The sequence below is a fragment of the Pseudooceanicola aestuariicola genome, from assembly GCF_045763785.1.
In the GTDB taxonomy this organism is placed as follows: Bacteria; Pseudomonadota; Alphaproteobacteria; order Rhodobacterales; family Rhodobacteraceae; genus Pseudooceanicola.
Map to the genome: position 1 here is coordinate 1 of NZ_JBJGSF010000003.1, position 55,585 is coordinate 55,585.

The following is a 55,585-nucleotide window of genomic DNA, read 5'->3' on the forward strand; positions in this document are numbered from 1 at the left end:
AACAGCGCGACCGTCAGCGGCACGCCTCCCTCCGGCCCTGCCGTCGAGGATGTGACCGACAACGGCGATGACACCGACGGCAATACCACCGACGACGCCACGTTGATTACGCCACCGCCAGCCAACCCGGCCTTGCAGTTGGTCTTGCTCACCAACACCGCGCCCGGTGGTGTGACTCAGCCGCTGGTGCCCGGGACGACGATCATCGACATGGACGGCGATGGAGCGGTCAGCAGCGGCGATCGGCAATACTACACCTATCAGGTTACCAATGTCGGGGATGTGACGATCTCGGGTATACGGATCGACGATCCGGACGCGAAAAGCTCGGGTGGACCGATCACGCTGGCGCCCGGCGCGGCAGACACCACGACTTTCTTTGGGTACAAAGAGATCACCCAAATAAATATCGACGCAGGCACACTCTCGAACCAAGCGATGGCAATCGGCTCCAGCCCGGCGGGGACCGACGATGTCAGCGACCTCTCGGATGACACTGGGGTGGGCGACGACGCGACGGTCGTTACCTTTCAGGCCGACGCCGATGTCACGCTGTTGAAAACCGCGACTCTGATCGACAGCGACGGGACGCCGGGGACCAGCGCGGGGGACCGCATCGACTATGTTTTCGAGGTCGCCAATGCTGGCAAAAGCACCCTTGAAAACATCCTGATCACCGAGGTTCTCTTCACCGGTACCGGCACCCTCAGCCAGATCACCCGGACCGGCGGAGACCTGAATACCGACAACCGGCTGAACCCCAATGAGACCTGGAGTTATAGCGCCAGCTACACGATCACGGCCGCCGATATGGCGGGTCCCGGGATGATCTCGAACTCAGCCCGAGTGTCGACAGAGACCGGAGACGGCAGACAGATTCGCGCAAACTCGGCCTCCGAGGTGCCTGGCGTCGAAGCGACCACCGTCGTCTTCCTTGGGACCGTTGCGGGGGAAGTGCGTGAAAACTCCCAGGCTGTGCCCGGTGTACAGGTGAACCTTGTGGACACCGCAACACGCCAGACGATCATGACAACAGTTACAGGCTCGGACGGACGCTACGCCTTGATCGATATTCCGGCGGGCAACTACGACGTCGAATTCATCGGTACGGACGGCAAAGCCTATACCGGCGTAGATGCCGAGGGGAACGGGCTGACTGGAACGATCAATGCTGTCAGGGGCCTGTCCTTCAGCTACCCTTCGACCTCAGCTGACCGCGATTACACTGGGATCAACGCCGTGGCGATCGACCCGAGCGGCGTGATCTACGACTCTGAAACGCGCCAGCCACTGGCCGGTGCAAGCGTGACGCTTGCCTTCAACGGCGCACCAGTGAACACCAGTTGGCTTGTCGGCGGACAAGCGACGCAGGTGACCGGGGCGGATGGGACCTATGCATTCTTCCTGCAATCCCCGGCACAGTCAGGCACTTACACAATTGAGGTCACCTATGCCGGGTACTCGGACTCGGTGCTGTTGCCTCCGCAGGCTGGGGCCTATGTGCCCGGTCTTGGCGGCGGGATCGAACAAATCGTCAGCAGCGCTACGGCACCTGCCGTCGGCGACCCCACGGTCTACTATACCGCGGTGACATTCACCTTTGGGGATTGGACAAACGCCGCGACCTTGTCGAACGGTATCATTCACAACCACATCGCGCTTGATGCGGATCGGCCCGCGGTGATCCCGCAGATCGAAAACCAGGTGAAAGAGATTCTTGAGAACGACCTGCGCCTGACGGTCGAGCGGCAGTCGCGTCAATTCGCGGCCATCTCGCGCTCTGCCCTGCAGCGCCTGAAACGTGGTGAACTGGTTGCGGAGCATTGTGGCGAACAGGCCGAGTCTCGGACGGTGCTGAACGCCGATGGCAACGACACTGCCGTGGTCGTCGATATTGATGGCGAGAGGGTCATCTATGATTGCGCGAAAGAGCTCTGGATCCGCGAAGAAATCGAGGTGTCCTACGACAAGTCGCGCGATCTGGGCCATCAGGTCAGCCTCAGCTTTACCCAGCTTCGCGAACGGTTCGAAACCGAAGACAAGCTGCGGGGCCGGTTCTGGGGCGGGTATGCCAGCCGGACCTCTGTCGCGGCCTCTGGCGCGACGGGCAAGATCGACGGTTTCGGGCTGAACGTCGGTACCTACGGGGCCGAGCGGCACGATGGGCTGTACCTTGACTACTACGGCGCAATTGCCGCCGGTCGCCATGCCTACGCACTGAACTTCGGCCTTGCCCGGGATATCGAAGCCGAAGGGGCCTATGGCTATCTGGCGGTTTTTGCGGGCGTCGGACTTTCTGGTGAGATGCGCCAGCAGGATTGGATCATCGCGCCGACACTCCGCCTTGACATGGCGCATGCCTTCGCCGGGAAAGCTTCGCTCGCCGCGCGCTATTCCGATCTGGCAGGCGCGTGGGAAACCGGGACGATCGCTTTGAACGACCAGTCGCTTGCGCGTCTGACCGGAGAGATCGTGTTCTCCAACGATCTGTCGCTGGCGAATGACGGGATCGGCGTCTGGGACAAGGTCACCGGAGAGTTTTCCTTTGCGCCCCGTCTGTTCTGCGATTTCACCTTCGACAGGGCCGCTGCATCTTGCGGCGTGGGCGGAAATATTTCTTACCGCGAGGCATACCGCCAAGACCATGATCACGTGGAATATCGCGTCGACTACGAACGTCGTGGAACCGGTGATTACAGCCTGTCGGCAGGGGTTGCCCATCAGCGCAAGCTGAAACACGGCCGGTGGTCGAACGAGATCTCGGTCACGCAGGATGCAAAGCCGAAGATATCGACGCAGGTGTCTCTCGATTTCTGAGGTTGGTCGAACATGTGGAAGCGCAGCGGACAGCGTTCACAGAATTTCTTTTCCGGACAATGGCGGAGAGCGCAGCGATGGCCCGCTCTCCGCCATCGATGACCTCGTCCACTCTCGGCCCATTCTCGACACTCGCAAGTTTGGGCCTAGCTGCGGCGCAGCTTCCCCATGCCCGCCCTTCGTGGCGGCGCGCATCATCGACTGTCAGCTCAAGGTCAGAAGAGCGGGCCGAAATGACTGTTCATTCTGAGCCTACGAAAGTCTGTTTTAGGTTACATCGCGACACAGTGGTCTCACGCCAACATATCGCCAGTTCCGGCGATCAACCGACGCAATATCGCGCCGAACTGATCCAACTCCTCGTCTTCGCACCGGTCGTTGAACAGGTAGCCGGCTCGCTTTGAGAACGTGGAAAGCGCTTCAGACAGCTTTTCGCGCCCGGCATTCGTCGCAACGACGAAGCCTAGGCGAGCGTCGCGCTCATCGATCTCACGGTCAATGAGGCCGACTTTTTCCATTGGCGCGGCCATCCGCGTGATTGTGGATGCGCTGACATGCATTCGTCTCGCCAATTCAACGCGGGACAGTCTATTGGCCGCTGAGCGCTCAAGATGAAGCAGCAGCAGAAACTCGTTCACGGATATTCCATGAACAGCCGAAAATTCACCGCTTAGCCCGGCCCGAAAGTCATCAGCGACCTGAAGCAGGCGCAGCGCGTTGGTTGTGTGTAAGTCAGTCATATGCAAAATTTATTGCGAATCGATTGCATATGCAAGCATATTGCAATTTATTGCATCACCTGTCTGCCCACAAAAGGAAATACTCCCCATGGACTTCGAAGGTCTGTTCTCAATCGCCGGTCTTATTGCGATGATTGGCTGGCTCTGTTTGCTCTTCTCGCCGCTCATCCCGAAATGGGCCGACTGGATCGCCGGAACGATCCTGCCAATCGTCTTATCTTTGGGCTACTTCATCCTGCTCGTCATACCATCCTCTGAAGGTGCTGGTGGCTTCGGAACACTCGCCGATGTGATGGTGCTCTTTTCATCTGAGAAAGCTGCACTTGCTGGGTGGGTTCATTTTCTCGCCTTTGATCTGGTTATCGGCGCATGGATTTGCCGCATCGCTCGTGTTGACGGCGTGAGCTTCTGGCTCATTGCTCCGTGCCTGCCTGTCGTCTTTCTTTTTGGGCCTGCGGGGTTTCTTGCGTTTCAATCTGTCCGCGCCGTTCGCAGTAGAGCCACGCGGGCGTCAGTATCGGTATAAACCGTCATTTCGTGCATGCCGCAGCGTCGGTCTCAATGATCTCGGAGGTGCTTTGCTTCGGCATAGCATCGTCCGTAACCGGCGATAGAAGGGACTGCGCCACTCTCGGCCAAAGTCGAGATTTCACCGGAGTGGCCATCGCGGCGGCGCAGCTTCTCCCGACCGGCCATATGTACCTCTTGCTGCATGCGCCAAAGGCCGGTCGCTGCGTAATATGACGAATATGAGCGGCACCCCTTACGAAAGCGCGTCACCGATGTGGTCAAAGACGAGACGGATGCGGCGGCTCGTTTTCAACTCGCTATGCGTGACAAGCCAACTCGGCAATTCGAAACTGCCAATGTCGACGGGCACAAGGTCGCCCAGCTTTCCCGCCGCTCTTTCGGGGAGGATCGCCATGCCCAGCCCGTCACGAACCATCTGAAGAGCCACGAGTTGCGAAGAAGACGTGAACCGAAAGTTTGACCGTGTGAGGTTCAGTTCAGTCGCAGCCAGATGGGATAGCATTTCTTCGGCATCAACGTAGCTGATGATTTGATGAGAGCTGAGGCTGTGCTTGGTTGGGTATCCATGAGCATCAATATAGGCGTTGCACGCGTAAAAACGCATGCTTTCATCCCGAAGCCGCTTGGCAAACAGGTTCGGTTGCTCCGGGCGCGCATGACGGATCGCGATGTCGGCCTCGCGCCGCACAAGGTCCCTCACGCTGTTGTCGGCGATAACATGCAGCTCGAGCAGTGGGGCCTGCTGACTGATCTGCCTCAGAAGGGGTGGCAAGACGAAGGCCGACATCAATTCTGATGCGGTGACGCGGACCTGTCCATCGACCGATTGAGACTGCCCCATAGCGGCGAGACTTATCATGTCGGCATTGCGTGCCATGGCGCGCACGTGGCCAAGAAGGTCCTGTCCGAATTGCGTCAGCACGACAGACCGCCCGGTTCGCTCAAAGAGGACAGCGTTCAGCGCCAATTCGAGCGCGGCAATCTGCCGACTGACCGTCGGTTGCGTCTGCCCAAGCGCACGCGCAGCCCCCGACAAAGAACCCTCCTCGACGACGGTGAGGAACGTTTTCACATGATCCCAGTCGAAACTCATGCGCTCAAGTATTCAATTTCTGCATACTGGGACAACTAATTTCGGCAATTTATTAACTATATTCGCATGGATACGGTCGTCCGCAAAGATGAAGTCGGCACAGTACGCGCGGCTTAGAACCACTTTGGGGACCATATGAAAATTGTAGTGTTGGGTGCCAATGGCCGCACCGGAAAACTCGTTGTCGAAGGCGCGCTTACTGCGGGTGACATGGTCACGGTCGTCGTGCGGTCAGATGATAAGCGTCCTTCGATCAAGCATAACCACTTGGACCTTGTCGTGGGAGATCCCTGCAATCCAAAGTTCCTGACACAGGTCTTTAAGGGCAAAGACGCTGTCATCTCGACGCTTGGCGGCCGAACCCCCAGCAAGGCCGCAACATCGGTCTACTGGAAATCAGCGGATGCAATCGTCGAAGCCGCGTGGAACGCGGGACTGCGGAAGGTCGCGGTGACGTCGAGCGCCTTGCTGTTTCCGCGTACACGCCTCTTTGACATGCTTCTGGCGACAATGGTGCGAAACGTGGTGAAAAGCGCCACGCGGATGGAGGAAACCTTGGAAAGATCGCAGCTTGATGTGATCGTGGGACGGTGCGGTTTTCTTACGAATTCGGTTGAACGGCAATACCGCGCAGAGGTCGGGTCATTGCCTGAAGACGGCTCGACCGTATCTCGTCATGGGCTGGCGCAATTTCTCGTTGATCAGGTTCGGAAACCTGTGACGGGCCTAAAAGTCTATGGCGTTTCTAGCCCCGCGTAGACGATATCAGCGGTGCAAAAACCTCATGATAGGTCCAACCTGACAGGAATCGGCGCGGCCCGACACAAGCGACCTTTGCCCCGACCCGCGCGCCTAAGCCGGATGTCCGACATTTTGCCGGGCATCGTCGCAGATGTCATACCACGACGGTTTCTCGCCAACGAACTCGTGGGATTGAACGACGAGGCCCAGATCACCATCCAGAGTGTTCGCGGCAATCGGAAAGCTGTCTTCGGCCGACAGGATCTCACCCAAGGACGTGCCGCAGATTTTGCAGAAGCAGCGGGCGTAAACATATGGTGCATCCGGCTTGAACACCTGAACGCAGTCCTTGCCGGCGATCCATGTCACATCGTCACGTTTTACGAATGCAATCGTGCTCGCGCCTACCTTGCGGCACCGTGAGCAGTGACACGTCCCGACGAAAGACGGCGGGTTTGCCAACTCGAATTGAACGGCCTGGCAGCAGCAACTTCCTTTGATCATGACGGTCTCGCTTTCTGTTTCGCGCACCTACCTCTCATGTTTTCCGACGGCGATGAATACGGCATGCTGACAGCATAGTGGCAGCATCAGATCAGGGGCGTGAGCGTCCGCAAAGCAGAGCGGCTATTTCAGATCGTACAAATCCTGCGCCGCGTGGGCGGCCCGGTTTCTGCCGAGAAGATCGCGCAGGAACTGGGCGCATTGAAACGGTCGGTGTACCGCGATGTCGCCGCCTTGATGGGGCAGGGCGTTCCGATCCGCGGCGAGGCCGGTATCGGATATGTCTTGGAAAGAGGCTTCGACATGCCGCCTTTGATGCTGACCTCGGATGAAATGGATGCGGCCGTTCTGGGCGCGCATTGGGTCGCCAGCCGTGGCGAGCCGGACTTGGCCAAAGCTGCGCTGAACTTCCTTGCCAAGGTCCAGGCCGTCGTTCCCGAACGCATGCGTGGCCAAGTGTTGGAGCCTGCCACCAGCATCGCGCCGATTGTCCCCGTGCCCGAAGCCGTTGATGCCGCACTTCTGCGCACTGCCATTCGCGCTCATAGAAAGCTGAAACTGACCTACCGCGATGAAAGCGGCGCTCAGACCAGCCGCGTGGTTTGGCCCATATTGCTGGGTTATCGCGACGAGGGGCGCATTCTGGCTGCATGGTGCGAACTTAGAAATGGATTTCGCTACTTCAGTGTCGAACGATTGATCTTGGCAGAATTGTTGGACCACCGGATTCCTGAGAATGCAGGCGTACTGCGGACACGTTGGCGATCCGCAATGGACAAAGAACGGGCAACTTATCTGGGCTCAGGTCTGGAAAATGGAGAGCCGCCATGAATCCAAGCCTAACTACGTAGCTGTCAAAAGGTGAGAACGCAGCAATTGTTACCGTACGCTCAACCAAGGCAATCGGCTGTTCAGGCCGATGGCCCTGACCAATAATTGTGCTGCTACCGGCCTCAACGAAGGGCCCAGTAATGTCGAGACCATCCACATGGCAGCGAAAACGTTTGGCTAGCTATCTGGCCAAGCCGCCGATGCCACAGCCGATGTCGACCAGCCGTTCGCCCTTATGGATGGGCAAGATATCTGCAAGGTCTATGGTCGCAGGGTAGCCGCGTGCGTGGAAATGATCAACAGTTGCAAGGTCTTCGATGGTCGCGGACTCGGGGTCGATCCTGGCTAGTTTCATTGCCTCCGGAATGCGCGCATAAACTTCGCCTTTGCCCAACTGGTCAGAAACCGATTGAGCGTTCGTTATGTACGGACCTCTGAGTCAATCGTGTCCAAAAGACCGCAGGTGCAAGGAGTCCCTCACACATAACAAGGCTGTCAGCTACGCGCTCGGAGCGGCCTTGCGACGTCTTCCTCCGTCATCGAATCCGCCGACGAGACGTATTCCTGCTTGATCGGTTGAACACGTGGCCCGAATATTGCGCCAGTGAAAATATTTGTTGAACACCGACACACGGGAACGGAGCGCGCAACATGGACATCGCGGCAAAGCCGGCCCTCGTTGTCGGCGGCAGTGGCGGCCTTGGTCGCCGGTTGGTAGAGCGGCTGGCGGAAGCAGGCGCCGACGTCGCCGTGGGATGGAGCGCCGGCGAGGATCGCGCGACCGAGGCTTGCGAAGCGATCGAGAAGCACGGAGGCCGCGCCGTCGCTGTCCGGCTCGACTTGCGCGACCCGACCTCGGTCGAAGCAGGTGTGGCGATGGCGGCCGAGACGCTGGGCGGCCTCGCGATCCTGATGAACGCGGCTGGTGCGGCCGGGGGTCCGCCGGCATGCGATCTCGCCGGCTACGATCCCGAGACCTGGGACCGCATCAGCGACATCAACTTTCGCGGCCCCTTCCTCACCTCCCGGGCCGCCGCGCCGCATCTGCGCGCCGCGCGGGGCGCTATCGTGAATTTCGGTTCTACCATCGGGCACGGAACTTGGGGAGCCGACCGGGCCTTTCAGCCCACGAAGGCTGCCGTGTCGGGTCTGACCCGGTTCCTCGCAGCCTCACTGGCACCGGACGTGCGTGTGAACTGCATTGCGCCGGGGCTGATGGAGAATACGGTGATGAGTAGCGGGGCACCGGAAAGCTTCGTTTCGACGTGGCGCGATGCGGCGAAACTCAAGAAGACCACCTCCATTGACGACGTGGCCGAGCAGGCGCTGACCTTCTGCCGAGCGGAGACGGTCACCGGCCAGACGCTGGTCATCGACGGTGGCCTGACCTTCAAGTAGGTCGCGGCTTATCATCAATGACCCAAGTCGCGACCTCGAAGCGGCGCAAAACAGATCATGATCTCCGAAAAACTCTGAAGACGGACCGAATCTTGGGCTCGTCTTCAAGAAGGTCCGGTCATGTCTGCTTTGCTTGGAAGGCTTCCATGACGGGCATCAACTGCGAACGACCTTTGCTCGTCCTAAGTGACTATTTCTGCGCTCGGCTTTCACTAAAAGCTGACTGTTGCGGCTGCGATATATTGAATGCCGGTCGGATTGGCCGCCGGCGGGGTTCCGACCTGTTTGCCGCTCCGCTAATTTTGCATCCGCAAACATCATGAAGGAAGCACGAAAGTTTTTTACAACTCTATCTTGCCCCAAGCGCGTTTTTTTTCGGCGGCCCTTTCCAAAGACAGCCACCTAGGAAATCTTCCGCTCTTAATTGGCTGCAAGTCTGCTTCGAGTAAAACGGCGATTGCAAAGTCTTGCGTGGTTCAAAATGTAATGCGAATTGTGGATTGTGTTAGATCAGCCCCTGATAAAATGCTGGTATTCCGGTTTTGGGCCGACTTCGTCACGCCATTATTATTCGGCGACACGTAGGCGCACAGGCGCAGACCTCGTCGCCCTCCAGAACATTACGCTCAGCGCCCTATTTATTTCGGATCGATTTTATCGCGGGATAGGATTTTCGGAACATTGCGTAGGCATCCTCGAAGGCCAGCTGCAAGTCTGTTTCAGGCTCGAATGTCGCGTGAGCGTCGGGGGGTGTCATGATGTCTTTGATCGGTGCGCCCGTCGCCGCGGCCATGCCAAGGCGTGCGGCGCCAAGGGCCGCGCCGAATGCCGTGCCAGAAGGGACGTCTAGCGTGACGTTCAGGACGGTCGCGATCAGGCGTAGCCAATAGTCAGACGCTGCGCCGCCGCCTATGGCCCAAAGCCGATCGACAGTACCGCCCGTTGCGCGAATGGCTTCGGCACTGTCGCGCAGTCCGAATGCGACGCCTTCCAGCACGGCGCGGGTCATGTCGTCGCGCGTGGTTTGCGTGCCGATCCCGGTGAAGGCACCGCGGATGTCGGCGTCGTTGTGGGGCGTGCGTTCGCCAGACAGATAGGGCAAGAAGCTAACCGGTCCGGGGGGCAACACTCTATCGCCAAGAGCCCCTGTCAGTTGCGACGGGCTAGACCCCGTCAGGCGGGCCAGCCATGACAGGCTATCGCTGGCGGACAGCATGACGCCCATTTGGTACCAGCGATCCGGCACCGCGTGGCAGAAGGTGTGCAAGGCGGTTTCGGGCTTTGGGCAATAGCCGTCGCGCGCCGTCAGCAAAACGCCAGAGGTGCCGATCGAGACGAAACCCTGACCCTCGACCAACGCGCCAATGCCGCAGGCGGCCGCGGCGTTGTCCCCAGCGCCACCGGCGATGATGACGTTCGGGCCAAGGCCCCAGCGGGTGGCCAGTTCGGGCCGCAATGTCCCGGCCTCATCAGAGCCTTCGACAAGGCGCGGCATCTGGTCGGCGCGCATCCCCGAGGCATCCAGCAACCGCTCAGACCACTTGCGTGTGCCGACGTCCAGCCATGCGGTGCCAGCGGCGTCGGACATGTCTGTGACGTGCTCTCCGGACAGGTGCAGGTTCAGGTAGGCTGCAGGCAGCAGAACCTTGGCGACGCGGGCGAAGGTCTGGGGCTCATGCCGGGCGACCCATTCAAGCTTGGGCGCGGTAAAGCCCGGAAAGACGATGTTGCCGGATATCTCACGAACGCCGTCCATGCCATCCAGCGCCGCGGCCTCGGCAAAGGCGCGTGTGTCGTTCCACAAGATACAAGGGCGAAGCACGCGATCCTCGGCGTCCAGAAGGGTAGCGCCGTGCATATGGCCCGACACGCCGATCCCCTTGATGACGGCGAAGGCGGGATGTTGTGCGCGCAGGTCCGACATCACGGCGTCCAGGGCATCGGTCCAGGCGGCAGGGTCCTGTTCAGACCAGCCGGGATGGGGGTGTTGGGTGGTATAGGTCCGATCCGCCGTGCCGACCGGTGTGCCGTCGGCATCGATCAGCAGGGCCTTCAGCCCGCTGGTACCAAGGTCAATCCCCAGATAGGCCATGCCTTAGCCCTGAATGTAGCTGGCCAAGGTCGGTTCCACACCCTGATCATAGAGCGCGTTCAGCCACCGACCAAAGCTTTCGGCGAACCGCGTGTCCTGCCCGATGTCGCCGTACAGGTGACGCTGATCCAGCCACGCCTGCGGCGTGTTTTGCGCGGCGGTGGCGGCCTTTGTCAGGTCGTCCCAGACTGGATCGTTTGGGGCGATCTGGCTGCCGTCCTCGCGGGTGCCTTGGCACATCCGGCACCAAAGCGCCTGTGATAATGCCAACCCGTCCAGCGGTGCGCCCGCGGCAATGGCATCGCGGATCACCGGAAACACAGCGCCGCTGTGCCGGCTGGAGCCGTCGAAGGCCACGCGCCGGACCGTGTCGTGGATCGCGGGGTTTGAAAACCGCCGGTCGATCAGATCGACGTAGGCGGCGGGCGTCATGCCGGGGACCTCTGCAACATGGGGTGCGATCTCTTCCAGCGCGACCTTGCGGAACATGGCGCGGATACCGTCATGCTCCATCGTTTCGGCGATGGTGGTCAGTCCAAGGATTTCTGCGGGGGCCGCGATCACCTGATGGCCACCGTTTAACAAGCGAAGCTTCATCGCCTCATAGGCGTGCACCTTGTCGGAAATCGTCACGCGGACCTCTTCCCAGGGCGGGCGACCGGCGCAAAAGGCGTCCTCGATCACCCACTGACGAAAGTTTTCGTGGGTGACGGGTGCGGCGTCGGCGATACCGAACTGGCGGGCAAGGCCAAGCTCTCTCTGACCTGTCGCGGGCACGATGCAATCGACCATCGCGTTTGGGAAGCTGACGTTTTCGTCGATCCAAGCGCCCAGATCAGCGTCGGCCAGATGACCCAAACCAACCACGACGTCGCGGGTGACACGGCCATTGCCCGGCAGGTTGTCACAGCTTTGCACCGTAAACGGGCCAAGGCCCGCGTCGCGGCGCGCGCGCAGGGCAGCCACAATGGCGCCAAATGCGGTGCGCGGGGCGGTCAGGTTCGCCGCGTCGTGGCGGATGTCGTCGTCATTTGCATCGAACCGCTTGGTCGCGGGATCAAGGTAATAGCCCCCTTCCGTCACGGTCAGCGACACGATGCGGATCGCAGGATCGGACATTTGCGTGATCAGCGGGCCGTGGCCGTCGGTGACAGGGATAAACCCGATCATGGAGCCCACAACCTCGGCCGAGGTGCCGGCAGGGTCCAGTTCGATCAGCGTGGTCAGGAAATCCTGCGCGGCCAGTTTCTGGCGCTGTTGGTCGTCAAAGGCGCGGACGCCAGCGCCGATGATGCCCCAGTCCAGCGCCTTGCCGTCTTGCATCAGCCGGTGCAGGTACCACGCCTGATGCGCGCGGTGGAAATTGCCGACGCCGATGTGGACGATCCCCGGCGTTACGGCTTGGCGGTCATAGCGCGGCGTCTGGATCTGGGTCGGCAATTGGGTCAGCGACGCGTCGGACAGGGGCAGGGCGGTGTCTTTCTGGGTCAGCTCATCCATTGTCCACCATCCACGTTATAGGTTTGCGCAACGATGTATTCGGCCTCGTCCGAGGCAAGGAACACGGCCATGCCTGTCAGGTCCTCGGCCCGGCCCATCCGGCCAAAGGGGACGCCTTGGCCGACTTCGATTTTTTTCTGGCCCAAAGGTTTATCCTCAAGATCGGCAAAGAAAGCGTCGACGCCGTCCCAGTGTTCGCCGTCCACCACACCCGGAGAGATCGCGTTCACGTTGATGCCGTGCCGGATCAGGTTCAGTCCGGCAGATTGGGTCAGGCTGATGACGGCAGCTTTGGTCGCGCAATAGACGGCAACCAGCGGTTCACCGCGACGACCGGCTTGGCTGGCCATGTTGATGATGCGCCCACGGGTGCCGTTGTTGATCATGTGGCGCGCGACGGATTGCATCATGAACAGCGTGCCGTGCACGTTCACGTCGAAGGCGCGCTGATAGTCTTCGGTGGTGATCTCGACCAAGGGCGCGGCGGTAAAGATCGCGGCGTTGTTGATCAGGATATCGATGCTGCCAAAGCGGGCGCTGGTTTCCATCGTCGCGGCGCGAATGCTTTGGCGGTCGGTCACATCCAATTCGACCGCAAAGGTCGCATCGCCAATCTCGGCCGCCGTTTCGCGTGCGCGGGTGATGTCGATATCGGCAATCGCCACGCGCGCGCCGTCTTTCACGTAGGCCTCGGCAAAGGCGCGGCCAATACCACGCGCCGCGCCCGTGATCAGGGCATTTTTTCCGGCCAGTCGTGTCATTCGATCCGCAAGCCCTGCGCGTCAAAGCGGTGCATCCGGCCCTCTTGCGGGGTCAGATAAATCGTGTCGCCATGTTCCACCGCCATGTCGCCGCTGATCCGAACCGTCACAGTTTCGGCAAGCCCGGTGTCATGGACGTGGATGAACGTGTCAGAGCCAAGATGTTCGGCCACGCCCACGGTGCCCTTCCACAGGCCATTCGTCGTGCTGGCGTCGGTATGTTCGGGGCGAATGCCGACGCTGTGGCAATCGTATTTCGCGGCCTCTTCGCCTTGGAAGATGTTCATCGTGGGCGATCCGATGAAGCCCGCGACAAAGATGTTGCGCGGCTTGTGATACAGGTCCAGCGGGCTGCCCACCTGTTCGATCACGCCCGCCTGCAGCACCACGATCTTGTCGGCCATGGTCATCGCTTCGACCTGATCATGGGTGACGTAGATCATCGTCGTGCGCATGCGTTTGTGCATTTCGGAAATTTCCAGACGCATGCCCACGCGCAGTGCCGCATCAAGGTTCGACAGCGGTTCGTCAAACAGGAACGCCTTAGGGTCGCGGACAATGGCGCGACCGATGGCGACGCGCTGACGTTGTCCGCCCGACAGCTGCCCCGGCTTGCGGTCCAGATAATCGGTCAGGTTCAGGGCCTTTGCCGCCGCGTCGATACGGGTGTTCTGTTCGGCCTCGGGCACGCCTGCCATGCGCATCGGAAAGGCGATGTTCTTGCGCACGGTCATATGGGGGTAAAGGGCGTAGGACTGGAATACCATGGCCAGCCCACGCTTGGACGGGGACACATCAGTCAGGTCTTCGCCGTCGATCAGCACGCGGCCCGAGGTCGTGTCTTCAAGCCCCGCAATCAGGCGCAGCAAGGTGGATTTCCCACAGCCCGACGGCCCGACGAAAACGGCAAATTCGCCGTCTTCGATGGTCAGGTTCAGCGGCGGGATCACCTGCGCCGGACCAAAGCTTTTCGTCACGTTTTCCAGTTGGATGCGTCCCATGTTCTTTTCCTTATTTGACCGCGCCGAAGGTCAGGCCCTGTACCAGCTGCTTCTGGCTGAACCAGCCCAGAATGACGATCGGACCAACGGCGGCGGTGGAGACGGCAGAAAGGCGACCAAAGAACAGCCCCTCGGGGGCGCGGTTGCCTTCGATCAGTTTCGACAGGGTGGCGGCGTCCGTCGTGGTCAGACGAACGGTCCAATAGGCTTCGTTCCAGCAGAAGATAAAGCACAGAAGCGCGGTCGAGATAATGCCCCCCCATGCCAGCGGGATCAGGATTTCCCGGATTTCTCCCCAAGTGTTGACGCCGTCCATCTTGCCCGCTTCGATGATGTCCTTGGGGATTTCCTTGAAGTAGGTGAACAGCATCCAGACCACGATCGGCATGTTGATCAGGCTTAGCACCATGATGACCGCGAAATGCGTGTCGAACAGGCCCAGCGACTTGGTCAGGAAGGTCATCGGATAAAGAACCGCCGCGGCCGGCAACATCTTGGTCGACAGCATCCACATCAACACGTCCTTGGTGTTGCGCGACGGGTTGAATGCCATGGCATAAGCCGCCGGGATCGACACGAGAAGCGTGAAGATCGTGGCAAAGACCGAGGTGATGACCGAGTTGCTGGCGAACCGCCAGTAATCATAGTTCTCGGTCATGTTCAGATAGTTCTGAAGCGTTGGTTTGAAGAATAGCAGGTTCTCCGGCTTCACGGCATCGGCGTCCGTCTTGAAGCTGGTCAGGACCATCCAGAAAATCGGAAAGAAGAAGATCAGCGCCACGACCCAGGCCAGCACGGGCCAGGCGATACGCGAAAAGGTCGATTGCTGGGCAACGATCGCCATGAGCTTACTCCATCAGGGTTTTGCCAACGGCGCGCAGCAGGAAGATCGCGACGATATTGGCAAGGATCACGGCGAAAATGCCGGTGGCGCTGGCCGCACCGATATTGTTGTTGGCGAATTCGCCGATTAGATAGGGCAGGTTCTTGTTGCCATTGCCGCGGCTGACGATCTCGATCTCGGCATAAAGCGACAGATGGAAAATCGCCTGGATCATCACGACGATGGATATGGGGCGGGCCAGATGGGGCAGGGTAAGGAACCGGAATTGCGCCCAGGCACTGGCCCCGTCCAGAACTGCGGCCTCTTTCTGCTGCTGATCCTCGGATTGCAGCGACGTCATGAAGATCAGCACGGCAAAGGGCGTCCACTGCCATGTCACCATGATGATCACGGCGATGGCGGATGTCTGGGTGGCCCGGAAGGAAATCGGCGACAGGCCCGGCCACAGAGAGAAGAACCAGCCCACCAGCGGCGCGTCCCGCAGGCTGGCGGCGGTGTTGTTGATCGCCTCGACCGCCAGACCCTGTAGGCCCAGCACCGGATCGAGGATCATGTTGATCCACAGGACCGCGTTCACGGCAGGCATAATGAAGAAAGGCGAAATCAGCAGAACCCGTACGATGCCACGGCCAGGGAATGACCGGTTGATCAATACGGCGATCAGGATGCCGAAGACGACGGTGAAAAACAGGATCGAACAGACGATCAGCAGGCTGTTCTGGATTGCCAGAATGAAATCCTTGGAGTTCAGAACGAACTCGTAGTTGCCAAAGCCGCGCCAGTTGCTGATCGACGGTTTCGTCCATTCCGGGCGGCGCAGCGAATTCAGCACGTAGCGGATAAAGGAAAAATACAAAGTCATGCCAAGCGGCACGATCATCCAGATCAGCAGCAGAACAACCGCAGGCGTCTGAAGTAGGCGCGGTATCCGTCTGTTTGACATGATGCTGTCCCCTCTGATCCCTTACCGGGCAAGCGTGGCGTGATGGTCTGTGCGGTGGCGTAATGTCAGCCTAGCGCCCGGACGCATTCCGCGCGAGCTTTGGCTCAAGAAGGGAGGGCCCGATCAAGGCCCTCCCCAGCTCAGTGGCTTAGTAGTAGCCTGCTTCGCGCATGATCGCGTCTGCAGCCTCTTGCGAGTCTTCCAGCGCTTCATCCACGGACTTGGCGCCGGAGAGGGCGGCTGCCATTTCCTGAGCTACAGCAGAGCCGACTTCCGGGAATTCCGGGATCGCGGCGAACTGTACGCCGACGTATGGTTTCATGTCGGTCGCTTCGGGGGCCGCGCTTTCGATGGCAGCCATTTCAGCAGCCGCGAACTTGGCGACTTCCTGAAACTCAGGGTAGGCGTAGGTCGAAGACCGCGTACCGGTCGGGACAGAGGCCCAGCCAAAGTCGGGGTGGTTCGCGACGGCTTGGATGTACTCTTTGGACGTGGCCCATTCGATGAAGTCCTTGGCCTGATCCGCGTTGGGCGTACCAGCAGGAACCGCCATGGCCCATGCCCACAGCCAGTTCGCGCCAACCGGGTTACCGGCGTTGGGCGACTGGGCGTAAGCGACGCCATCAACGGTCAGGAAAGACGCTGCGATCGTCGCGTCGATCCACATGCCGCATTTGCCTTCGTTATACAGCGCGAGGATTTCGTTGAACGAATTGCCCTCGGATCCCGGAGGGCCGTAGGTGCCCAGCAGGTCGACGTAGAAGGAAATCGCGTTCTGCCATGCTTCGGTGTCGATGGTCGGCTTCATGTCCGCGTCAAACCACGCACCGCCGTAAGAGTTCACCATGGCCGTCAGGAACGCCATGTTGTCGCCCCAGCCCGGCTTGCCGCGCAGGCAGATGCCATAGACGCCATTGTCCGGATCGTGGATTGCGGCAGCGGCGGTTTTGATGTTTTCCCAGCTATCGTTGTCTTTGATTTCAACGCCAGCCGCGTCGGTAAGGTCCTTGCGGTACATGACCATGGAGCTTTCGCCATAGAAGGGCGCAGCATACAGCGTGCCGTCATGCGACAGTCCGTTGCGGATCGCGGGCAGCATGTCGTCCATGTCGTAGTCGTCGCCAAAGTTCAGCGGCTCGATCCAGCCAGCGGCGCCCCAGATCGGCGCTTCCTGCATGCCGATGTTGATGACATCGTACTGGCCACCACCGGTCGCGGTGTCGGACGTGACCTGTTCGCGCAGGACACCTTCTTCCAGCGAAACCCAGTTCAGCGCCACACCGGTTTCTTCGGTGTAGGCCTCGGCGACCTTTTGCATGTTGATCATGTGGCCGTTGTTGACGATGGCGATGGTCAGCTCTTTCGAGTGGCTCTCGGCCAAGGCGCCTGTGGCGATCAGCGCAGCAAAGCTGGCCGCACCAAGTGCAGTCTTCACGTACATCCCTAGTCCTCCCTGAATTGGATGTTCTGGCGTAAAAGCTAAACGGAAGACTTGCGCGCCGTCAATTAAACTTTATCGCGCGTAAAATTTTATATTTCCGGGCAGAAAAACAATGCCTTCACGCGGACCCGCGCATGATCAGCCGTCCTTCGAACCACGTATCTTCGCGCGATGGCAGCCGTTCGCCCGATTCGATCAGCCCCAGAATCGTCTGAACGCTTGACGCTGCGATCGCCTCGTAACCCTGCGAAACCGTGGTCAGGCTGGGGCAGGTGTAGCGTGAAAACGGGTGGTCATCGTTGCCTGCGATCCGCAGCGCGCTGCCCGCGCCGTGACCGACGCGCAGCCCGCTTTCAAATGCGGCCGACAGCAGGCCAATGGCCAGACGGTCGTTGGAGCAGAGCAGCGTATTGGTCGGAAACTTGCGTTCCGCCAGCACCCGTTTGCCTTCGCGAAACCCGATCTCTTCGAAATCCCAGCCTTCGCCCTCGACTTGGATCAGATGCGGTTCGTGATCCAGCCTCTCCATCGCTGCGACATAGGCGTCGCGCCGTTTGAAAGCGTTAGGGTTGATAGGGGTCTTCATCTCGAAAAACGCAGGCGGTTCGCCGGTGCGGCACAGGTATTCGACCATGACCGACACGGTCTGCGTGTTGTCAGAGCCAAAGTAAGCCTCTCCGATTCCGTCCAAATTTGCGTCGAACAGGACGGTGGGCACTTCGTCCGCGAACTCCGCGACCCGTTTTCGATCTGATGCGCGGCCAAGCGGGGCCAGCAGCACGCCCGCCGGTTTGATCGCGCGCAGGCTGTCGAGGTTCGCGATCTCTTGCTCTGGCCCAGAGTGAGAACTGAGCAGCAGGGGGCTGTACCCGGCCTCGAGGATCAATCCTTCTATGACACGGGCGATCGCGGCAAAGAACGGGTCGGTCATGTTGGGCACGACCAACCCGATGTTCTTGGTCTGTCGCCGGTTCTGATTGATGGCGTAGATGTTGGGGCGATAGTCGTATTGTTCCAACGCCGCTTCGATGCGTTCCCGGGTCGAGGCGCGGACCGAGTCCGGATCGTTGAAATACTTCGACACGGTCGGGCGGGATATCCCGCTGGCCGCTGCAAAGTCTTCCATGTTCTTGATCTTTGATCCGCTCATTGGCTGGGTCCGAACTAGTGACAGGCGCACCTTCCAACGGGGACGCGGGCAAGTGGGCCGCGCTGTGTGCCGGGTCAGTCTAATTTGCGCGCGTCAAGTTTCAAGATGAACTGCGTCCGGCGCGTGGAAAAAGCGTCGGCGGAAAAACGAACACAAACCCCGCGGCTGTCTTGATCCCGGATCAATTCGGATCACATCTGCCTTATGAAACTCTGGGCTTTGCTATTCACACTGCTTTTCGTCGCCGCCTGCGGGCGTGGGGTGCCGGACGATGCGCGCATCGTCGTTGCGGGCGATTCCGTCATGGCGTGGAACCGCACGCAGGGTGCCGCGGTCGCCAATGTGCTGGAACAGCAGTTGGGCGAACCGGTGGGCGACGTGTCCTTGCCATTGGCGCAGGTCGCTGGCGGGCGCGGGGCGCTGAATATCCCGACGCAGCTTAAGAATATCAGCGCCGACTGGGTCGTTCTGAACGGCGGGGCCAACGACATCAGCGGGGCCTGCGATTGTTCGAGCTGCGGCGCGGTCATTGATCGGCTGATTTCCGACGACGCGCGCAGCGGCGCAATCCCGACGCTGGTGAACAGCCTGCGTCAACGCGGATCGCGTGTCGTTTGGGCGGATTACTATACCTCGCCGCGCTACGCCGGAACGGCCTGTGAGGCGCCTTATGATCTGCTGGAGTCCCGGCTGGAACGTATGGCCGCCGCGGATGACGGCGTCAGCTTTGTCGACATGGACGATGTCTTCAGCCCAAACGATCTGTCGCTGTTCGCGGGCGACCGGGTGCATCCATCCGCCAAAGGCTCGGCCCGGATCGCGCGGTTGGTCGCCCCTGCGATCGCGCGCTAGGCGCCACGGAAAATTCGCGACGCGCCCAGCATCGTTTCCAGCGCACGGATACGTTCCGCGCTTTGCTGTGACGACCGTGATTGAATGTCGGCCACCAGCGCTTCAATCAGGAAGTTGATGGCGAGGGTCGAATCCCAGCTCGACGGCACTTCGACCATGGCGCGGAAGGTATGCGCGGCGATCTTTTCGATCGGCGATCCCCAGGCGTCCGTCACCAGAACCACCGTTGCCCCCTGATCCACGGCGATCCCGGCCAGCTTTTCCAACTCTCGTTCATAGCGCCGGATGTCAAAGACGATCAGGGTGGCGGCGTCGTTCATTTCCAGCAGCGACTGCGGCCAGACCGAGGGCGAGCTGTCCAGCAGCCGGACGTTCGGCCGGATGATCTGCAGGTGGTTGAAAAAGTAATGCGCGTTGGACCGGGTGATCCGCCCGCCTAGCAGATGCACGGCGCGGGCGGGGTCCGACAGCAACTCGGCCACCGCGTCAAATTCGGCCAGATCCAGACGGGCGAGGGTGCGGTTGATGTTGTCCGACACCGCCTCGGCAAAGCGGGATACGATGTGATCGCGCGCGTCGTCCCGGCTGGCCTCCAACTTGGCCAGCGGGCGTTTCATCCGTTCGCCCAACTCGGCGCGGATGGCCTCTTGTAGGTCGGGATAGCCGTTGAACCCCAGCTTGCGCGCCAATCGGATCACGGTGGGGGTCGATACCTCGGCCTCATCCGCCAGACGGGTGATGGATTGCAGCCCGGCGACAAAGACATCCTGCTGCAGAACGGCCGCCAGTTTGCGTTCCGCGGCGGTCAGTTCCGCCTGTTTTTCGCGCAGCAGATCCAGAACCAAGGGGCGATTATCCAAGAGTGGTTCCTTTCTGTACAAAGACGCCGGTCTTGTAGAAAACGTTACAGGATAATTCTTGACAGACCAGAATTAACTGTAGTGATGATTACAGGAGGCCAAGACAAAGGGCAATTTCCGTGCAAGCCGACTGGACAGCCGTAACCGTAACCAACCCCGAGGGCGCCGCCCCCGTGGTGCTGGTCTGCGAACACGCGTCCTGTGACATCCCCGCCGATCTCGACGGTCTGGGCCTCAGCGAAAAGGCCCGCACCTCCCACGCCGCGTGGGATATCGGCGCGGCAGACATGGCTATTGAAATGGCGCGCCTGTTGGATGCGCCGCTTGTCGCGGCGGGCGTGTCGCGGCTGGTGTATGACCTGAACCGCCCGCTAGACTCCAAGTCAGCTATTCCAGAAACCAGTGAAATCTTTGACATTCCCGGCAACCGCGGATTGTCAGAGGTCGACCGCCGCGACCGGTTCGACAGGCTGCACACCCCCTTCCACGTGCAGCTGGCCGACACGGTCGCGGCGCAACAGGCCCGGGTCGGTGGCCCGGTCGCACTGATCACCATCCATACCTTTACGCCCGTGTTTTTTGGCAAACAGCGCGCGGTCGAAATCGGCTATCTGTTCCACGCGAACGGCGGACTGGCAAAGGCCGCGCTGAAGGCCGAAGGGCAGGCGGGCCGTTACAAGGCCGCGCTGAACGAACCCTATGCTGCTACCGATGGCGTGACCCATACGCTCAGGATGCAGGGCGAAGATCACGGATTGCCTAGCCTGATGATCGAGGTGCGCAACGATCTGGTCGATACCCCTGAATCCGCACGTGCCATGGCCGCCCATCTGGTCGAAGTGCTTGTCAGCGCGCTCAAGGGCGTCGCGGATCAGCAGGAGGCCGCTGAATGAATTTCATGCGGCACTTCATTCGCATCGTGGATGGGTTCAACTATGGACTTGGCCGGATCATGATGTTCGGCATCTTCGCCCTGATGGGTGTGCTGCTGTATTCGACCTACTCCAAGGCCGCAGGCTCCCCGTCGCTTTGGACGTTGGAAATGGCCCAGTTCATCATGGTGGGCTATTACATCCTTGGCGGGCCCTACGCGATCCAGATGGGATCGAACGTGCGGATGGACCTGTTCTATGGTGATTTCACACCGCGCCGCAAAGCGTGGTTCGACGCCTTCACCGTCTTCTTCCTGCTGGTCTATCTGGGCGTCCTGCTGTGGGGCGGGATCGAGTCCACGCAATATGCCTTCCAGTATGGAGGAGAGAGGTCGTCGTCTGTCTGGCGCCCGTACATCTGGCCGATCAAGGTGATCATGTGCATCGGGATCACGCTGATGCTGCTGCAATCGCTGTCCGAGCTGTTCAAAGACATCCTGTTCCTGAAAACCGGCGAACCGCAGAGGCCCGACCAAGAAGAAGATCAGAAAGAGGTCAGCAATGTCGTATGAGCTGATCGCCATCCTGATGTTTTCGACCATGATGCTGATGCTGTTCACTGGCCAGCGGGTGTTCGGGGCCATCGGCTTTGTGGCCGTGGTTGCGGCGATCTTCCTCTGGGGGGACCGGGGCGGATACGACCTTGGGTTCTCGGCGGCGATCAAGCTGATGCGCTGGTACCCGTTGCTGACGCTGCCGATGTTCATCTTCATGGGCTACGTGATGTCGGAATCCAAAATCGCCGACGACCTCTACAAGATGTTCCACGTCTGGATGGGCGGGCTTTCGGGCGGGTTGGCCATCGGGACGATCTTCCTGATGGTGTTGATCTCGGCGATGAACGGTCTGTCGGTCGCGGGCATGGCCATCGGCGCGACCATCGCTTTGCCGGAACTTTTGAAACGGGGCTATGACAAGATCATGGTGACCGGGGTGATCCAGGCCGGGTCCTCTTTGGGCATCCTTGTGCCGCCCTCGGTCGTTCTGGTCCTTTACGCGATGATCGCCCGCCAGCCCGTCGGCCAGCTGTGGCTAGCCGGTGTGCTGCCGGGGCTGATGATGGCGGCCCTGTTCGTCATCTACATCGCGGTGCGCTGCCGCATGAACCCGGCATTGGGTCCGGTGCTGCCCAAGGACGAACGCGACGCGGTGCCCTTGGGCGAAAAACTACGGCTGCTGCGCGCGGGCCTGCTGCCGCTGGTGATTTTCGCAGTGATGATGGTGCCCTTTGTCAAAGGCTGGACCTCGCTGGTCGAAAGCTCTGCCATCGGCGCGCTGGCGGCGTTCATGGCGGCGGTGCTCAAAGGCCGGATGACCCGCAAGGTGTTCGAGACCTGCCTGCGCCAGACCCTCGGCATCACCTGCATGTTCATGTGGATCATCCTTGCGGCGCTGGCCTTTGGCGCGGTCTTCGACGGCCTTGGCGCGGTCAAGGCGATCGAAAGCCTGTTCACCGAACGCCTTGGCCTGAACCCATGGGTCATCCTGATCCTGATGCAGCTGTCGTTCCTTGTGATGGGCACCTTCCTTGACGACACCGCCATGCTGGTCATCGTCGCACCGCTTTACGTGCCGCTGGTCGGAGAGTTGGGCTTCAACCTGATCTGGTACGGCGTGCTGTACACGATCACCTGCCAGATCGCCTATATGACCCCGCCCTTCGGCTATAACCTGTTCCTGATGCGCGCGATGGCACCGCCGGAAATCGGCCTGAAAGACATCTACCGCAGCATCATCCCCTTCGTGGGCGTCATGGTGGTCGCGCTGGTGATCGTGATGGCCTTCCCGCAGATCGCGCTGTGGCTGCCGGACCTGATTTACTCAAGATGAACCAGAAACCGGGACAACCGGTTCGCATAATTCGAAACCAACAGGAGAGAAAGAAATGACTACAAGACGTTCATTCCTAAGAGGCGCGGCCACCGCCGTTCCCGCAACGCTGGCGGCCCCCGCCATCGTCAAGGCGCAGGACACCATCAAGTGGCGCTTCCAGACCTATGCGGGTAGCGCGCTTGGCGAACAGGTGACCAAGCCGATCATCGACTACATCAACACCGCCGCGAATGGCGAGCTGGAGATCGAGCTGTTCTACGCCGACCAGATCGTCCCCACCGGAGAGCTGTTTCAGGCGATGCAGCGCGGCACCATCGACGGCGTACATTCGGACGACGACTCCATGGCGTCGCCCACCCCGTTGCGTCAGTTCGGCGGCTATTTCCCTTTTGCGACCAAGCACATCCTCGATGTGCCGGTGCTGTTCAACCAGTACGGGTTGAAGGAGATCTGGGAAGAAGAATACGCCAAGGTCGGCGTCAAGTGGCTGTCCGCCGCAGGGCAGGACCCGTGTAACTTCAACACCAAGAAGGAAATCACCAGCGTCGCAGACCTTGACGGGCTGAAGCTTTACACCTTCCCCACCGCCGGTCGCTTCCTTGCGCAGTTCGGCGTCGTGCCGATGAACATCCCTTACGAGGATGCAGAGGTCGCCGTGCAAACCGGCGAGCTGGACGGCATGGCCTGGTCGGGCATCACCGAAGACTACACCGTCGGCTGGGCAGATGTGACCGACTACTTCCTGACCAACAACATCTCGGGCGCTTGGATCGGGTCGTTCTTCGTGAACGAAGGCCGCTGGGCCGACCTGCCGGATCACCTGAAATCGCTGGTCATGGCAGGCATCGAAGCGGGCCACACCTACCGCAACCAGTGGTACTGGGGTGGTGAGGCCAAGCTGCGTGCCACTGGCGACAAGCTGGAACTACGCACTGTGCCCGCCTCTGAATGGGCCGAGGTCGAGAATGCCGCCAAGGCGTTCTGGGAAGAGGTCGCGCAGGAAGGTGAAGTGCACCAGAAGATCGTCAACATCTTCAAGGAATACAACTCGGTCATCAATCAGGCCGGACCGCCGTACACCAACGGCTAAGGCCGCGTACGGACAAAAGCAGGGTGGCCCCGTCGTGGGCCACCCTGTCACGTGAACACCAAGGGGATGCACAATGCCGGGTAACCTAGACTTCGAGACGCTGAAAGATATGGCCGCCAAGGGCGAAATCGACACGGTGCTGGTCGCGCTGGTCGATATGCAGGGCCGGCTGATGGGCAAACGGTTCCATGTGTCGAACTTCATCGACCATTCGGTCGAGGAAACGCATTGCTGCAACTACCTGCTGGCCACCGACCTCGTCATGTCGACGCCGGATGGCTACAAATCCACGTCGTGGGAAATGGGCTATGGCGATTACACGCTAAAGCCCGACCTTACAACGTTGCGCCTTGTCCCGTGGCTGGAAGGCACCGCCATGGTTCTGGGCGATCTGGAGGATCATTCGACCCACAAGCCCGTGCCGCATTCCCCCCGCCAGATGCTGAAGACCCAGGTCGACCGACTGGCCGCGATGGGGTTCGACGCCATGATGGCGACCGAGCTGGAGTTCTTCCTGTTCGAAAAAGATTACCGCACCCTCCAGAAAGAGGGCTATCGCGAACTGGTCCCGCTGTCGGGCCACAACGAAGATTACAACCTGTTCCAGACCACCAAAGAAGAAGGCATCCTGCGTCCCCTGCGCAACCATCTGGTTGGCGCGGGCATCCCGGTTGAAAATACCAAGGGTGAGGCTGAGCTGGGCCAGCAAGAGCTGAACATTCGTTATGCCAGCGCGATGGACTGTGCCGACAACCACACCATCGCCAAGCATGCGACCAAGGAAATCGCGTGGATGAATGGCGTCTCGGCGTCGTTCCTGCCGAAATGGGCGTCGGACAAGGTCGGATCGTCCAGCCACGTGCACATGTCGCTGTGGAAAGACGGCGATCCGGCGTTTTTTGACAAGGACGCAGATTACGGCATGTCCGACACGATGCGCAGCTTCTGCGCCGGTCTGATCAAATACGCCCGCGATTACACCTTCTTCCTTGCGCCTTACGTCAACAGCTACAAACGCTTTGCCAAGGGCACCTTTGCGCCAACGAAAACCGTCTGGTCCGTGGACAACCGCACCGCCGCCTTCCGCCTGTGTGGCGACGGGACCAAGGGTATTCGCATGGAATGCCGTATCGGTGGGTCGGACCTGAACCCCTATCTGGCGCAGGCCGCGATGCTGGCCGCCGGGATCAAGGGGATCGAAGAGGGGCTGACGCTCGACCCGCCGACCAAGGGCGATGTGTATGAAAGCGCCGATGTCCCGGAAATCCCGACCTCTCTGCGCGAAGCGATAGAGACGTTGGAGAACTCCAAATTCCTGCGCGACGCCTTCGGGGATTTCGTGATCGACCATTACACTCGCTGCGCCAAGTGGGAGCAGGAAGAATACGACAAGGTCGTCACTGACTGGGAAATCGAACGCGGGTTCGAACGGGCCTGACATGATCGACCGCATCGACCACGTGGTGCTGACCGTGCGCGATATCGACGCCGCGGTCGCCTTCTACACCCGCGTTTTGGGGATGGAGGCCGTGACCTTTGCCGGGGGCCGGCGTGCGTTGGCCTTCGGGCAGCAAAAGATCAATCTGCAGGTGCTGGGCCAAGAGGTCCGCAACCATGCCTGCATCGGATCGGGTGATCTGTGCCTGATCACAAGCTGGTCGGTTCAGGATGTTCTGGACCGTCTGAAGCAAGAGAATGTTGAGGTGGTCGAAGGCCCTGTCGCGAAATCGGGCGCGCTTGGGCCGATCACCTCGGTCTATTTCAACGACCCCGATGGCAACCTGATCGAAGTAAGCCGCTATGACTGACACACTCACCTGTATCTCCCCCATCGACGGATCGGTCTTTGCCGAACGCCCAGCGCTGTCGTTTGATGACGCCAAGGCCGTGGCTGACCGAGCCCGCGCCGCGCAGGCTGTCTGGGCCGCACGCCCCCTTCAGGAACGCATTGACCTTGTGATGGCAGGCGTCGCGGCCGTGGGCGCCATGAACGACGACATCGTGCCAGAACTGGCGCAGATGATGGGCCGCCCGGTGAAATACGGCGGCGAATTCGGCGGCTTCAACGAACGCGCGTCGCATATGGCCAAGATCGCCGCGGAGTCTCTGGCGGATATCGAAGTAGGCGAGGACGAGACGTTCAAGCGCTACATCCGTCGCATCCCCTGGGGCGTCGTTTTCGTGGTGGCCCCGTGGAACTATCCCTATATGACCGCCATCAACACCGTCGCGCCCGCGCTGATCGCAGGCAACACGGTGGTGCTGAAACACGCGACCCAGACCTTGCTGGTGGGCGAACGGATGGCGCAGGCGTTCCACTCCGCTGGCGTTCCCGAGGACGTGTTCCAGAACGTTTTCCTGTCGCATGCCACGACCGACGCGCTGCTAAAGGCGCGGGCGTTCGATTTCGTGAATTTCACCGGCTCTGTCGGCGGCGGTCAGGCGATGGAGCGCGCGGCGGCAGGGACGTTCGTGCCGGTCTCGACTGAACTTGGCGGCAAGGACCCGGGCTACGTCATGGAAGACGCGGATGTGGACGCGGCGGTGAACACGCTGATGGACGGGGCGCTTTTCAACTCGGGCCAATGTTGCTGTGGGATCGAGCGGATCTATGTGCACGAAGCGCTCTACGATGCCTTCGTCGAAAAGGCCGTGGACTGGGCCAAGAGCTTGAGGCTTGGCAACCCGATGGAGCCCGAGACGACCATCGGCCCCATGGCGAACGTCCGCTTTGCCCAGCACGTGCGCGACCAGATCGACGCGGCGGTCGCGGCGGGGGCGGTGGCGCATATCCCGACCGATCCGGCGGATGATGGCGGGGCGTACCTGACCCCACAGGTGCTGACCAACGTCACCCACGACATGGACGTGATGCGCGAAGAAAGCTTCGGCCCGGTGGTCGGTATCATGAAGGTGTCGGGCGACGACGAAGCCATCGCACTGATGAACGACAGCCATTACGGCCTGACCGCGTCGCTTTGGACCAACGACATTGATCGCGCCGCGCGCATCGGTGACCAGATCGAGACCGGCACCGTTTTCCTGAACCGTGCCGACTACCTTGATCCGGGCTTGTGCTGGACCGGCTGCAAAGATACCGGGCGCGGCGGCGGGCTGTCGGTGATCGGCTACCACAACCTGACCCGTCCGAAATCCTACCATCTCAAGCGTTTGAGAAATGCTTGAGGCCATAGTATCGCCGATGTCCCGAGAGCGCGCAGCGCGGCAGGGTATCGGTGATGCAATCATTTCACCAAACGCTGAAAGAAAAAGGTGACAGCATGAGCCTTACTGCCAATTGGTCCTATCCCACGGCCATCCGTTTCGGCGCGGGCCGGATTTCTGAATTGCCCGAAGCTTGTATCGCCGCCGGGATCACCAACCCTTTGCTGGTGACTGACAAAGGGCTGAAAAGCATGGCGATTACCACGCAGGCGCTGGACCTTCTGGACGCCGCCGGTCTGGGGCGCGGGCTTTTTGCCGAGGTCGATCCCAACCCGTCCGAGGTCAATCTGGATGCGGGCCTCAAGGTCTATCGCGAAGGTGGGCATGACGGTGTGATCGCCTTTGGCGGCGGCTCGGGCCTCGACTTGGGCAAGATGGTCGCCTTCATGTCCGGCCAATCGCGTCCTGTCTGGGATTTCGAGGATATCGGCGACTGGTGGACGCGCGCGGACCCTGCCGGGATCGCGCCGATCATCGCTGTGCCGACCACCGCCGGGACGGGGTCCGAAGTGGGTCGCGCCTCTGTGATCACAAATTCCGAGTCGCATGTGAAGAAAATCATATTCCACCCCAAGGTGCTGCCGACGGTGGTGATCTGCGACCCGGAGCTGACGGTCGGAATGCCGAAACACATCACGGCTGGCACCGGCCTAGACGCCTTTGCCCATTGTGTCGAAGCGTTCAGCAGCCCGCATTATCATCCGATGTCGCAGGGCATCGCGCTGGAAGGGATGCGGCTGGTGATCGACAACCTGCCGCGCGCCTACGAGAACGGAGAGGACGTCGAAGCCCGTGCCAACATGATGTCCGCCGCCGCCATGGGTGCGACCGCGTTCCAGAAGGGTCTTGGCGCCATCCACGCGATGAGCCACCCTATCGGCGCGGTGTTCAACACTCACCACGGAACGACCAATGCAGTCTGTATGCCCGCGGTGCTTGACTTGAACGCGCCAGAGATCAGCGCACGCTTTGATCGGGCAGGGGAATACCTTGGGATCAAGGGCGGTTTCAGTGGTTTCAGAACCTTCGTAAATGATTTCAATGCCAGCTTTGACATCCCGAAAGGTCTGGGTGCGATGGGCGTGACCGAAGACCGGATCGACGATCTGGTCGCCATGGCGCTGGAGGATCCGTCCTGTGGCGGGAACCCTGTAAAGCTGACGACAGAGAACCTGACGGTGTTGTTCAAGGCGGCCATGTAGGCGCAGTCGGGGGCTCTGCCCCCGGACCCCCGAGGGTATTTGTCGACCAGAAGAAGACAGTGGTCCGATAAAAAACGGCGCAGGGGTGACCCGCGCCGTTTCTCATTCCAATGGCAGCGCGCCTTACTTCGGCGCCATGCGGATTGCGCCGTCCAGACGGATGACTTCACCGTTCATGTATTGCGTTTCGATCAGGAACTTCGCGGCGTTGGCGAATTCGGCCGGGTTGCCCAGACGCGAGGGGTAGGGGACCTGATGGCCAAGGCTTTCCTTCGCTTCGTCCGGTAGGCTGGCCAGCAGGGGCGTTTCAAAGATCCCCGGCGCGATGGTGTTTACGCGGATGCCAGACCGGCTAAGTTCACGGGCCGCGGGCAGGGTCATGCCGACGATGCCGCCCTTGGACGCCGAATACGCCGTCTGGCCGATCTGACCGTCGAACGCCGCGACAGAGGCCGTGTTCACGATTGCCCCTCGGGCGTTGTCCTCGACCGGGTCTTTCGCCTGAATACAGGCGGTTGCCAGACGCATGACGTTGAACGTGCCGATCAGGTTGACGCGGATCACCGTTTCAAAGTTGGCCAGTGGCATCGGTCCATCGCGGCCGACCATTTTCTCTGGCGGTCCGATCCCGGCGCAGTTCACGACGATCCGTAAAGGGGCCAGCGCGTCTGCGGTGTCGATGGCTTTTTGCACGTCCTCTTCGGAGGTCACATCGCCGCCCGCGGCCGCGCCGCCCAATTCGTCCGCCATGGCCTGCGCGGCTTCGGCGTTGCGGTCCAGAACGGTGACCTTTGCGCCGTTTTCGGCCAGCATGCGTGCCACGGCCTGACCCAGGCCAGAGCCGCCGCCGGTGACAATCGCACCATGTCCTTCGATCTTCATGTAGAGTCCTCCCTTACTTTTTCGGCAGGATGACATCCGGGTCATCCGATGCATATAGACGGTCTGCCAGATCCGCGCGGTGACGCAGAACGGCGCGCTGATTGACCGAACCTTTGTCCGTAACCTCGCCTTTGTCGAGGTCCAAGGGTTGATCCATCAGCATCACGGCTGTCACACGTCCCGAGGATCCGCCAGCCTTGGCCCCATGCGCCGCCAGCTTTTCAGCGATGGCTTCGCGCACTGCGGGGTCGCGGGTCAGGTCGGTTGCGCCGGGCGCGGCGATTTTTGCCAACCGCGTCAGGTCAGGCACCAGCAGCGCGGTCAGCCTTTCTCGGTTTTCGCCTACGATCACAGCGTCACTGGCCAGCCCGTCCATCTGATCGACCAGCTTGGCACGCAGCGCGCCCACGGCGACCCATGTTCCGGTTTGCAGTTTGAAGTTTTCGGCAATCCGCCCGTCGAAGAAAAAGCCCTTCCAGGGGTTGCCCTCTTCGGCAAATCGCAGCGCGTCGCCCAGCATGTAAAAACCTTCTTCATCAAAGGCTTCGGCGGTCATCTCGGGGTTGCGCCAGTAGCCGGGGGTGACGCCGGGGGATTTCAGGCGCACTTCCAGCTTGTCCTCGACCGGGACCAGTTTCATCACCACAGCTTGACTGGGAATGCCGACGTTGCCGGGGCCGGACTGCGGTTCGGTGCAATACAGCGCGAAGGGCGCCGTTTCGGTGGACCCAAGGCCGGTGGTCATCATGACCTTGTGGCCGACGGTGCGTTCGGCCAGTTCTTCCAATTTGGTCCAGGTGTGCTGGGCCAGACCGGCGCCCGCGTACATCATGTGCTTGAGGTTCTTGAAGAACGACTCGCGAAGCTGGTCGTCGGTTTCCATCGCCTTGGCCAGCGCTTCAAACCCTGCCGGAACCGTCAGGTGCCAGTTGGGAGAGACCTCTCGCAGGTTGCGGATGGTTTCCGCCATGCCGCCGGGCGTCGGTTTCCCGCCGTCGATGTAATATGTGCCGCCATTATACAGCACCATGTTGAAGACTTTGTTGCCAGCGGCCGTATGGCTCCACGGCAGCCAATTCACCACCACGGGCGGTTCGTCGCGCAGGTAGGAATAGCAGTCCGCGACGATTTCCTGATTCGAGGCCAGCATGCGGTTCGTCTGCGTCACGGCCTTGGGTGTGCCGGTGGTGCCGGAGGTGAACAGAAACTTTACCACGGTATCCAGACCCGTCGCGGCATGCGCGGCGTCCACGTCTTTGGGTGCGGTGCGGGCGTCAGTGAACAGCGTTGTCGAACGGCCAGCGACATTGCCTTCGGTGGTGATGACGATGATGTCTTCCGGTAGCGCCTTCAGGATCGCGTCTTCAAAGGGGGCTGCCTTCTGGGCAAAGACCGCACCGGGCGTGATCTGTTCAGAGATTCCAGACAGTTTCGCATAGTCAGAAGCGACCAGGGAGTAGGCCGGAGAGATCGCGGCAGAGGGGATGCCAACATATTGCGCCGACAGGGCAATTTCCGCGTGTTCCAGAGAATTTTCCGACAGGATCATCAGCGGCCGATCAGTGCTGAGCCCTTGGTCCAGCAGCCATTGGCCGACCTCACGAACCGTTTTGGCCAGCTGACCGTAGGTGATCTTTCGCCAGTCGTCGCCATCGCGCTCGGCCATCCAGATCGCATCGGGCGTTTTCTCGGCCCAGTAGTCGATCATGTCTGTCATCCGCTCGGGGTAGTCGGCAATCGGGTCATCGCGCCAGATGATCCACGTGCCATCGTCGCGCTTTTCCCAGTTCAACTTCGGGTCCCACAGATTGGCCTGACGGTATCCAGGTGCGTTTGCCATGCGGGTCCTCCTCCGATGATGCCCGAGAAATTCGTTTACAAGGAAACAATTTTCTGGGAAACAATCAATGCGAAAAATGAGGTGCCCCATGTCCGACAGCGAAATCGTTCTTTACGAGCTAGATGGTGATGTTGCGATCATTACCCTGAACCGTCCTGAAAAGCGTAACGCCGTCAGTGACCGGGTGATCAATGCCCTGGGCGAGGCTGTGGACCGTGCGCAGGTCGAGGCGAAGGCGGCTGTTATCTGTGGGGCAGGCAAACATTTCTGCGCGGGTCTGGACCTTGCCGAACATGTCAAACGCAGCCCGATCGACGGTATGCACCATTCCCGTGGCTGGCATGCGGTGTTCGACCGGATCGAGTCCGGCAAGATCCCCTTCTTCAGCGCCTTGCATGGCGCCGTCGTGGGCGGCGGGCTGGAGCTGGCGACGGCGACTCATATCCGCGTGGCGGATGCGACGACCTTCTTTGCCTTGCCCGAAGGCACGCGCGGCATTTTTGTCGGCGGGGGCGCTTCGGTGCGGGTTGGGCGTCTGGCCGGTGTGGCACGCATGACCGACATGATGCTGACCGGGCGCACCGTGTCCGCCGAAGAAGGCGAGCGTTGGAACCTGTGCCAGTACGTCGTGGGCGAAGGGGAAGCCAAGGCCTTTGCGATCGATCTGGCGCGTAAAGCGGCGCAGAATGCCGAGATGTCGAACTATGCCATCCTGCACGCGCTGCCCCGTATGGGCGACATGTCCCGTTCGGACGGGTTGTTCCTGGAAAGCTTCGTGGCGTCGCTGGCCTCGTCCTCTCCGGAAGCTGAAGAGCGGTTGAATGCCTTCCTGAACAAGACCGCCGCACGTCTGGCGCATCCAAGCAAATGAGCCGTCCGTCGCTGGCATCCGTTCCGACCGAAGACAGCGCGATCGACCTTGGTCCTCTGGCGGGGATGCTGGGGTTTCTGTTCCGCGTAGGACAGGTCGAAGTCTTTGACATGTTCTTTGACCAGCTGGGCAAGCTGGGGCTGAAACCGGGCGAGTTTTCCGTGCTCTGGGTCGTGCATCTGAACCCCGGCGTGCGACAGGGGGCTGTGGCGGAAAAGCTGAAGATCAAGCCCGCGCATATGGCCAAGCTGGTGCGCCGTTTCGAAACCGAAGGGCTGATCTGTCGCAAGGTGCCCGAAGGGGATCGCCGCGGGATGGAGCTGCGTCTGAGCGAAGCAGGAGACGCCTTTGTGAACGACCACGCGCAGGACTTCTTCGACTATGCGAAAAGTGAAACGGACCGCCTGAGCCCGGTTGAGGCGGAACAGCTGATCGCTCTACTACAGAAATTCACCGGACTGGGAGGACAGACATGAACTTTGACGATCTTGTCGCCATCGACATTCACACCCACGCGGAAGAGCCCTGCAACCACGGCCGCGATGACGGGTACAACGAGTTTCAGGCCGGTATGGCCAAGTACTTTAAAAACCCCGCCGGGGCCGAGGGCATGTTGCCCACCGTGCCGCAGACGGCCGAGTATTTCCGCGAACGCAAGATCGGCGCGGTGATCTTCCCCGTGGATGCAGAGCGTGAGACAGGCTTTCGCCGCTATTCCAACGAAGAAGTCGCGCAGCTTTGCGCGGAAAACGACGACATCCTGATCCCCTTCGCGTCGATCGACCCGCACAAGGGCAAGGCCGGCGTGCGCGAAGTGCGCCGTCTGGTGCGCGATTTCGGCGTGCGTGGGTTCAAGTTCCACCCGACGATGCAGGGCTTTTGGCCGAACGATCATAAGATCGCTTATGAGATGTATCAGGCGATCGAAGAAGAAGGCGCCATCGCGCTGTTCCACACCGGGCAGACCGGCGTCGGATCGGGCATGAAGGGCGGCATGGGGATGCGCCTGAAGTATTCGAACCCGGTGCACGTCGACGACGTGGCGGTGGATTTCCCGGACATGAAGATCATTCTGGCGCACCCGTCCTTCCCTTGGACCGAAGAAGGTCTGATGGTCGCGACGCACAAGCCGAACGTCTACATCGACATGTCCGGATGGTCGCCCAAGTACTTCCCGAAGATTTTCATTCAGTATGCGAACACCATCCTGAAAAAGAAGATGTTGTTCGGGTCAGACTGGCCTGCGATCACGCCGGATCGCTGGCTGGCGGATTTCGAAAAGATCGACATCAAGGACGAAGTGCGCCCGCTGATCCTGAAGGAAAACGCAATGCGGCTGCTGGGCGCGTCCTGATCCGTCAGGCTGCCTGACATTTTGGCAACGCTTGAAAATGGCGTGGGGATTCCAGACTGGGAATCGCCACGCCATTTTTGTTGGGTATACTCGGTTAATCGGACAAGGGGCTTGGGGGCTTTTTGAAGATGGGGATTTTACGCACTGTCGGGGTGGTCTGCGCCATGGCGCTGGCGGGGTGTGTGACGCCAAGTGGGACGCTGGAACAGACACGGGTGAACTTTAACGCCGCTGATCCCAGCCCTCAGGCGTTCAAGGTTTGCGGCGATATCGGCTGCGCCAATCAGGTGCCCGTGTCCCTGACGCGGGCCGAATGGCGGCACGTCCAGCGTGCTTTCCCACGTCGCGCGCGTACCCCCGGGGAAGAACGTAAATTCCTCGCCGAAGCGCTGCGGCGGCTGGAAGTGATGGTGGGAGACAAGACCGGGTACAACACCGATGAGGCGTTTTCCGGGATTCAGCTCTCGGGCAACACGCAGGACTGCATCGACGAGATGGTGAATGCCGCGGTCTATCTGGAGCTGTTGGATAACGCCGGATACCTGCGGCACCATCAGCAGGGGCGGCGGCTGACGTTGGGCATGATGACCCGGCGGTTCTGGACGCATACGGTGGTGACCATCGTGCAGCGGTCGAACGGGCAGGAGTTCATCATCGACACCTGGGCGGTGAAGATCGGGGAATTGCCCTACATCATGGATCGCGACGCCTGGGCCACGAACGAGCCGTTCCGGCGGGATTTCTAGCGTCATTTGATTTTTGATCGGCGCGGAATCAAGGGCCAAAGGCCCGCCGCGCCAGCGCCGGACCGGCCCCATGGGCCGGCGCTTTGTTTATGTTCACGCGACGATTGAACAGGGAGGGTGTTTGGCCCGGATTAAGTGGCGACCATTTATGCCCGCGGCACCGTCCCCCGGTCCAGCGCTGGCACGGCTTGCCGACAAAAGAAAAGGCGCAAGAAAAATCCTTGCGCCTTATCCATCCGATACGCTAGACCTTATCCGTGGATAAGGTGCGGTAATCATTCATTAATTTCAGAAATGACTGTTGGTTCAGTCGATATTGAAAACCAACCGTCCCCGTACTTTTCCGGCAATCAGATCATCCGCCAGTTGGTCGACGTTGTTGATGTCTTCCTGTTGCGTGATCTCGGCCAGCTTGGCGCGGTCCAGATGTTTGTCCAGCAGGTCCCATGCGGCCAGACGGCGCGCCTTGGGGGCCATGACCGAATCCACGCCTGCCAGCGTGACGCCGCGCAGGATAAAAGGCATCACGGTGGCGGGCAGGTCAAAGCCCTGCGCCAGACCACAGGCCGCGACGGTGCCGTCGTATTTCATTTTCGACAGAACGTTCGCCAGCGTGGTGGAGCCGACGGAATCTACCGCGCCTGCATAGAGTTCCTTATCCAACGGGCGGCCCTTTTCGGACAGCGTGTTGCGGTCGACGATTTCGGTCGCGCCGAGGGATTTCAGATAGGGCTCTTCTTCGGCCCGGCCGGTCGAGGCCGCGACGGTGTAGCCCATCGAGGACAGCAGCGAGATCGCAAAAGACCCCACACCGCCGGATGCGCCGGTGACAAGGATCGTGCCGCTTTCGGGGGTGACGCCCGCGTCGATCAGGCGCTGCACGCACAGCGCGGCAGTGTAGCCGCCGGTGCCGATCGCCATGCATTCCGCGCCGCTGAGGTTCGCGGGTTTCGGCAGCAGCCAGTCGGATTTCATCCGTGCGTATTGTGCGTAGCCGCCCCAGTGAACCTCTCCCACGCCCCAGCCGTTCATGATGACTTCGTCGCCGACCTTGTAGTCGGGGCTGTCAGAGGCGGTGACTTCGCCCGCGATGTCGATGCCGGGCACCATCGGGAAGCGACGGACGACGGGGCTTTTGCCGGTGATGGCGAGCGCGTCTTTGTAGTTCATCGTGGTGTGACGAACGCGGATGGTGACGTCGCCTTCGGGCAGGTCGTCGGTGGTGGCGGTTGTCCAGCTACCAGACTGCTGCTTGGTCTCTTCGTCGCGGGTGATGACGTAGGCTTTGAACTCTTCGGCCATAGGCTCCTCCTGTGCTTGGGACAGGGGTAGCGGGTTCGCGGCGCGGCGTCGAGTCGGCTTAGTCGGTCAACGTGGCCTTGGCGGCCAGCGCGATGAACTGGGCGTATTCGTCATCGGTGAGGCCCGGCAGGATGTCGGATTGCAGCGTCTCGACCACCGGGGTCATGCGGGCCAGCAGATCGGTGCCTTCTTGGGTCAGAGCCAGTTCGCGGGCGCGTTTGTCGCGGCGGCTGATGCGGCGGGCGATCAGGCCCTTTTGTTCCAGCCGGTCGATGACCGACCCTGTGGTGGCGCGGTCCTTGGCGATGGCGGTGGCAAGGCCCGCCTGATCGATGCCTTCGTTTTCGCGCAGGGCGTCCAGCGTGACATATTGGATCGGTGTCAGGTCGAATCCGGCGGCTCGGGTCTGATCGGTGAAGACCTTGGTCGACAGCTGGTGGAGCCGGCGGATCAGGTGTCCGGGCAGCGCGGCGCTGCGGGTTTTGATTGGAGTGTCTGACATGTTGTCAGGGGTTTAGCAGGTAAAGATACGTCTGCATATCATTTTTGTTGACCGTGCTGACGCGGCCTTATAGTAAGTCTACGTATCAATTTGTGGGAGGAGCCCAATGCAATACCACCTGAACGGTTTCCGCGCCGGGGATCCGACGCTGTTTGCAGCCGCCCCGGGACGTAGCGATGACGCGCCGATGCCGGATGTACTGGACGTGCTGATCGTTGGGTGTGGGCCTGCGGGGCTGACGCTGGCCGCGCAGTTGGCGGGCTTTCCCGAGATCACGACCCGGATCGTGGAACGCAAGGACGGGCCGATCGAACGCGGTCAGGCCGACGGCGTATCCTGCCGGTCGATGGAGATGTTTCAGGCCTTTGGCTTTGCCGAAACAGTGAAGGAGCAGGGCTACTGGGTGAACGAGACCACGTTCTGGAAGACCGACGAGGACGAAGGCAAGATCGCGCGGATCGGACGTGTGCAGGACGTGGAGGACGGGTTGTCCGAGATGCCCCATATGATCCTGAACCAGGCGCGGGTGCATGACATGTACCTTGACGTCATGCGGAAATCGCCGTCGCGCTTGGTGCCCGACTACGGTGTCGAACTGGTTGATCTGGTGGTGGACCCTGAGGGCGGGGATCATCCCGTCGCGGTGACCCTGCGCCATAAGGACGGCGAAGAACAGACCGTGCGCACCCGCTATGTCGTCGGCTGTGACGGCGCGCGAAGCGGTGTGCGCAAGGCCATTGGCCGAGAGCTGGTGGGCGACAGTGCCAACAAGGCCTGGGGCGTTATGGATGTGCTGTGTGTCACGGATTTCCCTGACGCCCGCTGCAAGACGCTGATCCAGTCGGCGGAAAAGGGCAACGTGCTGATTATCCCGCGCGAAGGCGGCTATCTGGTGCGGCTGTATATCGAGATGGACAAGCTGGGCGAGGGCGAGCGGGTGGCCAGCCGGAACCTGCAGGTCGACGATCTGATCGGTGCGGCGCAGTCGATCTTTGCGCCTTATACGTTAGACGTGAAACACGTCGTCTGGTGGTCGGTTTATGAAATCGGGCAGCGCCTAACGGATAAGTTCGACGACGTGCCCGAAGGGTCAGACCGCCTGCCGCATGTGTTCATCGCGGGCGACGCCTGTCACACCCATAGCCCCAAGGCGGGGCAGGGTATGAATGTGTCGATGGGCGATACGTTTAACCTTGGGTGGAAGCTGATTTCGGTGCTGACCGGACGCGCGGCGCCAGAGTTGCTGCATAGCTATTCCGCCGAACGTCAGAAGGTGGCGCAGGACCTGATCGATTTTGACCGCGAATGGTCGCAGATCATGTCAGCGCGGCCTGATGGGGCGGCTGGGGATACGCCGACGTTCCAGAAGTACTTTGTCGAACATGGCCGTTATACCGCCGGGTTTTCCGTGACTTATGAGCCTTCGACCCTGACCGGAGAGGGCGCGCATCAGGCGCTGGCAACGGGTTTCCCGGTCGGAGAGCGTTTCCACTCGGCTCCAGTCGTCCGGCTGGCCGATGCCAAGCCTATGCAGCTTGGGCATGTGGCACGGGCGGATGCGCGGTGGCGGGTCTATTGCTTTGCCGGGGCGGACGACACGGGTGCGTCTGGCGGGGCCATTGCCAAACTGTGCGACGCGCTGGCGGCGTCGGGATCGTGGTGGCGCGATCTGTTGCGCGAGGGCGAAGACCTTGATGCGCTGATCGACCTGCGGGCAGTGTTCCAGCAGGGGTTCCGCGATCTGGCGTTCGAGGACATGCCCGCGCTGTTGCGCCCCTCGAAGGGGCAGTTCGGTCTGACGGATTATGAAAAGGTCTTTTGTGCCGATCCGCGCGCGGGCGATATTTTCGATATGCGCGGGATCGATCGGGCCGAAGGGGCGATCGTGATCGTTCGGCCCGATCAATATGTGGCGGATATTCTGCCGCTGGATGACGGCGCGGGGTTGCAGCAGTTCTTTGCCGGGGTGTTCACCTGACCCCGGCCAAGATCACTTGGTCAGGATCAGCTTGCCCGCGCGGGTGATCCGCAGCACGTAAGTTTTGTCGTCCAGCACGATCTGCGCCAGCGATCCGTGCGGGATCAGGTCATGCGCGTCGTGGGTGACCGGCACCTCGGTCATCGGCACCTCGGTCACAGGCGATGTGGTCTGGGAATGCATCATGGCGTCGGGCTCCAGATCAGGGGTTGGGGGGCTTCGCGGAAGGCAAACCGCTTGAGGTGGTCTTCGATCACGCGCTGGGCGGTTCGCAGCCCGTCGATGTCGGGCGCGCTGACCCGGATATCCAGCCCGCGACCGTCCGCGTGCAGCTTGGCCGGGCCAGAGCGCAGGTCCACAGCCCCGTTTTCCGTATCAAATTCGACTGGCACCTTGTTTCCGAAGTGCTTGCAGAGCGTCTGCAAGTACTTGGATGCATTACTGGTTTCATATCGTGTTCGCGATGAGAGCATGGGCACACCTTATTTCCGATTCTTTTAATAAGGTATTTTCGTGTGTCGTGTTTGGCAAGCCCGAAAAGGCTGTGCGCAAACGAACGCCGCCCGTCTGGATCAGACGGGCGGCGCAGGTGTTTTCAGGCTTTGGGCCGGGGTTACAGCATCATCTGATAGCTGGAGGGCACATAGCGGAAGGTGCCATCGCCTTGGTCTTCGACATAGCCCACCGCGGGGAAGGGCATGTGATAACCGATGAAGGGCACACGGTCGGCCGACAGCATTCCCAGCACGGTCTTGCGTGTCTGGGCGGCCTGTTCCTTGTCGGCGTCAAAGCGCACCTCCCATTCCGGATGGGCCAGCGACCAGACGTAGTGGTTGGCGGTATCGGCAAAGACCAGCAGCTGCTTGTCACCCGATTCCAGCATGTAGGTCATATGGCCAGGGGTATGGCCGGGGGCAGCCATGCCGGTGATGCCAGAAACTACGCTGCCACCGTCGCCGATAAAGGTCATCTTGTCGGCAAGCGGGCGCACCTTGGCTTCGAACCCGTCGTTGTTCTGGCCGGCCCAATGGTCGAATTCCGCCTGACCTGTGACATAGCGGGCGTTGGCGTAGGTCGGGCTGCCATCCGCGGTCGTCAGGCCGCCGATATGGTCGCCGTGCATATGGGTGATGACCACGATGGTGACGTCTTCGGGGGCGTAACCTGCCTGTTGCAGGGCAGGCAGCGTGCCTTCGGCATTCAGGCCGGTGTCGAACAGCACGACCTCGTCCCCGGTGTTCACGACCGTGGGGGTGAAGAAGAACTGGGTTTTGTCGGCAGGGATGAAGTTTTGCTGGCTGACTTCGGCGAATTCCTCGGCCGAGACGTTCATGCCGAAGGTGCCTTGCGGGTCTTCGACGGTGCGGGTGCCCGCCAGAAGGGTCGAGACTTCGAAATCGCCCATCATGAAGCCGCGTTTCTTTGCGTTATCGCTCATCATGTTTTGGGCAGTTGCGGGGGTAGAAAGGGTGCTGAGGGCACCGGCGAAAGGAAGCGCCGCACCGGCGGTCAGGGCGCTGCGTCGGGTGATCAGTTTCATGGAGAGTCCTCCCAGACTGGTTGCAGTGCCGGGAAGTTAATCTGATGCAACCTCGTTTCCAGTCGCGGTTTCGTGATCAGATCAGCCTTTGGCGTCCTTCGATCGGGCGATGGCCCCGGCGGCGATGACCGACAGCGCGAACAGGATCGCGACGACGCAGACGATGGTGGGGCCTGTCGGTGTGTCGAGCGTATAGGAGGCGTTCAGCCCGCCCAGCACCGACACCGCAGCGATGATCGTGGCAGCGATAGCCATTGCCTCGGGCGTGCGGGCGAAGGGGCGGGCGGCGGCGGCGGGGATGATCAGCATGGCGGTGATCAGCAACGCGCCGACGACCTTGATCGCGACGGCCACGACGATGGCAAGCGCGATGGTCAGCACCAGTCCTTCACGCTTTGGGTCATAGCCTTCGGCCACGGCCAGATCGGGGTTCAGCGTCGCGGTCAGCAGCGCGTTCCAGCGCCAGGCAATCAGGGCCAGCACGAAAGCTGCGCCGCCCCAGATGACCGCCAGATCTGCGGGCATCACTGCAAGGATGTCGCCAAAGAGGTACGCCATGAGGTCGATCCTGACGCCGCTGAGGAAGGAGGCTGCCACCAGACCGAAGGCCAGCGCGCTATGGGCCAAAACACCAAGGGTAGTGTCCATGGCAAAGCCCCGGCCCGACAGGGTCGACACGGTCAGCGCCATGATCAGCGACACAGCCAGAACGCCGCCGAAGACCGAAGCCGAGAAAGTCAGCGACAGCGCCACGCCCAGCAGCGCGGCATGGGCCGTTGCGTCGCCGAAATAGGCCATGCGCCGCCAGACGACGAAGCAGCCCAAGGGGGCGGCGGCGATGGCAAGACCTAGCCCGGCCAGCGCGGCGCGCACAAGGAAATCATCCAGCAGGGTCATTTCGGGGCCTCATCGGGGGTGGCGTGATCGTGGTCGTGCGGGTGGTGATGCCCGTGCCCGTGCCCGTGGTCGTGCCCGTGCCCGTGCCCGTGGCCATGGTCATGAGTGTGATCATGATGGTGGTCGTGGTGATGGGTATAAAGCGCCATGGTCCCCATCGTCCCGGCCCCGAAGAGTGCGCGGTATTCCGGCGCAGAGGCCACGTGACTGGGTTCGCCCTGACAGCAGATGTGGCTGTTAAGGCAGATGACGCGGTCGCTTGCGCTCATCACCACATGCAGGTCGTGGCTGACCATCAGGACTGCGCAGCCTGTTTCGCGGCGGACCATTTCGATGCGGTCGTAAAACGCGGCGGTTCCGGGCTGGTCCAGACCTTGGGTCGCCTCATCCAGCACGAGCAACTGCGGGTGGGACAGCAGCGCGCGGGCCAGCATGACGCGTTGGAACTGACCGCCAGAGAGGACGTTCATCTGCCGATCTGCCAGATCCTCGATCCCCGCTTTGGCCATCGCATCTTGGATCGCTGACCGGTCGACATCGCGTCGCAGCCGCAGCATCCGCGACACCGTCATCGGCAAGGTCGGGTCCAGATGAACGCGTTGCGGAACATAGCCGATGCGAAGCCCCTTTTGCCGGGTGACTGTCCCGGTGGATGGGGCCAGTGATCCGATCAGCACGCGCAACAGCGTGGATTTGCCGGACCCGTTCGGGCCGACGATTGTTACGATCTCTCCGGCGTTCAGGCTGACGGACACGCGGTCCAGCACCGTGGCCTCGCCAAAGCGGACCGAGACGTCTTTGAGGGCAAACAGGCTCATGTCGGGGGTGCGGCCTTTGGGCGATATGGATCAGTCGGGATGGCCAATACGCGGGTTTGGCCCTTTTGGGAACCTGCATAGCCCCCTGTGGGGCGGTCTGCAAATCCGTGTATTGTTATGTAATAACATTTCATATACCTGTCCATCAAAACCATGCACGATAAGGAGACACCGATGCGCACCACCCTGATTTTAAGCTCTGCCGCGGTTCTTGGGATGACGGGGCTTGCCCAGGCTGAGGTGCCGCGCGTGGTGGCGGACATCCCGCCGGTGCACTCGCTCGTGGCGATGGTGATGCAAGGGGTCGGTGCACCAGACCTTCTGGTGCCGCCGGGTGCGTCGCCGCACGGCTATGCGATGCGGCCGTCCGAAGCGGTCGCGCTGGACCGAGCCGATGCGGTTTTCTGGATGGGCGAGGGGCTGACGCCTTGGCTGGGCAAATCGCTAGAGGCGCTGGCCGCTGACGCGCAGGTTGTGGAACTGGCCGAGGCTGAAGGCACGACCGTGCTGGGGTTTCGCGATGGCGTAACCTTTGAGGTGATCGGTGATGCGCACGGTGACGAACATGCGCATGACGATGACCACGGGGATGAGCTTGCGCATGACGATGACCACGCAGATCATGCCGAAGATGACCATGCGGATCACGACGATCATGATGATGACGGCCACGGTCATGATGATCATGATGAAGCTGCGCAGGCGCATGATGATCATGACCATTCGGGTGACGATCCGCATGCATGGCTCGACCCCGAAAACGCGCGTGTCTGGGTGGGTGTGATCGCCGATACGCTGAGCGGTCTGGACCCCGAGAATGCTGCCACCTACGCAGCCAACGCCACGCAGGCCCGCGCTGATCTGAACGGGCTGATCGACGAGATCGAGGCGCAGCTAGAGCCTGTCCGTGACACCAAATACGTCGTCTTCCACGACGCTTATCAGTATTTCGAAAACCGCTTCGACATTGCTGCGGCGGGCGCGATTTCGATCGCCGACGCCTCGGACCCGAGCCCAGCGCGGATTGCAGAAATTCAGGCAGAGATCCAATCGCAGAAAATTTCCTGCGCTTTTTCCGAACCACAGTTCAACCCGGCCCTTGTCGAGACGGTCTTTGCGGGCATCGACGCCAAGGCGGGCGTCATGGACCCGATCGGCGCGGATTTGACCCCGGGCGCGGCGCTATATCCCCAACTGCTACAGGGGTTGTCGGGCAGCTTGGTGGATTGCTTGGAATAAGCGGATCGTCAGAAAACAGGGGTATTCCGGGGCGAACGGGCGCCTCGGGGCCCTACACAATAATTCTGAAAGGGAAGTGGCTGGGGTGGTAGGATTCGAACCTACGGTGCGCGGTACCAAAAACCGGTGCCTTACCACTTGGCTACACCCCAACGTGACGCGCTGATTACTCTGCACGCTTCATGGGTTCAAGCCCTTTTGGTTTAAAAAATTGTGACCAAGGGCAAACAAAATGCATCGGCCCCTGTTACTCGGTCGGGGCTTGGTGGGTCAGCAGGTCACGATCGCTCTTTTCGCGGCGTTCTTCTTCGACGATGGCTTCCAGTTCGTGGTCCGCGTGGGCCTGTACGTCCAGCGCTGTTTCCGGCGTGGCGGTGGGTGCGGCAGCCGCAGGGGCGCTGTCGTCCTTGGTCAGACCAAGGCCTTCGCCGCCGGCCCCGATCAGGCGATAGGTCGGTTCGGGCATCCCGATTCCGGCCGAGGTCAACGCAGCCATACATTGCCGGATGGTTTCGCCGCGGGCCGCCACCAGAGAGGTGTCGCGCTGATTGATCCAGCCCACGATGCGCAGGGTGACGGTGCTGTCGCCGATGCCGTCGATCCAGGTGTCAGGTGCAGGCGTTTCCAGCACGAAGGGCAGGGCGGTCATCGTCTCTAGCGCGGTCTTGGCGGCCAGCGCCATGTCGGCGTTGGGATCAATGCCGATGTCGAACAGGAATCGGCGTTCGTCGTTCATCGAATAGTTCACGATGCGGCTTTTGAAGACGGTCGCGTTGGGGATGCGGATGTGGTTGCCGTCGTAAGACAGAAGGATCGTGGCGCGGGATGTGAGCCGGATCACCTTGCCTTCGTCGCCGTTGATTTCGACCGCATCATTGGGGCGGAACGGCTGGCGGATCGACAGCATGATCGAGGCAATGAAATTTTCCACCGTGTCGCGCACGGCAAAACCGATGGCCAGACCGATGATCCCCGCAGCGCCAAGGATCGTGGACAGCAGCGCGGTGGCGTTCAGGATATCAAGGCCCACCACGATCCCTGCGATCACGAAGGCCAGCCGGATCACCTGACGATAGATGTCCGCGATAAAGGCATTGGGGGCCAGACGGTCCCAAGGTTGCTTCATCCGGGCGATGACGATGCCGATGAAGACGACGATCAGGAAGGCGGTGAAAGCGATGATCAGAAGGGGCGACCAGGCGATCAGGTCGTACATGCGTTTCTCGAACCGCTCCATCGCCGGGTTAAGGCGGCGGGCGACGTCCGTGGTCTCGGACACCTCGTTGCGGATGGCGACGACGCCTTCGACTCGGGCCGCCAGTCCGTTCAGTTCATCTAGACTTTCCGCGTCCAGCGTGGTGCCGCGCAGGGTGACGATGCCGGAATTGACGGTGACGGTGATGTCCTCGTAGCCGTCAAGTTCGGACAGGATATCCCGGATGCGGGTCGCGATGGCGGCGTCCTGCGTCGCGTCTTCGGAGACAGAGATCGTACCAGAGGGCTGGTCGCCTTCCTGCGCCGCGACAGCGGACACACCGATAGACGACAGAAATAGCGAAGCGGCCAGAAGGCTGGCAAAAAGGATGCGGATCATGGAACTGATTTTCTGAAATAAAGTCAGATCGATCCTAACGTGGGCTGGGTGGGGATCAATCCCTCAGTTCGGCCCGGTCCACACCCCAAAGTGCGGTTTTCGGCGCCCAGCCCTTAAAGCCTGCCACCTGAAGGCGGCACCAATCGGGCAAGCATTGGTCCAACCGGGCCACGACGCCCAGCTCCAGCTGCGCTGTCACGGGGGATTTGTCGTTGGGGCGGGCATGGATATCCAGCATGTCCTTCTGGATCAGCACGGTGCGCACGCCCGACAGCAGGGAATGGTGAATCCAGCCACCCACGCCTTCCTGATCCACGACGCGCCGCCAGTGGCCGTGTTCGGCCGTGATCTGCAGCGGCATGTTGCGGCGCATGAAGACCCAGTCGATGCGGTGGGTGACACTGGGGCCACGGCGGGCGTTGCCCTTGGAGGCTTTCATGGACACGTAGCGCGGCAGGGGGAGGTGCGTGATCGCGCCGACCTGCTGTTCAGGCTCTGCCCCGTCCGTTTCGGTGGCCAAGCCGGGCGAAACCGCGCCCGAGACCCCGATCAACAACGATAGCGCGACTGCGCGAAACCACTTCTGCCCCATGGTGATACCCAAAATTGCCCGCAATACGCTGGCGGTTCTTGTGCCGCCGCTTTGTTTCGGTCACTTTGCCCCTAAGTTCAGAATTTTGGAAGCTGGTGGAGGGCCTTCATGCCAACTCAACGTCTAAGTGTTGTCGTTACGCGACGCTTGCCCGAGCGGGTCGAAGCGCGGATGGCAGAACTCTTCGACGTGACGCTGGGTCCGCGCGAGGATCGGCCGATGGATCGTGCGGAACTGGCCGAAGCGATCCGCACGGCTGATGTGCTGGTGCCGAACCTGCGGGACAAGATCGATCGGGGCCTGATCGCTCAGGCCGGAGAGAACCTGCGGCTGATCGCGAATTTCGGCGCGGGCGTGGACCATATCGACGTCGCAACCTGTCGTGAGCGTGGCATTCTGGTGTCGAATACGCCCGATGTGGTGACGGATGATACCGCCGACATGACGATGGCGCTGATCCTTGCTGTCACGCGGCGTATCCCGGAAGGACTGGCGCAGATGCAGTCAGGCGATTGGGGCGGTTGGAGCCCCGGTGCCCTGCTGGGTGGTCGAATCGCCGGCCGTCGTCTGGGTATCCTTGGCATGGGCCGGATCGGTCAGGCGGTGGCGCGGCGGGCGAATGCCTTTGGGATGCAGGTGCATTACCACAACCGCAAGCGCCTGCGCGAAGAGACAGAAACCGAATTGCAGGCGACCTATTGGGAAAGCCTTGATCAGATGGTCGCGCGTGTCGACGTTATTTCGATCAACTGCCCGCATACGCCGTCAACCTATCACCTGATGAACGCACGGCGTCTGAAGCTGATGAAGCCCGAGGCGGTGATCGTGAACACGTCGCGGGGCGAGGTGATCGACGAACATGCGCTGACGCGGATGCTCAAGGCGCAGGAAATCGCGGGCGCGGGTCTGGATGTCTATGATTATACGGATGAAAACAACGCCGACCTGCGGACACTGCAGAACGTCGTGCTGTTGCCGCATATGGGGTCGGCCACGCGCGAAGGCCGGGCCGAGATGGGCGAAAAAGTGATCATCAACATCAAAACGTTCGCCGATGGTCACCGTCCGCCAGATCAGGTTTTTGCCGGATTGTTGTGACTTCCTTCGCATCAGCGGCAAAAATTAACCCTTCGTTTCCACTTTGCTGAGACGCTGTGGCCCAGGGACAGCATCGGCTGATCCCGGTGTTGACCAGAGGTGTCGTCATGAAGGATCACGTCAGCCCGGTCGCGGCGGCGGGCCCGCGACCTGATCGCGAAGAATTCCTGAACCGCATGATCGGATCGCTTTCCGAAACGATCGAAGATGTCGTCGGGGTGGAAGATGCGGAAAGCTTTATCGGTGTCGTCGGACGGCGCATCGGCAACAGCGATCTGGCCGAAATGCCCGCAACCGAAGACGTGGACGCCAAATCCGTCGGCGACCATCTGGCGGAATTCAAACGCCGGATCGGCGGCGAATTTCAGGTCACGTCGATCGATGGCGCGACGGTGACCTTCGAAAACACGCGCTGTCCTTTCGGGGCCGAGGTCACAGGCCGCACGTCGCTGTGTCAAATGACGACGAATGTCTTCGGGCGTGTCGCAGCAAATGCGACGGGCTATGCCAACGTGTGTGTGCACAAGGCGATTTCCCGGGGCGACCCGACGTGTGTGGTAACGGTCAGATTGGCGCGTGAGGCCAAAGAAGATGACGGTGGACAGGATTTCTACGGCTGAACCCGACGGGTATATCGCCGGGGCCGTGGCCATGCTGGCTGCGGTGCCCGGCGTTGCGTTCCTGTTGCGCGCAGACGGCAGCGTTCTGGGCGGCAACGACGGATTCGACGCGCGTATGCGCGAGGTCTTCGCCTCGGGCGGGCCCGGGACCGGGGCCGGCACGTTGGTGCCGCTGCTGCGGGATGTGCTGGGAACCGATCAGCCGCGGTTTCATCGATTTGCGCTGCCGGACGGATCGACTTTGGGGTTCTATTGCCACCGGTTCGAAATCCCCGGCCTCGCGCCTTTGGTGCTGGTCCAAGAAGATCGCCGCCGTGCGCCTGAACGTGCCAAGTCCGTCGTGCCGCATCACCTGATTAAGCTGGAAGAAGAGCGGGAAGCCGCCCGCGCCAAGGAACGCCGCCTGCGGCAAGAAGCGCAGCATTGGCGGCAAATCTCAATGACCGACCGGATGACGGGGCTGTTGAACTCCACCGGGTTCCGCGACCGGGTGGATGCAACGTTGAAAACCTGCGCCCGGTCAGTGCTGGTCTATGCCGATCTGAACGGGTTCAAACAGGTCAATGACACTCTGGGTCACGCGGCCGGTGATAAGCTGCTGAAAGATATGGCCGAAACGCTCAAGATGGCGACGCGGGCCACGGATCTGGTGGGGCGCGTCGGGGGGGACGAATTCGCGATCCTGCTGACGGAATGTTCCGATGCGGACCGCGATACCGTTGTGCGCCGTTTGCAAAATGCCATGGCGCGGCGTTTTCCCGTGGACCGGCGCGACGGCTCTCCGGTGATGATCCTGCGGGTCAGCGCCGCCATGGGCTATGCCACCTACCCGGACGAGGCCGGGGATGTGGATTCGCTTTTGATCCTTGCCGATTCCCGCATGTATGCGGACAAAAACGGCAAGGGTCACACGCGACGTGGCGCTTAGCGGCTGGCCCCCGGCACCCAAAGGACGTCGCCGTCGCCATTCTGGTTCGCCACGCGGCTGGCAACGAAGAACCAGTCGGACAGGCGGTTCAGGTATTTGACCGCGATGTCGTTGCAGCCCTCTTCGGTCAGCAGTGCCACGGCAAGCCGTTCGGCCCGGCGGCTGACAGTGCGGCATTGATGCAGATGGGCCGACAGGGCCGTCCCACCGGGCAGGACAAAGCTGCGCAACGGGGCCAGATCTTTGTTCATCGCATCGATCTCGGCTTCCAGCCGGTCCACTTGGCTGGCGATCATACGCAGCGGTGGATACTCGGCCTGCGCATCGGCGGCCATGTTCGGGCGGCAAAGGTCAGCGCCCAGATCGAACAGGTCATTCTGGATGCGGGCCAGCGCCTCGTCCATTTCGCCTGTCGAATGCAGGCGGGCAAGCCCGGTGACCGCGTTGGTTTCATCGACCGTTCCGTAGGCTTCGACACGCAGAGATGGTTTGGGCACGCGGGTGCCATCGCCAAGGGCGGTTTCGCCAGCGTCGCCGGTACGGGTGTAAATTTTGGACAGGACAACCATTTCAGCCTCCGCGCCGCAGCCAGACGAAACCAAGGATCAGGATGACCGCGACCAGCTGTGCGATGATCCGCAACTGCATGACCTTATTGGCCTTTTTTCCGTCAGATCCGACGGCAAAGCCACCGATGCCGTAAAGAAGGATGCCGGCCACGACCAAAACGGCCAGCGCGACGATGATAAATAACGGGTCTTGGAGCATTGGGTCCTCCTGCGGTTTTGCCTGATGTAGCGGTCTGCGCGGGAAAAGCGAACCCGCCATTTCCGCGCAGGTCAGCCTTTGGCCAGAATCCAGTCCAGCGCACGGGTCGGCAGAAGGCGTCGCGCCACGTTCATCGCGTGCGTCGGTGTGGTGACGCGATACCGGGCGCGGGGGCGTGGGGCCTCTAGCGCGCGGAGCAGGGCGGCCGTGGTCGCCTCGGGGCCCAGCTCAAAGGGATCACGCTTTGGCGCGGCATACAGGCGCTTTAGCAACGTCGCCTCATATTGCGCTTTGCGGGGGGAGTTTTCCCAATCGATAAACCGTTCGAACAGCGGCTGACTGTTTTTGCGGATCTGGCTGGTGATCGGGCCGGGCTCTAGCAGGATGACATGAATCGGCGTATCGCGCATTTCGATCCGCAGAGTGTCGGTCAGGCCCTCCAAAGCGAATTTGGATGCGACATAGGCCGATCGCCAAGGCGCGGTCACAAGGCCCAAGACCGAGGAACAATTGATGATACGTCCATGGCCCTGCGACCGCATCACGGGGATTACCCGGCGGGTCAGGTCATGGGGGCCGAAAAGGTTCGTGTCGAATGTCAGGGCCAGCGCTTCGCGCGGCAGGTCTTCGGACGCGCCGGGCAGGGCGATGGCCCCGTTGTTGTACAGGGCGTCAAGAGTACCACCCGTCGCGGCCAGCACCTTGTCCAACGCGTCGCCAATGCTGTCGGGGTCGGTGTAATCCAAGCGGTACGAGTCGAATCCTTCATCCCGCAAGCGGTTAACATCATCGTCTTTTCGGCAGGTGGCGAAGACGCGCCAGCCTTTTTCCCGAAGGCCATGCGCCGCATGATAGCCAATGCCCGAAGAGCATCCTGTGATGAGGATCGTGCGGTCGGGCATTGGTGGTGTCAGGCTAGCTGGATCAATCGGCGGCGGTCAGCAGGAAGTCTGCCATCCAGCCGATGCGACCGGATTCGCTGACCCGCAGTTTCAGCCAGCCGTTGCCGGGGTCAGACAGCACTTCGACCTCGTCACCGCGCGCCAGACGGCCCACGATAGAATAGTTGGTGCCAGGGCCATTGCGCATGTTCACGCGGTTGCCGGTGACCGACCGCATATCGGGGCCGACGTTATCTACGGCCACTTCGATCGCGCCGGACGCAGGGGCCGCGCCGGGGGCTTCCTGTTCGCGGCCGACCACGTTGCCGAACGACGCAAGAACGGCCGGATCAACGGCGGCAAGTTCTTCTTCGTTCGGGGTGCGCAGATCGAAGTTGGGCTGAGAAAATGCCACGCGGGTGACGGCAGGTTGCGTCGCCTTGGGGGCGATCACGGGCGTCGTATCAGTGGCCGCGTCTTCAGACCGGGTCGACACCTGAATGGCGTCTTTCTTTGCCGGCTCAGCCTCGGCCGTGGGGACCATGGGTTCGAAATCTTGGCCGCCGCTCATCTCGTAGAACGCCCAGGCGAGGAAGATGAAAGTGAGGAAGATGAACTTAGACATGGTTGGCTCCGATTATCAGCGGTGAGTCAACGACTTGTGAACCTGAGAGTTCCTTATAATCCGATTCGTGGGGTTTAGAAGTTTAACTAACGGTTAATTTTAAGGTGTGACCTTTACCGTCCCAGACGACTCAGAGTACACATCATCTATGAGCGATCTGGTAGATGACCCCAATATGGGCGGTGCTGAAAGCACAGAGCCGCTGTCCCGTGCCATCGGTGACAGGTACCTGACCTATGCGCTTTCCACGATTATGCACCGTGCCCTGCCGGATGCGCGCGATGGGCTGAAGCCGGTCCACCGCCGGATTCTCTATGCCATGCGGGAACTTCGCCTTGGCGCGGGCAGCCGATTCCGGAAATCATCGAAGATTTCGGGCGACGTGATGGGCAACTTTCACCCGCACGGCGATCAGGCGATCTACGACGCCATGGCGCGTCTGGCGCAGGACTTTAACGTCCGTTACCCGCTGGTCGACGGGCAGGGGAACTTTGGCAATATCGACGGCGATAACCCCGCTGCCAGCCGGTATACGGAGGCGCGTCTGACCGCCATCGCCGAGGCGATGATGGAAGGTCTGGCGGAAAACGCCGTTGATTTCCGCGACAACTATGACGGGACGCTGACCGAACCGGTCGTGCTGCCTGCGGCGATCCCCAACCTGCTGGCCAATGGGTCCTCGGGCATCGCGGTCGGCATGGCCACCAACATTCCGCCGCACAATATTGATGAGCTTTGCTCTGCCGCGCTGCACCTGATCAAGGTGCCGGACGCGCGGGATGAAACGCTGCTGAACTATGTGCCTGGCCCGGATTTTCCGACCGGCGGTATCATGGTCGAACCGCGCGAAAGCGTGGCAGAGGCCTACCGTACGGGGCGCGGGTCGTTCCGCCTGCGTGCCAAGTGGGAAAAAGAAGACCTTGGTCGCGGCCAGTGGCAGATCGTTGTTACCGAGATCCCGTATCAGGTGCAGAAATCTCGTCTGATCGAGAAGATAGCTGAGCTGATCCAGACCAAGAAGGTTCCGATCCTTGCCGATATCCGGGACGAATCTGCCGACGATATCCGTATGGTGCTGGAGCCGCGGTCCAAGGCTGTCGATCCCGACGTTCTGATGAACATGCTGTTCCGCAATTCCGATCTGGAAGTGCGGTTCAGCCTGAACATGAACGTGCTGATCGACGGCGTGACGCCCAAGGTCTGTTCGCTGAAAGAAGTGCTGCGCGCCTTCCTGGATCATCGCCGGGACGTCTTGCTGCGCCGGTCCGTTCACCGGATGGAAAAGATCGACCACCGGCTGGAGGTCTTGGAAGGGTTCATCATTGCCTTCCTCAACCTTGACCGTGTGATCGACATTATCCGGTATGACGATGATCCCAAGGCCGCGCTGATGGCCGAAGATTGGTCGGTAAAACGCGGGCGCGCTGCGGATGAGGCTGCTTATGTCAGCCCAATCGGTGTGGACGACGAAGGCGAACTGACCGAGGTTCAGGCCGAAGCGATCCTGAACATGCGCCTGCGGTCCTTGCGCCGTCTGGAAGAGTTGGAGCTGATCCGCGAACGCGACGCGCTGATGGAAGAACGCGCCGGGTTGGAAGACCTGCTAGAGTCCGAAGAGGTCCAGTGGTCCACCGTGGCCGAGCAGGTGAAAGAGGTCAAAAAGACCTTTGGCGCCAAATCCGAAGGCGGCGCGCGCCGCACCCTGATCGAAGAGGCGGGCGAGGTCGAAGACGTCCCACTGGAAGCTATGATCGAACGCGAACCGATCACGGTGGTCTGTTCGAAAATGGGCTGGGTGCGCGGCATGAAAGGTCACATCGACCTGACGCAGCAGCTGAAATTCAAGGACGGGGACGAAGGCCGTTTTGTCTTTCATGCAGAGACGACCGACCGGTTGCTGGTCTTCGGCTCGAACGGACGATTCTACACTGTGTCAGCGGCAAACCTGCCGGGCGGACGCGGCATGGGGGAACCTCTGCGCCTGATGATCGACCTGCCGAACGAGGCAGAGATCGTCGATATCCTGATCCATCGTCCGGGGGGCAAGCTGATCGTCGCCTCGACCGCCGGGGATGGTTTCCTTGTGGGGGAAGACGACGTGCTGGCTCAGACACGCAGCGGCAAGCAGGTGTTGAACGTGCGCGGCGATGTGTCGGCGCTGTGCTGTAAGCCGGTGGCGGGCGATGCGGTCGCCGTGGTGGGTGAGAACCGCAAGGTACTGGTCTTTATGCTGGACGAGCTTCCGGAAATGGGGCGCGGTAAAGGGGTTCGGCTGCAGAAATACAAAGACGGCGGCCTGTCTGATCTGACCGTCTTCACCCTTGCCGATGGACTTAGCTGGCATGATCCGGCGGGTCGGACGCGGGTCGAAACCAATCTGGAAGAATGGTTGGGCAAACGCGCAGGCACAGGCCGGATGGCCCCGCGCGGCTTCCCGCGGGACAATAAGTTCAACTAAGAATCGACCGGGCCGCCCAAGGGGGCCTAGTCGTCCAGGTTGAAGCCTCGGAAGATCATCACAACACCGTTGTCGGCGCCTTCACTGTCCGCGTGGCTGATTGAATAGGTTTCGATCGTCAGGTTGTGCCCGGCATAAGGGCCGGTTGCGCGCTGGGTCGATCCATCGGCAAGCGTTTTGTCGGACATCTTCTTGAGGTCCGCAAAATCAAAGCGCGGGCCGACCACGTCCAGCGTCCGGTTGATATCGTGTTGCTGCATCTGAAACATCGCGCCGATCAACTGGCTGAACCGGCGGATATGACCCTGTTGATCAAGGATGATGACACCCACGTTCAGCATCCGTAGGACCATATCCATGCTGCGATTAAGGTCCTGTAATTGTTCGATCTTCAGCTCATGTTCGGCGCTGACGGTCACCAGCTCTTCGTTCACGGCGTGCAGTTCTTCGTTAGAGCTTTGAAGTTCTTCGTTGGAGGCCTGAAGTTCTTCGTTCGATGCCTGCAATTCTTCGTTGGAGGCTTGCAACTCCTCACCGCTGGCTTCCAGCCGTTCTGTGACCTGCTGCAGCGTTTCCTCGGTCAGGCGCAAGTCGCGCTCCAACTCCGTATTGCGCAGGGCAAGGATCGCGCCGTCTTCGTCGGGGGCAAGAAGCTCCATCGGTTTGGGCGTTTCGTCAGAACCGTTTTCCGCCAACTTCAACGACACGAGCAGAAATCGTGGCGGTTTGCTTTGTTCCAACGCCTCGATCGTCACATCGCAGATCTGCGGTTTCTCGTCATCGCTTTCGACCGTGACGCGCCGGGAATAAGGCTCTGACGCTTTCTGACGTAGTTTTTCGATACCGACGTTGATGGCGAAATGCAGCGACGGATGCACGATGTCTTCGACCGTCCAGTCCGCCAGATTGTTCATCGTGTCCACAAAGGCGGAGGCCGCGCCGAACCAGCTGAGCACGCGGCCATCAAGCGTGATCAGGATGGAGGAGGGCGCATAGCGACGCAGCAAAGCATTGTAGCTTTTGATCAGCATGTCCCGGTTGCGCAACTCGATGGATTCGACATTACGCCCGTCGGGGAACGCCGGTCTTTCCGTATGCGCGATGTACTTTTCCGGAATCTTGGGCGCGCGCGGCAGGTCGGGCAGGTAATAGCGGCGCAGATTTGGGCTCTGGCTTGACTTGCGATACAGGCGCCAGCGTTGATTGACGTTTTCAAAGTCGTCAGACATAGCGCCCACGGTTTCTGACGGACCCAGCATAAGGTAGCCGCCCTTGCGCAGCCCGAACAGGAACATCGACAGGATACGGCGGCGCGGCTCCGGCTCCAGATAGATCAGGAAATTCCTGCAGGAGACGAGGTCCAGATGCATGAAGGGCGGATCACTTAGGGCATCATGAACCGAAAAGATGATTTTTTGTCTAAGACCGGGATCGACGATGTACTGATCACGGTGCTTGTCAAAATATTTGTCACGGATGGCCACAGGCATGTGCTCCAGCGCTTCGTGGCCGTACACCCCGGTTGAGGCGCGGTCGATCGACCTGCGATGGACGTCCGTGGCGATGACCCGGAAGTTACAGTTCGATCCGGCGGCGAGGATGGATTCATTCATCTCGATCGCGATCGTGTAGGCCTCTTCGCCGCTGGCGCAGGCAGGCACCCAGATGCGGATCGGATCGCCTTCGGTTTTCTCGGCGACGATCTTGTCGATGACCTCGCGACGGAGGGCAGCGATCGCGTCAGGGTTGCGATAAAACTGCGTCACGCCGATCAGGATATCCTGATACAATTCGTCCAATGCGGCAGGGTTGGACTTCAGTAATTGCAGGTATTCTTCCAGTTGTTTGAACCCGCTCAGCTGCTGGCGTCGTTCGATCCTGCGCAGCACCAGATCGGGTTTGTAGGCCCCGAAGTCTACGTTGGTTTGCTGTTTCAGAAGGTCCTGAATTTCCAGCGAAATCCGGCTGGCGGTGATGGTGTCGGATTGAACGGTCGGACGACCGTTGATCAAGGTGTCACGAATGGCGTCCGACATCTCTCTGGGGGCGACGATCCGGTCTACGCAGCCGGTTTTCAACGCATTCTGCGGCATCGAAGAAAACTCTGCGCTTTCAGGGGATTGCACCATGACCGTGGCGCCCGCCGCATGCAGCGCGGTGGCGCCTCTTGCCCCGTCAGAGCCCGAGCCCGAAAGGATGATCGCGAATGTGCGGGCCGGATCGCGACCACAGAGCGAATTGAAGAAATAATCGATTGGCAAATGCGGCAGACCGTCGGCGATATCGTAGGCTCGGGTGCGGAACTCACCACCTTCAAGCCGGAAAAATTCGCTGGGCCTGTTCAGATAAATCGTATTCGGTTCAATGGTTAAACCGTCTTGCACGTGTTGAATACGGAGGTGTGATTGCCGCTCTAAGATACTTTTCATCATTGAGCTGTAGTCTGGCGACAAATGCTGGATGACAACGAAGGACCAGCCTTCATTTACAGGGGCTGAATTGAAAAAATCTTCCAAAGGCTTTAGGCCGCCGGCAGAGGCGCCTAATGCGACCAGAGGGAAAGTGCCTTCTTCGGCGACCGTCTTGGGCGTCTGATCGGAATCTTGCATTTCAGCCTCCTATTGGCGTTACTCTTAAAGCGTCAGTTCGATTCGAGCCAGGTATAGAAAGGTTAACATTGGCCAGAATATTTATTGCCGACGACGACCGGGATTATTTGGAAGCGTTCCGCATGGGGCTCGAGTCTATCGGTCACACTGTGTTTCAGGTGGATTCCGGTGATAAAGTAATTGAGATTGTTGAGAATTCTGACTTCGATATCATTTTTCTCGATGTCGTGATGGCTGGGGGCGGAGCTATCAGCCTTGTCCATCCAATTCGCACGCGACGACCCGATACCCCCGTTGTCGTTATGACCGGCCATGCGGAGCTTTATAACTCGGCTGTGTTTACACAAGGTTTTCGCCTCGCCAATGCGAGAATTAAAAAATCTGCGTCTCTGGACGAAATTAAGGCATTGGTAACAAACCTTTTGTACGCTCGTTAGAAGGCTGAATTGGTAATTTTTTGATGTGTGTCGTCCTGTGGACGTGCATTCACGACGGGTGTGGAAATTAACATATTTAACTCCATAGGTCGGTTTACGAGGCTGCAGGCGACCTCTCCTTGGACGCACCTTTTTGCCTATCCCGCAGTTCTTCTGGCTATTCTAAACCTTAGTCTTGGCTGGTTGGGCGGTGCGGACTTTTTGGTTCGTGGCCTTTCAGATTTTCCGGCTATGGTCCCGGGCACTGCGATTTGCGTTTTATTACTTGGTATTTCGCAGCTGCTTTTGGTTGCGGACACCGCGGTTTGGCAACGACGCGGGGCGGGATTGGTCGCGGGGATTTGCGGCGTCGCCGTGGTCGCTTACCTTCTGTCCAGCGGCGGCAGTGCCACGGCAGAGGACCGGATGTCCGTGGCAACTCTGCTAGCGGTTGTTCTTATCGCGGCGGCACAGATCACAGCAGATACTGAACGCCGGGTCGCTCTTCACGCCTATTTCGGTGGGGTCGTCATTGTCCTGTCCGTGATCGCACTTACGGGCTATCTTATTGATTCTCATATCTTACAGGCCATAACTGTGTTCCAAGGCCTTTCGGTGCCGACTGCCGTTTCGGTGTTGCTTCTGG

At 60.6% G+C, this 55,585-nt stretch carries 55 protein-coding genes and 1 tRNA gene (1 of these 56 cut by a window edge); 26 read left to right on the top strand and 30 right to left on the bottom strand.

Annotated features, from left to right (window positions below; genetic code table 11):
- Positions 1-2,817: CLIPPER-2 domain-containing protein (locus ACI3GR_RS12345; protein ID WP_407494918.1), on the top strand; the 2,817-nt coding region annotated here is incomplete at its 5' end.
- Positions 2,818-3,110: 293 nt separating this feature from the next.
- On the opposite strand, the gene ACI3GR_RS12350 is transcribed toward ACI3GR_RS12345, so the two are convergent.
- Positions 3,111-3,557: a MarR family winged helix-turn-helix transcriptional regulator gene (locus tag ACI3GR_RS12350; protein ID WP_407494920.1), complete on the bottom strand. Its 447-nt coding sequence runs from the start codon at positions 3,555-3,557 to the stop codon at positions 3,111-3,113.
- Positions 3,558-3,645: 88 nt separating this feature from the next.
- Here ACI3GR_RS12350 and ACI3GR_RS12355 point away from each other — a divergent pair, with 88 nt between their 5' ends.
- On the top strand, positions 3,646-4,083 hold the full coding sequence (locus tag ACI3GR_RS12355; protein WP_407494921.1) for an ABA4-like family protein: 438 nt from the start codon (positions 3,646-3,648) through the stop codon (positions 4,081-4,083).
- A gap of 237 nt (positions 4,084-4,320) precedes the next feature.
- Here the strand turns inward: ACI3GR_RS12355 and ACI3GR_RS12360 are convergent, their stop codons facing one another.
- Complete coding sequence (locus tag ACI3GR_RS12360; RefSeq protein WP_407494922.1) at positions 4,321-5,181, bottom strand: LysR family transcriptional regulator; 861 nt, start codon at positions 5,179-5,181, stop codon at positions 4,321-4,323.
- A gap of 135 nt (positions 5,182-5,316) precedes the next feature.
- On the opposite strand from ACI3GR_RS12360, the gene ACI3GR_RS12365 reads away from it, so the two are divergent.
- On the top strand, positions 5,317-5,940 hold the full coding sequence (locus ACI3GR_RS12365) for an NAD(P)H-binding protein (RefSeq protein WP_407494924.1): 624 nt from the start codon (positions 5,317-5,319) through the stop codon (positions 5,938-5,940).
- 93 nt (positions 5,941-6,033) lie between these two features.
- Here ACI3GR_RS12365 and ACI3GR_RS12370 read toward each other — a convergent pair whose 3' ends face one another.
- Complete coding sequence (locus ACI3GR_RS12370; RefSeq protein WP_407495567.1) at positions 6,034-6,426, bottom strand: GFA family protein; 393 nt, start codon at positions 6,424-6,426, stop codon at positions 6,034-6,036.
- 99 nt (positions 6,427-6,525) lie between these two features.
- Between ACI3GR_RS12370 and ACI3GR_RS12375 the strand changes: the two genes are divergently transcribed.
- A complete protein-coding gene (locus ACI3GR_RS12375; protein WP_407494925.1) occupies positions 6,526-7,257 on the top strand; it encodes a helix-turn-helix transcriptional regulator in 732 nt (243 codons plus the stop codon).
- A gap of 181 nt (positions 7,258-7,438) precedes the next feature.
- Here the strand turns inward: ACI3GR_RS12375 and ACI3GR_RS12380 are convergent, their stop codons facing one another.
- A complete protein-coding gene (locus tag ACI3GR_RS12380; protein ID WP_407494926.1) occupies positions 7,439-7,612 on the bottom strand; it encodes a hypothetical protein in 174 nt (57 codons plus the stop codon).
- A gap of 296 nt (positions 7,613-7,908) precedes the next feature.
- Between ACI3GR_RS12380 and ACI3GR_RS12385 the strand changes: the two genes are divergently transcribed.
- Positions 7,909-8,655, top strand: a complete 747-nt coding sequence (locus ACI3GR_RS12385; protein WP_407494927.1) for an SDR family NAD(P)-dependent oxidoreductase — start codon at positions 7,909-7,911, stop codon at positions 8,653-8,655.
- Positions 8,656-9,289: 634 nt separating this feature from the next.
- Here ACI3GR_RS12385 and xylB read toward each other — a convergent pair.
- From xylB to ACI3GR_RS12425, 8 genes are all read right to left on the bottom strand, one after another.
- On the bottom strand, positions 9,290-10,747 hold the full coding sequence (gene xylB, locus ACI3GR_RS12390; RefSeq protein WP_407494928.1) for a xylulokinase: 1,458 nt from the start codon (positions 10,745-10,747) through the stop codon (positions 9,290-9,292).
- Positions 10,748-10,750: 3 nt separating this feature from the next.
- Complete coding sequence (locus ACI3GR_RS12395; RefSeq protein WP_407494930.1) at positions 10,751-12,247, bottom strand: mannitol dehydrogenase family protein; 1,497 nt, start codon at positions 12,245-12,247, stop codon at positions 10,751-10,753.
- A complete protein-coding gene (locus ACI3GR_RS12400) occupies positions 12,235-13,008 on the bottom strand; it encodes an L-iditol 2-dehydrogenase (protein WP_407494932.1) in 774 nt (257 codons plus the stop codon). The genes ACI3GR_RS12395 and ACI3GR_RS12400 overlap by 13 nt, the downstream gene beginning before the upstream one ends.
- On the bottom strand, positions 13,005-14,009 hold the full coding sequence (locus ACI3GR_RS12405) for an ABC transporter ATP-binding protein (RefSeq protein WP_407494933.1): 1,005 nt from the start codon (positions 14,007-14,009) through the stop codon (positions 13,005-13,007). Before ACI3GR_RS12405 ends, ACI3GR_RS12400 begins: the two co-directional genes overlap by 4 nt.
- Before the next feature lie 10 nt (positions 14,010-14,019).
- Positions 14,020-14,853, bottom strand: coding sequence for a carbohydrate ABC transporter permease (locus ACI3GR_RS12410; RefSeq protein ID WP_497204829.1), 834 nt, complete (start codon positions 14,851-14,853; stop codon positions 14,020-14,022).
- Between the two features lie 4 nt (positions 14,854-14,857).
- Complete coding sequence (locus ACI3GR_RS12415) at positions 14,858-15,796, bottom strand: carbohydrate ABC transporter permease (protein ID WP_407494935.1); 939 nt, start codon at positions 15,794-15,796, stop codon at positions 14,858-14,860.
- A gap of 148 nt (positions 15,797-15,944) precedes the next feature.
- Positions 15,945-17,237, bottom strand: coding sequence for an ABC transporter substrate-binding protein (locus ACI3GR_RS12420; RefSeq protein ID WP_407494936.1), 1,293 nt, complete (start codon positions 17,235-17,237; stop codon positions 15,945-15,947).
- Between the two features lie 118 nt (positions 17,238-17,355).
- Complete coding sequence (locus ACI3GR_RS12425; RefSeq protein WP_407494937.1) at positions 17,356-18,387, bottom strand: LacI family DNA-binding transcriptional regulator; 1,032 nt, start codon at positions 18,385-18,387, stop codon at positions 17,356-17,358.
- A gap of 204 nt (positions 18,388-18,591) precedes the next feature.
- Between ACI3GR_RS12425 and ACI3GR_RS12430 the strand changes: the two genes are divergently transcribed.
- Positions 18,592-19,239 carry an SGNH/GDSL hydrolase family protein gene (locus ACI3GR_RS12430; protein WP_407494938.1) on the top strand — a complete coding sequence of 216 codons (648 nt, stop codon included), beginning with the start codon at positions 18,592-18,594 and terminating at the stop codon, positions 19,237-19,239.
- Here ACI3GR_RS12430 and ACI3GR_RS12435 read toward each other — a convergent pair.
- The gene (locus tag ACI3GR_RS12435) at positions 19,236-20,099 is read right to left on the bottom strand and encodes a MurR/RpiR family transcriptional regulator (RefSeq protein WP_407494939.1); all 864 of its coding nucleotides are present in this window, start codon (positions 20,097-20,099) and stop codon (positions 19,236-19,238) included. The two genes, ACI3GR_RS12430 and ACI3GR_RS12435, sit on opposite strands and share 4 nt — an antisense overlap.
- 119 nt (positions 20,100-20,218) lie before the next feature.
- Between ACI3GR_RS12435 and ACI3GR_RS12440 the strand changes: the two genes are divergently transcribed.
- From ACI3GR_RS12440 to ACI3GR_RS12475, 8 genes are all read left to right on the top strand, one after another.
- Positions 20,219-20,992: an N-formylglutamate amidohydrolase gene (locus tag ACI3GR_RS12440; protein WP_407494941.1), complete on the top strand. Its 774-nt coding sequence runs from the start codon at positions 20,219-20,221 to the stop codon at positions 20,990-20,992.
- A complete protein-coding gene (locus ACI3GR_RS12445; protein ID WP_407494942.1) occupies positions 20,989-21,543 on the top strand; it encodes a TRAP transporter small permease subunit in 555 nt (184 codons plus the stop codon). Before ACI3GR_RS12440 ends, ACI3GR_RS12445 begins: the two co-directional genes overlap by 4 nt.
- Positions 21,533-22,861 (top strand): TRAP transporter large permease, encoded by a 1,329-nt coding sequence (locus tag ACI3GR_RS12450; protein WP_407494943.1) that lies wholly within the window; start codon positions 21,533-21,535, stop codon positions 22,859-22,861. Before ACI3GR_RS12445 ends, ACI3GR_RS12450 begins: the two co-directional genes overlap by 11 nt.
- A 55-nt stretch (positions 22,862-22,916) precedes the next feature.
- Complete coding sequence (locus tag ACI3GR_RS12455; RefSeq protein ID WP_407494945.1) at positions 22,917-23,954, top strand: TRAP transporter substrate-binding protein; 1,038 nt, start codon at positions 22,917-22,919, stop codon at positions 23,952-23,954.
- A gap of 73 nt (positions 23,955-24,027) precedes the next feature.
- The gene (locus ACI3GR_RS12460; protein ID WP_407494947.1) at positions 24,028-25,392 is read left to right on the top strand and encodes a glutamine synthetase family protein; all 1,365 of its coding nucleotides are present in this window, start codon (positions 24,028-24,030) and stop codon (positions 25,390-25,392) included.
- Between the two features lies 1 nt (position 25,393).
- Complete coding sequence (locus ACI3GR_RS12465) at positions 25,394-25,762, top strand: VOC family protein (protein ID WP_407494948.1); 369 nt, start codon at positions 25,394-25,396, stop codon at positions 25,760-25,762.
- Positions 25,755-27,140, top strand: coding sequence for an aldehyde dehydrogenase family protein (locus ACI3GR_RS12470; protein ID WP_407494949.1), 1,386 nt, complete (start codon positions 25,755-25,757; stop codon positions 27,138-27,140). The genes ACI3GR_RS12465 and ACI3GR_RS12470 overlap by 8 nt, the downstream gene beginning before the upstream one ends.
- Positions 27,141-27,235: 95 nt before the next feature.
- Entirely contained in the window at positions 27,236-28,381 is a 1,146-nt protein-coding gene (locus ACI3GR_RS12475; RefSeq protein WP_407494950.1) for an iron-containing alcohol dehydrogenase, read from the top strand.
- 123 nt (positions 28,382-28,504) lie between these two features.
- Here ACI3GR_RS12475 and ACI3GR_RS12480 read toward each other — a convergent pair whose 3' ends face one another.
- Together ACI3GR_RS12480 and ACI3GR_RS12485 are read right to left on the bottom strand one after the other, a co-directional pair.
- Positions 28,505-29,263, bottom strand: coding sequence for an SDR family NAD(P)-dependent oxidoreductase (locus ACI3GR_RS12480; RefSeq protein ID WP_407494951.1), 759 nt, complete (start codon positions 29,261-29,263; stop codon positions 28,505-28,507).
- A 13-nt stretch (positions 29,264-29,276) separates the two neighbouring features.
- Entirely contained in the window at positions 29,277-31,103 is a 1,827-nt protein-coding gene (locus tag ACI3GR_RS12485) for a feruloyl-CoA synthase (protein WP_407494952.1), read from the bottom strand.
- A gap of 88 nt (positions 31,104-31,191) precedes the next feature.
- Between ACI3GR_RS12485 and ACI3GR_RS12490 the strand changes: the two genes are divergently transcribed.
- From ACI3GR_RS12490 to ACI3GR_RS12505, 4 genes are all read left to right on the top strand, one after another.
- The gene (locus tag ACI3GR_RS12490) at positions 31,192-31,974 is read left to right on the top strand and encodes a crotonase/enoyl-CoA hydratase family protein (RefSeq protein WP_407494953.1); all 783 of its coding nucleotides are present in this window, start codon (positions 31,192-31,194) and stop codon (positions 31,972-31,974) included.
- Positions 31,971-32,450, top strand: a complete 480-nt coding sequence (locus ACI3GR_RS12495; RefSeq protein ID WP_407494954.1) for a MarR family winged helix-turn-helix transcriptional regulator — start codon at positions 31,971-31,973, stop codon at positions 32,448-32,450. Before ACI3GR_RS12490 ends, ACI3GR_RS12495 begins: the two co-directional genes overlap by 4 nt.
- Positions 32,447-33,328: an amidohydrolase family protein gene (locus ACI3GR_RS12500; RefSeq protein WP_407494956.1), complete on the top strand. Its 882-nt coding sequence runs from the start codon at positions 32,447-32,449 to the stop codon at positions 33,326-33,328. The genes ACI3GR_RS12495 and ACI3GR_RS12500 overlap by 4 nt, the downstream gene beginning before the upstream one ends.
- Positions 33,329-33,456: 128 nt before the next feature.
- Complete coding sequence (locus ACI3GR_RS12505) at positions 33,457-34,074, top strand: hypothetical protein (RefSeq protein ID WP_407494957.1); 618 nt, start codon at positions 33,457-33,459, stop codon at positions 34,072-34,074.
- Positions 34,075-34,380: 306 nt separating this feature from the next.
- On the opposite strand, the gene acuI is transcribed toward ACI3GR_RS12505, so the two are convergent.
- On the bottom strand, positions 34,381-35,376 hold the full coding sequence (gene acuI, locus ACI3GR_RS12510) for an acrylyl-CoA reductase (NADPH) (protein WP_407494958.1): 996 nt from the start codon (positions 35,374-35,376) through the stop codon (positions 34,381-34,383).
- Positions 35,377-35,434: 58 nt separating this feature from the next.
- Positions 35,435-35,878 (bottom strand): MarR family winged helix-turn-helix transcriptional regulator, encoded by a 444-nt coding sequence (locus ACI3GR_RS12515; protein WP_407494959.1) that lies wholly within the window; start codon positions 35,876-35,878, stop codon positions 35,435-35,437.
- Between the two features lie 106 nt (positions 35,879-35,984).
- Between ACI3GR_RS12515 and ACI3GR_RS12520 the strand changes: the two genes are divergently transcribed.
- The gene (locus ACI3GR_RS12520) at positions 35,985-37,856 is read left to right on the top strand and encodes an FAD-binding monooxygenase (RefSeq protein WP_407494960.1); all 1,872 of its coding nucleotides are present in this window, start codon (positions 35,985-35,987) and stop codon (positions 37,854-37,856) included.
- Between the two features lie 12 nt (positions 37,857-37,868).
- On the opposite strand, the gene ACI3GR_RS12525 is transcribed toward ACI3GR_RS12520, so the two are convergent.
- The 5 genes from ACI3GR_RS12525 to znuC all read right to left on the bottom strand — a co-directional run bounded on the left by ACI3GR_RS12525 (position 37,869) and on the right by znuC (position 41,111).
- Positions 37,869-38,000, bottom strand: a complete 132-nt coding sequence (locus tag ACI3GR_RS12525; protein WP_407495571.1) for a hemin uptake protein HemP — start codon at positions 37,998-38,000, stop codon at positions 37,869-37,871.
- Between the two features lie 38 nt (positions 38,001-38,038).
- A complete protein-coding gene (locus tag ACI3GR_RS12530) occupies positions 38,039-38,329 on the bottom strand; it encodes a DUF2218 domain-containing protein (RefSeq protein WP_407494962.1) in 291 nt (96 codons plus the stop codon).
- A 140-nt stretch (positions 38,330-38,469) separates the two neighbouring features.
- Complete coding sequence (locus ACI3GR_RS12535) at positions 38,470-39,396, bottom strand: MBL fold metallo-hydrolase (RefSeq protein ID WP_407494964.1); 927 nt, start codon at positions 39,394-39,396, stop codon at positions 38,470-38,472.
- A gap of 81 nt (positions 39,397-39,477) precedes the next feature.
- Positions 39,478-40,293, bottom strand: a complete 816-nt coding sequence (locus tag ACI3GR_RS12540) for a metal ABC transporter permease (protein ID WP_407494965.1) — start codon at positions 40,291-40,293, stop codon at positions 39,478-39,480.
- Positions 40,290-41,111, bottom strand: a complete 822-nt coding sequence (gene znuC, locus ACI3GR_RS12545; protein ID WP_407494967.1) for a zinc ABC transporter ATP-binding protein ZnuC — start codon at positions 41,109-41,111, stop codon at positions 40,290-40,292. Before znuC ends, ACI3GR_RS12540 begins: the two co-directional genes overlap by 4 nt.
- Before the next feature lie 174 nt (positions 41,112-41,285).
- On the opposite strand from znuC, the gene ACI3GR_RS12550 reads away from it, so the two are divergent.
- A complete protein-coding gene (locus ACI3GR_RS12550) occupies positions 41,286-42,350 on the top strand; it encodes a zinc ABC transporter substrate-binding protein (protein ID WP_407494968.1) in 1,065 nt (354 codons plus the stop codon).
- 77 nt (positions 42,351-42,427) lie between these two features.
- On the opposite strand, the gene ACI3GR_RS12555 is transcribed toward ACI3GR_RS12550, so the two are convergent.
- The 3 genes from ACI3GR_RS12555 to ACI3GR_RS12565 form a co-directional block, all read right to left on the bottom strand.
- Positions 42,428-42,502 (bottom strand) — tRNA-Gln (locus ACI3GR_RS12555).
- A 95-nt stretch (positions 42,503-42,597) separates the two neighbouring features.
- Positions 42,598-43,944, bottom strand: a complete 1,347-nt coding sequence (locus ACI3GR_RS12560; protein ID WP_407494969.1) for a mechanosensitive ion channel domain-containing protein — start codon at positions 43,942-43,944, stop codon at positions 42,598-42,600.
- A gap of 55 nt (positions 43,945-43,999) precedes the next feature.
- Positions 44,000-44,536 (bottom strand): SH3 domain-containing protein, encoded by a 537-nt coding sequence (locus ACI3GR_RS12565; RefSeq protein ID WP_407494970.1) that lies wholly within the window; start codon positions 44,534-44,536, stop codon positions 44,000-44,002.
- Positions 44,537-44,644: 108 nt separating this feature from the next.
- Between ACI3GR_RS12565 and ACI3GR_RS12570 the strand changes: the two genes are divergently transcribed.
- The 3 genes from ACI3GR_RS12570 to ACI3GR_RS12580 all read left to right on the top strand — a co-directional run bounded on the left by ACI3GR_RS12570 (position 44,645) and on the right by ACI3GR_RS12580 (position 47,182).
- A complete protein-coding gene (locus tag ACI3GR_RS12570; protein ID WP_407494971.1) occupies positions 44,645-45,634 on the top strand; it encodes a 2-hydroxyacid dehydrogenase in 990 nt (329 codons plus the stop codon).
- Positions 45,635-45,741: 107 nt separating this feature from the next.
- A complete protein-coding gene (locus ACI3GR_RS12575; protein WP_407494972.1) occupies positions 45,742-46,254 on the top strand; it encodes a methanogen output domain 1-containing protein in 513 nt (170 codons plus the stop codon).
- Complete coding sequence (locus ACI3GR_RS12580; protein WP_407494974.1) at positions 46,232-47,182, top strand: GGDEF domain-containing protein; 951 nt, start codon at positions 46,232-46,234, stop codon at positions 47,180-47,182. Before ACI3GR_RS12575 ends, ACI3GR_RS12580 begins: the two co-directional genes overlap by 23 nt.
- On the opposite strand, the gene ACI3GR_RS12585 is transcribed toward ACI3GR_RS12580, so the two are convergent.
- The 4 genes from ACI3GR_RS12585 to ACI3GR_RS12600 all read right to left on the bottom strand — a co-directional run bounded on the left by ACI3GR_RS12585 (position 47,179) and on the right by ACI3GR_RS12600 (position 49,456).
- Positions 47,179-47,751, bottom strand: a complete 573-nt coding sequence (locus ACI3GR_RS12585) for a cob(I)yrinic acid a,c-diamide adenosyltransferase (protein ID WP_407494976.1) — start codon at positions 47,749-47,751, stop codon at positions 47,179-47,181. The two genes, ACI3GR_RS12580 and ACI3GR_RS12585, sit on opposite strands and share 4 nt — an antisense overlap.
- Position 47,752: 1 nt before the next feature.
- A complete protein-coding gene (locus tag ACI3GR_RS12590; protein WP_407494978.1) occupies positions 47,753-47,950 on the bottom strand; it encodes a twin transmembrane helix small protein in 198 nt (65 codons plus the stop codon).
- Positions 47,951-48,021: 71 nt separating this feature from the next.
- Positions 48,022-48,852: an SDR family NAD(P)-dependent oxidoreductase gene (locus ACI3GR_RS12595; RefSeq protein ID WP_407494980.1), complete on the bottom strand. Its 831-nt coding sequence runs from the start codon at positions 48,850-48,852 to the stop codon at positions 48,022-48,024.
- Between the two features lie 22 nt (positions 48,853-48,874).
- Positions 48,875-49,456 (bottom strand): SH3 domain-containing protein, encoded by a 582-nt coding sequence (locus tag ACI3GR_RS12600; protein ID WP_407494982.1) that lies wholly within the window; start codon positions 49,454-49,456, stop codon positions 48,875-48,877.
- Positions 49,457-49,604: 148 nt separating this feature from the next.
- On the opposite strand from ACI3GR_RS12600, the gene ACI3GR_RS12605 reads away from it, so the two are divergent.
- Positions 49,605-51,914: a DNA topoisomerase IV subunit A gene (locus tag ACI3GR_RS12605; protein ID WP_407494984.1), complete on the top strand. Its 2,310-nt coding sequence runs from the start codon at positions 49,605-49,607 to the stop codon at positions 51,912-51,914.
- A 26-nt stretch (positions 51,915-51,940) separates the two neighbouring features.
- On the opposite strand, the gene ACI3GR_RS12610 is transcribed toward ACI3GR_RS12605, so the two are convergent.
- A complete protein-coding gene (locus tag ACI3GR_RS12610) occupies positions 51,941-54,523 on the bottom strand; it encodes a CheR family methyltransferase (protein ID WP_407494986.1) in 2,583 nt (860 codons plus the stop codon).
- 68 nt (positions 54,524-54,591) lie between these two features.
- Here ACI3GR_RS12610 and ACI3GR_RS12615 point away from each other — a divergent pair, with 68 nt between their 5' ends.
- Together ACI3GR_RS12615 and ACI3GR_RS12620 are read left to right on the top strand one after the other, a co-directional pair.
- On the top strand, positions 54,592-54,960 hold the full coding sequence (locus ACI3GR_RS12615) for a response regulator (protein WP_407494988.1): 369 nt from the start codon (positions 54,592-54,594) through the stop codon (positions 54,958-54,960).
- A gap of 405 nt (positions 54,961-55,365) precedes the next feature.
- On the top strand, positions 55,366-55,585 hold the beginning of the coding sequence (locus ACI3GR_RS12620) for an ATP-binding protein (protein ID WP_407494990.1). The gene runs 1,742 nt beyond the window's last position; 220 of the gene's 1,962 nt are visible here — the first part of the coding sequence; the start codon lies at positions 55,366-55,368; the stop codon falls past the right edge of the window.

What these genes read in the sequence shown, in the direction of transcription:
- ACI3GR_RS12350 (WP_407494920.1), bottom strand. Translation starts at nt 3,557, where the DNA reads ATGACTGACTTACACACAACCAACGCGCTGCGCCTGCTTCAGGTCGCT.
- ACI3GR_RS12355 (WP_407494921.1), top strand. Translation starts at nt 3,646, where the DNA reads ATGGACTTCGAAGGTCTGTTCTCAATCGCCGGTCTTATTGCGATGATT.
- ACI3GR_RS12360 (WP_407494922.1), bottom strand. Translation starts at nt 5,181, where the DNA reads ATGAGTTTCGACTGGGATCATGTGAAAACGTTCCTCACCGTCGTCGAG.
- ACI3GR_RS12365 (WP_407494924.1), top strand. Translation starts at nt 5,317, where the DNA reads ATGAAAATTGTAGTGTTGGGTGCCAATGGCCGCACCGGAAAACTCGTT.
- ACI3GR_RS12370 (WP_407495567.1), bottom strand. Translation starts at nt 6,426, where the DNA reads ATGATCAAAGGAAGTTGCTGCTGCCAGGCCGTTCAATTCGAGTTGGCA.
- ACI3GR_RS12380 (WP_407494926.1), bottom strand. Translation starts at nt 7,612, where the DNA reads ATGAAACTAGCCAGGATCGACCCCGAGTCCGCGACCATCGAAGACCTT.
- ACI3GR_RS12385 (WP_407494927.1), top strand. Translation starts at nt 7,909, where the DNA reads ATGGACATCGCGGCAAAGCCGGCCCTCGTTGTCGGCGGCAGTGGCGGC.
- xylB (WP_407494928.1), bottom strand. Translation starts at nt 10,747, where the DNA reads ATGGCCTATCTGGGGATTGACCTTGGTACCAGCGGGCTGAAGGCCCTG.
- ACI3GR_RS12395 (WP_407494930.1), bottom strand. Translation starts at nt 12,247, where the DNA reads ATGGATGAGCTGACCCAGAAAGACACCGCCCTGCCCCTGTCCGACGCG.
- ACI3GR_RS12400 (WP_407494932.1), bottom strand. Translation starts at nt 13,008, where the DNA reads ATGACACGACTGGCCGGAAAAAATGCCCTGATCACGGGCGCGGCGCGT.
- ACI3GR_RS12405 (WP_407494933.1), bottom strand. Translation starts at nt 14,009, where the DNA reads ATGGGACGCATCCAACTGGAAAACGTGACGAAAAGCTTTGGTCCGGCG.
- ACI3GR_RS12410 (WP_497204829.1), bottom strand. Translation starts at nt 14,853, where the DNA reads ATGGCGATCGTTGCCCAGCAATCGACCTTTTCGCGTATCGCCTGGCCC.
- ACI3GR_RS12415 (WP_407494935.1), bottom strand. Translation starts at nt 15,796, where the DNA reads ATGTCAAACAGACGGATACCGCGCCTACTTCAGACGCCTGCGGTTGTT.
- ACI3GR_RS12420 (WP_407494936.1), bottom strand. Translation starts at nt 17,237, where the DNA reads ATGTACGTGAAGACTGCACTTGGTGCGGCCAGCTTTGCTGCGCTGATC.
- ACI3GR_RS12425 (WP_407494937.1), bottom strand. Translation starts at nt 18,387, where the DNA reads ATGAGCGGATCAAAGATCAAGAACATGGAAGACTTTGCAGCGGCCAGC.
- ACI3GR_RS12430 (WP_407494938.1), top strand. Translation starts at nt 18,592, where the DNA reads ATGAAACTCTGGGCTTTGCTATTCACACTGCTTTTCGTCGCCGCCTGC.
- ACI3GR_RS12445 (WP_407494942.1), top strand. Translation starts at nt 20,989, where the DNA reads ATGAATTTCATGCGGCACTTCATTCGCATCGTGGATGGGTTCAACTAT.
- ACI3GR_RS12450 (WP_407494943.1), top strand. Translation starts at nt 21,533, where the DNA reads ATGTCGTATGAGCTGATCGCCATCCTGATGTTTTCGACCATGATGCTG.
- ACI3GR_RS12455 (WP_407494945.1), top strand. Translation starts at nt 22,917, where the DNA reads ATGACTACAAGACGTTCATTCCTAAGAGGCGCGGCCACCGCCGTTCCC.
- ACI3GR_RS12460 (WP_407494947.1), top strand. Translation starts at nt 24,028, where the DNA reads ATGCCGGGTAACCTAGACTTCGAGACGCTGAAAGATATGGCCGCCAAG.
- ACI3GR_RS12465 (WP_407494948.1), top strand. Translation starts at nt 25,394, where the DNA reads ATGATCGACCGCATCGACCACGTGGTGCTGACCGTGCGCGATATCGAC.
- ACI3GR_RS12470 (WP_407494949.1), top strand. Translation starts at nt 25,755, where the DNA reads ATGACTGACACACTCACCTGTATCTCCCCCATCGACGGATCGGTCTTT.
- ACI3GR_RS12475 (WP_407494950.1), top strand. Translation starts at nt 27,236, where the DNA reads ATGAGCCTTACTGCCAATTGGTCCTATCCCACGGCCATCCGTTTCGGC.
- ACI3GR_RS12480 (WP_407494951.1), bottom strand. Translation starts at nt 29,263, where the DNA reads ATGAAGATCGAAGGACATGGTGCGATTGTCACCGGCGGCGGCTCTGGC.
- ACI3GR_RS12485 (WP_407494952.1), bottom strand. Translation starts at nt 31,103, where the DNA reads ATGGCAAACGCACCTGGATACCGTCAGGCCAATCTGTGGGACCCGAAG.
- ACI3GR_RS12490 (WP_407494953.1), top strand. Translation starts at nt 31,192, where the DNA reads ATGTCCGACAGCGAAATCGTTCTTTACGAGCTAGATGGTGATGTTGCG.
- ACI3GR_RS12495 (WP_407494954.1), top strand. Translation starts at nt 31,971, where the DNA reads ATGAGCCGTCCGTCGCTGGCATCCGTTCCGACCGAAGACAGCGCGATC.
- ACI3GR_RS12500 (WP_407494956.1), top strand. Translation starts at nt 32,447, where the DNA reads ATGAACTTTGACGATCTTGTCGCCATCGACATTCACACCCACGCGGAA.
- ACI3GR_RS12505 (WP_407494957.1), top strand. Translation starts at nt 33,457, where the DNA reads ATGGGGATTTTACGCACTGTCGGGGTGGTCTGCGCCATGGCGCTGGCG.
- acuI (WP_407494958.1), bottom strand. Translation starts at nt 35,376, where the DNA reads ATGGCCGAAGAGTTCAAAGCCTACGTCATCACCCGCGACGAAGAGACC.
- ACI3GR_RS12515 (WP_407494959.1), bottom strand. Translation starts at nt 35,878, where the DNA reads ATGTCAGACACTCCAATCAAAACCCGCAGCGCCGCGCTGCCCGGACAC.
- ACI3GR_RS12520 (WP_407494960.1), top strand. Translation starts at nt 35,985, where the DNA reads ATGCAATACCACCTGAACGGTTTCCGCGCCGGGGATCCGACGCTGTTT.
- ACI3GR_RS12525 (WP_407495571.1), bottom strand. Translation starts at nt 38,000, where the DNA reads ATGACCGAGGTGCCGGTCACCCACGACGCGCATGACCTGATCCCGCAC.
- ACI3GR_RS12530 (WP_407494962.1), bottom strand. Translation starts at nt 38,329, where the DNA reads ATGCTCTCATCGCGAACACGATATGAAACCAGTAATGCATCCAAGTAC.
- ACI3GR_RS12535 (WP_407494964.1), bottom strand. Translation starts at nt 39,396, where the DNA reads ATGAAACTGATCACCCGACGCAGCGCCCTGACCGCCGGTGCGGCGCTT.
- ACI3GR_RS12540 (WP_407494965.1), bottom strand. Translation starts at nt 40,293, where the DNA reads ATGACCCTGCTGGATGATTTCCTTGTGCGCGCCGCGCTGGCCGGGCTA.
- znuC (WP_407494967.1), bottom strand. Translation starts at nt 41,111, where the DNA reads ATGAGCCTGTTTGCCCTCAAAGACGTCTCGGTCCGCTTTGGCGAGGCC.
- ACI3GR_RS12550 (WP_407494968.1), top strand. Translation starts at nt 41,286, where the DNA reads ATGCGCACCACCCTGATTTTAAGCTCTGCCGCGGTTCTTGGGATGACG.
- ACI3GR_RS12560 (WP_407494969.1), bottom strand. Translation starts at nt 43,944, where the DNA reads ATGATCCGCATCCTTTTTGCCAGCCTTCTGGCCGCTTCGCTATTTCTG.
- ACI3GR_RS12565 (WP_407494970.1), bottom strand. Translation starts at nt 44,536, where the DNA reads ATGGGGCAGAAGTGGTTTCGCGCAGTCGCGCTATCGTTGTTGATCGGG.
- ACI3GR_RS12570 (WP_407494971.1), top strand. Translation starts at nt 44,645, where the DNA reads ATGCCAACTCAACGTCTAAGTGTTGTCGTTACGCGACGCTTGCCCGAG.
- ACI3GR_RS12575 (WP_407494972.1), top strand. Translation starts at nt 45,742, where the DNA reads ATGAAGGATCACGTCAGCCCGGTCGCGGCGGCGGGCCCGCGACCTGAT.
- ACI3GR_RS12585 (WP_407494976.1), bottom strand. Translation starts at nt 47,751, where the DNA reads ATGGTTGTCCTGTCCAAAATTTACACCCGTACCGGCGACGCTGGCGAA.
- ACI3GR_RS12590 (WP_407494978.1), bottom strand. Translation starts at nt 47,950, where the DNA reads ATGCTCCAAGACCCGTTATTTATCATCGTCGCGCTGGCCGTTTTGGTC.
- ACI3GR_RS12595 (WP_407494980.1), bottom strand. Translation starts at nt 48,852, where the DNA reads ATGCCCGACCGCACGATCCTCATCACAGGATGCTCTTCGGGCATTGGC.
- ACI3GR_RS12600 (WP_407494982.1), bottom strand. Translation starts at nt 49,456, where the DNA reads ATGTCTAAGTTCATCTTCCTCACTTTCATCTTCCTCGCCTGGGCGTTC.
- ACI3GR_RS12605 (WP_407494984.1), top strand. Translation starts at nt 49,605, where the DNA reads ATGAGCGATCTGGTAGATGACCCCAATATGGGCGGTGCTGAAAGCACA.
- ACI3GR_RS12610 (WP_407494986.1), bottom strand. Translation starts at nt 54,523, where the DNA reads ATGCAAGATTCCGATCAGACGCCCAAGACGGTCGCCGAAGAAGGCACT.